42 protein-coding genes and 1 tRNA gene (1 of these 43 running past the window's edge) are annotated in these 57,671 nt (G+C 58.9%); 39 read left to right on the plus strand and 4 right to left on the minus strand.

The window, feature by feature from the left end; genetic code table 11:
- The 5 genes from ACEW8N_RS13090 to mazG all read left to right on the plus strand — a co-directional run.
- On the plus strand, positions 1–1,425 hold a 1,425-nt coding region (locus ACEW8N_RS13090; protein ID WP_373500277.1), incomplete at its 5' end, for a chemotaxis protein CheA.
- Between the two features lie 85 nt (positions 1,426–1,510).
- Positions 1,511–2,554 carry a chemotaxis protein CheB gene (locus ACEW8N_RS13095; RefSeq protein ID WP_373500278.1) on the plus strand — a complete coding sequence of 348 codons (1,044 nt, stop codon included), beginning with the start codon at positions 1,511–1,513 and terminating at the stop codon, positions 2,552–2,554.
- Between the two features lie 14 nt (positions 2,555–2,568).
- Complete coding sequence (locus ACEW8N_RS13100) at positions 2,569–3,573, plus strand: P-loop NTPase (RefSeq protein ID WP_373500279.1); 1,005 nt, start codon at positions 2,569–2,571, stop codon at positions 3,571–3,573.
- A complete protein-coding gene (locus ACEW8N_RS13105; RefSeq protein WP_373500280.1) occupies positions 3,570–4,685 on the plus strand; it encodes a chemotaxis protein CheB in 1,116 nt (371 codons plus the stop codon). The genes ACEW8N_RS13100 and ACEW8N_RS13105 overlap by 4 nt, the downstream gene beginning before the upstream one ends.
- A 144-nt stretch (positions 4,686–4,829) precedes the next feature.
- The gene (gene mazG, locus ACEW8N_RS13110; RefSeq protein ID WP_373500281.1) at positions 4,830–5,642 is read left to right on the plus strand and encodes a nucleoside triphosphate pyrophosphohydrolase; all 813 of its coding nucleotides are present in this window, start codon (positions 4,830–4,832) and stop codon (positions 5,640–5,642) included.
- A 35-nt stretch (positions 5,643–5,677) separates the two neighbouring features.
- Here the strand turns inward: mazG and ACEW8N_RS13115 are convergent, their stop codons facing one another.
- A complete protein-coding gene (locus ACEW8N_RS13115) occupies positions 5,678–6,598 on the minus strand; it encodes a peptidase MA family metallohydrolase (RefSeq protein ID WP_373500282.1) in 921 nt (306 codons plus the stop codon).
- Positions 6,599–6,660: 62 nt separating this feature from the next.
- Positions 6,661–7,272, minus strand: a complete 612-nt coding sequence (locus tag ACEW8N_RS13120; RefSeq protein WP_373500283.1) for a hypothetical protein — start codon at positions 7,270–7,272, stop codon at positions 6,661–6,663.
- Between the two features lie 673 nt (positions 7,273–7,945).
- Here ACEW8N_RS13120 and ACEW8N_RS13125 point away from each other — a divergent pair.
- Positions 7,946–10,282 (plus strand): acetate--CoA ligase family protein, encoded by a 2,337-nt coding sequence (locus ACEW8N_RS13125; RefSeq protein ID WP_373500284.1) that lies wholly within the window; start codon positions 7,946–7,948, stop codon positions 10,280–10,282.
- A 53-nt stretch (positions 10,283–10,335) separates the two neighbouring features.
- Here ACEW8N_RS13125 and ACEW8N_RS13130 read toward each other — a convergent pair whose 3' ends face one another.
- Positions 10,336–11,487, minus strand: coding sequence for a response regulator (locus ACEW8N_RS13130; protein WP_373500285.1), 1,152 nt, complete (start codon positions 11,485–11,487; stop codon positions 10,336–10,338).
- Between the two features lie 301 nt (positions 11,488–11,788).
- Between ACEW8N_RS13130 and hisS the strand changes: the two genes are divergently transcribed.
- The 20 genes from hisS to ACEW8N_RS13230 all read left to right on the plus strand — a co-directional run bounded on the left by hisS (position 11,789) and on the right by ACEW8N_RS13230 (position 35,111).
- Positions 11,789–13,045, plus strand: a complete 1,257-nt coding sequence (hisS, locus tag ACEW8N_RS13135; protein WP_373500286.1) for a histidine--tRNA ligase — start codon at positions 11,789–11,791, stop codon at positions 13,043–13,045.
- A 20-nt stretch (positions 13,046–13,065) separates the two neighbouring features.
- Positions 13,066–14,859 carry an aspartate--tRNA ligase gene (aspS, locus tag ACEW8N_RS13140; protein WP_373500287.1) on the plus strand — a complete coding sequence of 598 codons (1,794 nt, stop codon included), beginning with the start codon at positions 13,066–13,068 and terminating at the stop codon, positions 14,857–14,859.
- A gap of 84 nt (positions 14,860–14,943) precedes the next feature.
- Positions 14,944–15,019: transfer RNA gene (locus ACEW8N_RS13145), tRNA-Asn, on the plus strand.
- A gap of 381 nt (positions 15,020–15,400) precedes the next feature.
- On the plus strand, positions 15,401–15,616 hold the full coding sequence (locus ACEW8N_RS13150; RefSeq protein WP_373500288.1) for a multiprotein-bridging factor 1 family protein: 216 nt from the start codon (positions 15,401–15,403) through the stop codon (positions 15,614–15,616).
- A gap of 70 nt (positions 15,617–15,686) precedes the next feature.
- On the plus strand, positions 15,687–17,786 hold the full coding sequence (locus ACEW8N_RS13155) for an N-6 DNA methylase (protein ID WP_373500289.1): 2,100 nt from the start codon (positions 15,687–15,689) through the stop codon (positions 17,784–17,786).
- Complete coding sequence (locus ACEW8N_RS13160) at positions 17,783–19,126, plus strand: restriction endonuclease subunit S (RefSeq protein ID WP_373500290.1); 1,344 nt, start codon at positions 17,783–17,785, stop codon at positions 19,124–19,126. Before ACEW8N_RS13155 ends, ACEW8N_RS13160 begins: the two co-directional genes overlap by 4 nt.
- Positions 19,123–20,037, plus strand: coding sequence for an FRG domain-containing protein (locus ACEW8N_RS13165; protein WP_373500291.1), 915 nt, complete (start codon positions 19,123–19,125; stop codon positions 20,035–20,037). Before ACEW8N_RS13160 ends, ACEW8N_RS13165 begins: the two co-directional genes overlap by 4 nt.
- A 124-nt stretch (positions 20,038–20,161) precedes the next feature.
- Positions 20,162–21,628: an ATP-binding protein gene (locus ACEW8N_RS13170; RefSeq protein WP_373500292.1), complete on the plus strand. Its 1,467-nt coding sequence runs from the start codon at positions 20,162–20,164 to the stop codon at positions 21,626–21,628.
- Between the two features lie 162 nt (positions 21,629–21,790).
- The gene (locus ACEW8N_RS13175; RefSeq protein ID WP_373500293.1) at positions 21,791–24,892 is read left to right on the plus strand and encodes a type I restriction endonuclease subunit R; all 3,102 of its coding nucleotides are present in this window, start codon (positions 21,791–21,793) and stop codon (positions 24,890–24,892) included.
- A 172-nt stretch (positions 24,893–25,064) separates the two neighbouring features.
- Positions 25,065–26,255, plus strand: a complete 1,191-nt coding sequence (locus ACEW8N_RS13180) for an ATP-binding protein (protein ID WP_373500294.1) — start codon at positions 25,065–25,067, stop codon at positions 26,253–26,255.
- Positions 26,256–26,374: 119 nt separating this feature from the next.
- On the plus strand, positions 26,375–26,641 hold the full coding sequence (locus tag ACEW8N_RS13185) for a hypothetical protein (RefSeq protein WP_373500295.1): 267 nt from the start codon (positions 26,375–26,377) through the stop codon (positions 26,639–26,641).
- Positions 26,642–26,761: 120 nt separating this feature from the next.
- Positions 26,762–28,222 carry an SEC-C metal-binding domain-containing protein gene (locus ACEW8N_RS13190; protein ID WP_373500296.1) on the plus strand — a complete coding sequence of 487 codons (1,461 nt, stop codon included), beginning with the start codon at positions 26,762–26,764 and terminating at the stop codon, positions 28,220–28,222.
- An 11-nt stretch (positions 28,223–28,233) separates the two neighbouring features.
- The gene (locus ACEW8N_RS13195) at positions 28,234–28,437 is read left to right on the plus strand and encodes a hypothetical protein (RefSeq protein ID WP_373500297.1); all 204 of its coding nucleotides are present in this window, start codon (positions 28,234–28,236) and stop codon (positions 28,435–28,437) included.
- 326 nt (positions 28,438–28,763) lie between these two features.
- Positions 28,764–28,979, plus strand: coding sequence for a multiprotein-bridging factor 1 family protein (locus ACEW8N_RS13200; protein ID WP_373500298.1), 216 nt, complete (start codon positions 28,764–28,766; stop codon positions 28,977–28,979).
- Between the two features lie 227 nt (positions 28,980–29,206).
- Entirely contained in the window at positions 29,207–29,383 is a 177-nt protein-coding gene (locus tag ACEW8N_RS13205) for a hypothetical protein (protein ID WP_373500299.1), read from the plus strand.
- Positions 29,384–29,439: 56 nt separating this feature from the next.
- Positions 29,440–31,593: a cation:proton antiporter gene (locus tag ACEW8N_RS13210; protein WP_373500300.1), complete on the plus strand. Its 2,154-nt coding sequence runs from the start codon at positions 29,440–29,442 to the stop codon at positions 31,591–31,593.
- 170 nt (positions 31,594–31,763) lie between these two features.
- Positions 31,764–32,738: a universal stress protein gene (locus tag ACEW8N_RS13215; protein ID WP_373500301.1), complete on the plus strand. Its 975-nt coding sequence runs from the start codon at positions 31,764–31,766 to the stop codon at positions 32,736–32,738.
- 507 nt (positions 32,739–33,245) lie between these two features.
- Positions 33,246–33,848: an AI-2E family transporter gene (locus ACEW8N_RS13220; RefSeq protein WP_373500351.1), complete on the plus strand. Its 603-nt coding sequence runs from the start codon at positions 33,246–33,248 to the stop codon at positions 33,846–33,848.
- Between the two features lie 12 nt (positions 33,849–33,860).
- Positions 33,861–34,295, plus strand: a complete 435-nt coding sequence (locus ACEW8N_RS13225; RefSeq protein ID WP_373500302.1) for a phosphate-starvation-inducible PsiE family protein — start codon at positions 33,861–33,863, stop codon at positions 34,293–34,295.
- A gap of 489 nt (positions 34,296–34,784) precedes the next feature.
- On the plus strand, positions 34,785–35,111 hold the full coding sequence (locus ACEW8N_RS13230) for a type II toxin-antitoxin system RelE/ParE family toxin (protein WP_373500303.1): 327 nt from the start codon (positions 34,785–34,787) through the stop codon (positions 35,109–35,111).
- 88 nt (positions 35,112–35,199) lie between these two features.
- Here the strand turns inward: ACEW8N_RS13230 and ACEW8N_RS13235 are convergent, their stop codons facing one another.
- Positions 35,200–35,994 carry a M48 family metalloprotease gene (locus ACEW8N_RS13235; RefSeq protein WP_373500304.1) on the minus strand — a complete coding sequence of 265 codons (795 nt, stop codon included), beginning with the start codon at positions 35,992–35,994 and terminating at the stop codon, positions 35,200–35,202.
- A 799-nt stretch (positions 35,995–36,793) separates the two neighbouring features.
- Between ACEW8N_RS13235 and ACEW8N_RS13240 the strand changes: the two genes are divergently transcribed.
- From ACEW8N_RS13240 to ACEW8N_RS13300, 13 genes are all read left to right on the plus strand, one after another.
- Complete coding sequence (locus tag ACEW8N_RS13240; RefSeq protein WP_373500305.1) at positions 36,794–38,137, plus strand: alpha/beta fold hydrolase; 1,344 nt, start codon at positions 36,794–36,796, stop codon at positions 38,135–38,137.
- Between the two features lie 11 nt (positions 38,138–38,148).
- Positions 38,149–39,573, plus strand: a complete 1,425-nt coding sequence (locus tag ACEW8N_RS13245) for a hypothetical protein (RefSeq protein WP_373500306.1) — start codon at positions 38,149–38,151, stop codon at positions 39,571–39,573.
- Positions 39,570–40,943, plus strand: coding sequence for a CHAT domain-containing protein (locus tag ACEW8N_RS13250; protein WP_373500307.1), 1,374 nt, complete (start codon positions 39,570–39,572; stop codon positions 40,941–40,943). Before ACEW8N_RS13245 ends, ACEW8N_RS13250 begins: the two co-directional genes overlap by 4 nt.
- Positions 40,940–42,352, plus strand: a complete 1,413-nt coding sequence (locus ACEW8N_RS13255; protein ID WP_373500308.1) for a hypothetical protein — start codon at positions 40,940–40,942, stop codon at positions 42,350–42,352. The genes ACEW8N_RS13250 and ACEW8N_RS13255 overlap by 4 nt, the downstream gene beginning before the upstream one ends.
- Positions 42,353–42,602: 250 nt before the next feature.
- The gene (locus ACEW8N_RS13260) at positions 42,603–45,317 is read left to right on the plus strand and encodes a cation-translocating P-type ATPase (RefSeq protein ID WP_373500309.1); all 2,715 of its coding nucleotides are present in this window, start codon (positions 42,603–42,605) and stop codon (positions 45,315–45,317) included.
- Between the two features lie 141 nt (positions 45,318–45,458).
- Positions 45,459–48,566 carry a PEP/pyruvate-binding domain-containing protein gene (locus tag ACEW8N_RS13265; RefSeq protein ID WP_373500310.1) on the plus strand — a complete coding sequence of 1,036 codons (3,108 nt, stop codon included), beginning with the start codon at positions 45,459–45,461 and terminating at the stop codon, positions 48,564–48,566.
- Complete coding sequence (locus tag ACEW8N_RS13270; protein ID WP_373500311.1) at positions 48,563–50,353, plus strand: SLC13 family permease; 1,791 nt, start codon at positions 48,563–48,565, stop codon at positions 50,351–50,353. Before ACEW8N_RS13265 ends, ACEW8N_RS13270 begins: the two co-directional genes overlap by 4 nt.
- Positions 50,354–50,464: 111 nt before the next feature.
- Complete coding sequence (locus tag ACEW8N_RS13275; protein WP_373500312.1) at positions 50,465–51,031, plus strand: CBS domain-containing protein; 567 nt, start codon at positions 50,465–50,467, stop codon at positions 51,029–51,031.
- A 305-nt stretch (positions 51,032–51,336) separates the two neighbouring features.
- The gene (locus ACEW8N_RS13280) at positions 51,337–53,934 is read left to right on the plus strand and encodes an amino acid permease (protein ID WP_373500313.1); all 2,598 of its coding nucleotides are present in this window, start codon (positions 51,337–51,339) and stop codon (positions 53,932–53,934) included.
- Positions 53,931–54,161, plus strand: a complete 231-nt coding sequence (locus ACEW8N_RS13285) for a hypothetical protein (protein WP_373500314.1) — start codon at positions 53,931–53,933, stop codon at positions 54,159–54,161. Before ACEW8N_RS13280 ends, ACEW8N_RS13285 begins: the two co-directional genes overlap by 4 nt.
- A gap of 425 nt (positions 54,162–54,586) precedes the next feature.
- On the plus strand, positions 54,587–55,567 hold the full coding sequence (gene rhuM / locus ACEW8N_RS13290; protein ID WP_373500315.1) for a RhuM family protein: 981 nt from the start codon (positions 54,587–54,589) through the stop codon (positions 55,565–55,567).
- Positions 55,568–55,842: 275 nt separating this feature from the next.
- Entirely contained in the window at positions 55,843–57,396 is a 1,554-nt protein-coding gene (locus tag ACEW8N_RS13295; RefSeq protein ID WP_373500316.1) for an acyl-CoA carboxylase subunit beta, read from the plus strand.
- Between the two features lie 8 nt (positions 57,397–57,404).
- Positions 57,405–57,671, plus strand: partial view of an acetyl-CoA carboxylase biotin carboxylase subunit gene (locus ACEW8N_RS13300; protein WP_373500317.1) — the beginning only. Its footprint extends 1,743 nt past the window's final position; only the first 267 of its 2,010 coding nucleotides appear in the window; its start codon is at positions 57,405–57,407; its stop codon lies off the right edge, out of view.

Here is a 57,671-nt window from a genome sequence, read left to right on the forward strand (position 1 = left end):
CCGTCCCCATCGGCCATACCGGCCGCGTGCAAGAAGGACACGCAAAGCCTCTCGGCGACCACGCAGCCCGGGGCGGACGCACCGCCGGCCGAAACCCGGCGGCCCGATCCGCCGACCGAAAAGACCGTAAAGCAGAGCCTCCGGGTGGATGCCCGCAAGATCGACGCGCTCATGAACCAGGTCGGCGAACTGGTCGTCAGCCGCGCCTGGTTTTCTCAGCTCCACCAGGAGATGCGGCGGCTCCAGGACTACCTGAAGGAGAAGGTCGGCCTGGACCCGCGGGAGATGAAGCCGGTCAAGGCCCTGAGCTTCCGGATCAGCGAGGCCATCGTCGCCCTCGGGAGGGCGTCGAATGAACTCCAGGAGGGGGTGATGAAGGTCAGGATGCTGCCCATCGCCCAGCTCTTCAACCGCTACCCCCGGCTGGTCCGCGACCTCGTTCATGATGTGGACAAGAAGGTGCATCTCGAGATCATCGGCGAGGAGACCGAACTGGATAAAATGGTCATCGAAGAGATTTCCGACCCCCTCATCCACCTGATCCGCAACGCCGTGGACCACGGGTGCGAAACCGTTCCGGAGCGCCTTGCGGCCGGTAAGCCGGAGGAATGCCGCCTCTGTCTGCAGTCCTACCATGAGAGCAACCACGTGGTGATCGAAATCTCCGACGACGGCCGGGGAATGGACCCCGACGAGATCCGAAGGACTGCCGCCGCCCGGGGGATCGCCACCCCGGAGGAGCTCGATCCCATGAGCCGCCGGGAACTCTTGGAACTCGTCATGAGGCCGGGCTTTTCCACCGCAAGGGAGGTCACCCGGGTCTCGGGACGAGGCGTGGGCATGGATGTGGTGAGACAGAACGTGGAAAGGCTTGCCGGCACCATCGAAATCGATTCCCGGATCGGGGAAGGAACGCGCTTCCGGATCAAGATCCCGCTGACCCTGGCCATCATCCAGGCCCTGCTGGTCCGGGTGGGGCAAGACATCTTCACCATCCCGCTGACGGCGGTGGAGGAGACCCTCCGGATCTCCCGGGAGGACGTCACCACCATCGAGGGGGTCGAATGCATCTATCTGCGGAACAGCACCCTTTCCCTGCTCAGGCTTTCGGAATTGTTCGGCATCCAGACCGCATCCCGGGACGGCCGAAGGTCATTCGTGGTGGTGGTCAACACGGGCATGCGGCGGGTGGGGCTGGTGGTGGATGCCCTCATCGGCCAGGAGGAGACGGTGATCAAGCCGCTCGTCGACTATCTCCAGGAAAGCAGCGGCTTCTCCGGGGCGACCATCCTGGGCGACGGCAGGATTTCCCTGATCCTGGATGTCTATGAACTCATCAAGCTGTCCATCGGCACCCACGCGCGGGCGAAACACCAGGGTGGAATGTTGGATTACGGCGAAATCGGCGGCGGCCGGCCCCGCTGACCTTAGGCCGCGCCCCTGGATCCGGGGATCCCGCGCAGCGCCCGTTCCGATGGCGATATGCGCCTTTTCGAATTCTGGAGCAGATATGGAAAGAAAGATCAAGGTCCTTGTCGTGGACGACGCCGCCTTCATGAGGAAGGCGGTCACCCGCATCCTCGAGACGGACACCGGCATCGAGGTGGTCGGGGCCGCGCGCAACGGCCTGGAAGCCCTTGAAGAGATCCGGCGGATGGACCCTGACGTGGTGACCCTCGACATCGATATGCCGATCATGGACGGACTGACCGCCATGCGCCATATCATGGTTGAATCCCCCCGCCCCGTTGTCGCCCTGAGTTCCCTCTTCAGCGACGGTGCCGTTACCTTCGACGCCCTGAGGCTGGGCATCGTCGATTTCGTACCCAAACCCTCGGGGGCGGTCTCAACGGATATCGATACGTCCGGGCAGCAGTTAATCGACCGGATCAAGATCGCCTGTTCGATGAACCTGACCAACGTCAGAAGGGTCCGTCTCCGTAAAAACTGGGCACAGGCTCTCCGGGTGGACCGCCTCTATGCTTTCCAGCCCCTCGAATACATGATCGTCATCGGCACCACGCTGACCGGGCCCAACACCATCATTCGGCTCCTGTCCAAGCTTTCCCCCTTTCTTCCGGCGGCCATCATCGTTCACCAAGAGATTTCCCCCAAGATCATAGATGCCTTCGTAGCGGAATTCAACCGGCATGTCCCCTGGCGGGTGGAAGCCGCCCGCGACGGAATGATCATCCAACAGGGCGCCTGCTGCATCGGCTCCACCGAACATGCTTTGGGCCTGGAATTGAGCGAAACGGGAGAGGTCCGCCTGCATTCCGACATGAGCGTCGCAGCCCCGCTGGATGCCCTGTTTTCATCGGCGTCCGAAATTTTCGGGCGAAATACCATCGGCCTTCTTCTGACCGGCATCGGCAGCGACGGCGCCCGCGGGTTCGCCCGGATCAAGGCGCACAACGGCACCACCATCGTGCAGGACCGTCAGTGCTGTGTCTTCCCAAATTTGACCGACAATGCCATCCAAAAGGGCGTGGTGGATCTGATCATAGACGAGCGGCAGATGCCCCACACCCTTGAATCCCTGATGGCGACATGACGTGGAGGCGATCCATGACCCCCCCGACAACCATCATCCCCATCGCCAGCGGAAAAGGCGGTGTCGGAAAAAGCATTTTCTCGGCAAACCTGGCCATCGCCCTGGCAAGGCTGGGCCACCCGACCATCGCCGTCGACCTTGACCTCGGGGGATCCAACCTCCACACCTGCCTGGGCATGCCCAATACCCTTCCGGGCATCGGGGATTTTCTCAAATCTCGCCAGGCAAGATTCGAAGACCTTCCCGCAGAGACCCCCTTTACCAACCTCAAATTTCTGCCGGGCGACGGGAAAACGCCGTTCATGGCCAATCTTTCCCACCCGCAGCGGATCCGCCTGGCCCGGGCCATCCGGACCCTCCCCGCACGCTACGTCATCCTCGATCTGGGCGCCGGCTCGTCCTTCAACACCCTGAACCTTTTCGGACTGGCGGCGTCGGGGATCATGATCACGACCTTCGAGACCACGTCGATCATGAACTGCGTGATGTTTTTGAGAAACTTCATCTTCCGGATGCTCTCCGGGATCGCCTGCAAGGATGAGACGGCCTTCGGCCGGCTCATTCAGGCCTTTGAACAGCCCTCCCATGCCGGGGCACCGACCCTCGAATCCCTGCTCGACACCCTCCACGGCGCCAATCCCGGGATAGCCGAGAGGGCCGAAAGATTCTGCGGCCGGTTTCGGCCCAGAATCGTTTTCAACATGGGCGACCACCCGGATGAACTTGCCGTTCTGCCCCGGATTACAGCGACCCTGAGGAAGGGGCTTTCCATGGAGGCGGACTACCTGGGCTTTCTGTTTTACGACGACGCCGTCCGCCGTTCGGCCAAGAACCGGGAAACCCTCCTGATGCACCATCCGTTTTCCGCTGTCTCCCGGGGAATCGCGGGGATCGCCGAAACCGTTGCCCTCGGGTGGGACGCCCCGATGGCAGACAGCGCCGCCCGGCTGGCCGCGGAAACCCGGAAACTGCACACGCAGCGGGAAGGACGGGATCATCGGGAGAGGATCGCCGTATGACACTGAAGCAGATTTCTGAAACACACGGCTCGGCACCGGAACGGGTAAGGCTCCTCATCGTCGATGACTCCGTCCTGATGCGGCATATTCTCTGCAACATCTTCTCCGGCGCGCCGCACATCCGGATCGTGGGCCAGGCGGGCAACGGCCGGGAGGCCCTTTCGATGATTCCCGACCTCGATCCCCACGTGGTGACCCTGGACATCAACATGCCGGTCATGGACGGCGTGACGGCGCTCAAGCACATCATGATCCGTCATCCGCTCCCCACCGTGATGTGCAGCACACTTACCCGGGAAGGCCAGAAGGTGACCTTCGATACCCTCAAATTCGGGGCCGTCGATTTTATCCACAAGCCGTCCAACCGCCATGCGCAGGGCCTCGAAGCGCAACACCAGACCATCATCGACAAGATCACCCTGGCCGCCGCCGTCGATATCGGATCCGTCCGGTTTCTGAAAACGGGAAAAAACGTCCGGCCGGGTGCCGCCGCGGCGGCGCGCCCGGAAAACCTCACCCATATCTGCGCCGTCGGCGCATCCGAGGGCGGTTACGGCGCTCTGCTCAAAATCATTCCCTATCTGCCCGGAAACCTTTCCGCCGCAATCCTTCTCATCATCCACGACACCAGCCAGAGCGTCGGCGCCTTCATTCGGTATCTCCACGAGGAGAGCGCCGTCCGGGTGCAGCGGGCCATCGACGGTGCGCCCGTCAAGCCTGGCGTCTGCTACGTCGCCTCGGGCCGGGAGTATATCACCATCGAGGGCAGGGCGTCTGGATGCGACCTGCGGGTCAATACGTCCCCGTTTCCAAACCGCCGAAGCAGCATCAACATGCTGCTGATCTCCCTTGCCGAAACCATGAAGCAGCGCGCCATCGGCCTGATTCTTTCCGGCGGCGGCCACGACGGCGCGGAAGGCCTCCGTGAAATCGCCCGAAGGGGCGGGCTCGCGATGGTCCAGTCTCCGGCGGCAAGCCTCTACAAAGAGATGCCCGTCTCCGCCCTGCAAAAAACGCCGTCGGCCGAGGTCCTCCCGGACCGGCAGATCGCCGAGGCGATCCGCCGGCACTGCCATCCTGCCGATATTGCCCGGGGCGCCGAGGCCTGTTGACGTCACCCCGCCCTTCTGCTATCTATCCACACCGTCCGGGAGCGCCCACCCGACGATCCTCCCGGCGGACGCGCCTTCCCGATGCGGCCCTCCCGGCATGACCGCCCGCCGCATCCAACAGCCAACGCAACGCAAAGGACCACCGTGGACAGGAATCCCATCCAAGCGCTCGACAGGATTATTGCGTCCCTCAGGGGAGAGAACGGATGCCCCTGGGACAAAAAACAGACGCCCGGAAGCATCGGGCTGTACCTCATCGAGGAGGCCCATGAGCTTCTCGACGCCATTGAATCGGCAGACCCCGAAGACATCTGCGAGGAGTTGGGCGACGTCCTCTTTCAGGTCCTGTTCATCGCCAGGCTTTTTGAGGAAAAAGGGCTTTTCTCCATCGAAGCCGCGGCACGGAAAAGCGCGGAGAAAATGATCCGGCGCCACCCCCATGTCTTCGGGGAGGTCACCCTTACGGAGACCGAGGAAGTTCGGCAGCAATGGCATGAAATCAAGAAGCAGGAAAAAAACGGGCGGAAGGAGGGCGGCTCCGTCCTCGACTCGGTCCCCCGAACCATGCCGGCCCTCATGCGCGCCTACCGGATCTCGGAGCGGGCCGCGCGCACCGGCTTCGATTGGGACGACATCGCCGGCGTCATGGGGAAGGCGGAGGAGGAGTGGCGGGAGCTGAAGGGCGAGATCGGAAACACCGGCACCCGCGAAGCCCTGCCGGAAGCGGATCGGGATCAAGAGAAAACCGCCATGGAATTCGGGGACGTGCTCTTCACCCTGGTCAACGTCGCCCGCTTTGCCCGGATTCATCCCGAAACCGCCCTGGCCCGCGCCACCCGGAAGTTCGAGGAGCGCTTCCATCATCTGGAGCGGGCGGCGGCCGAGAGCGGCAGGGACATCGACGCCGTTCCCCGCGAAGAAAAGGAGCGGCTCTGGAACGAGGCCAAGGAGATGTAGGCCGGAACAGCCCGCCGGCTCTGCCGGGCGCCGCATCATCCCCCGCCGGGGTCTTCCTCCTCTCCGGCGGTTTCTTCGAGTTGGTCCGGGTCCTCGTCATCCGCGTACCGCTTCTTTTTGGCCATCAGCCGCAGAAAGGCGATACAGGTGATCACCGCCGCCGTAAAAAACAGAATTTCGTAGAAATGGATCGACCCGATCACCCACCAGGCGTCTGTCTTCGCCAGGGCCTTCCGCCACCCGGCCTCGAATTCACCCAAAGAGACGCCCGCGGCGGCATATAATGCCGCGTCGGGGGAAGCGCCGTCACCCAGGGCGCCCAGAAACGCGAGCAGCCCTTCCACCCCGTACTGCCTGACCATGTGATCGACGATGCTTCTGCTGGCCTCGTAGGCGAGGATCACGGACGGCCGATCCTGCGAAAAATACCCGTTAACATCCTCGAAAGAAGGGATGTTGTTCGAAAGGACCGCCCGCCTGAGCGCCTCTCCGCCGCCTGCGGCCAGCAACTCGGAAAAGCCGTCGCTGTACCACTGGGCAACGCCTTCGTCGAGCCATCTATGCAACTGGGATGCCGGTATCCACCGATGCAGCATGAGGTGGCACAATTCGTGTTTGAGAGTGGTTTCAAGGGTCAGGGGCGCATGATGCATCTTGGTGTTGTCGATGACCATGGCCCCCGCCTCGGGCCGAACAAAGGCCGAGAAATACGGCCGCCCGATCATCTGTGCAAACAACCTGGCATCATTCAGCAGCCAGATCGTCACATGCCCCGGAAACGGGCGGTTGAAGCGGTCGACGAGATCCTGTTTCAACCGGGGGACCATCCTCAGGATCTCGTCTGCCGAAACCGCCAGCGCCGGAGGGGAAAAGACCGTCACGTCCGGTCCGTCCGAACGTTGATATGCGTCTCCCCCCGCGGTGAACGGATACCCCCACACCGCCAGCAGGATCATGAAGGCGGCATGTTTTCCAAGGATGCGTCCCCACCCTGTCCGGGTCCATTTTTCGGCGGCGGCTATTTTTTCCAGGGTCCGTCGATTTTGAAGGTCACGTTGACGTTGATATTGAAGTCTTTCAGAAGAGCGATCTCCCGGATCTTCTCGACCAACTCTCCGACGGCGCGGACCTCTTCAGCCCCGAGGCCGCTCAGGAGCTCCGGAAGCTTCAGGGTCGCATCCGCCCCGGCGCCCCGGACGTCCGCCTCGACCCCCATCTCCCTGGGAGGCCTGACGCGCCGGGTCTTGGGGGAAACGCTCTTTTTCCCGGCCCGCTGAACCACATACTTTCCCAGCACGGGAAATTCCTTCAGGGCCTGGTCCAGGGTATACCGCTCCTTCCCGGTCTTAAGGGTCATCCCATAGGCCTGCTGGGATGAAAGCTTCAAAAACTCATCCACCACCCGGTAGGTGAACCGGTTTCCTTCACGCTTCTTGTGGATAAAATGCCCGAGTTCGCATTTATCCGCATCCGTTATCCTGGAGAGCATGCTCGCCACATCCTGGACCTTCACGGGCTTCCCGGACAGGTCCGAAATGATATCCGTGATCTCCTTGGATCGAAGCGGATCCCCGCTCATCAGGGTTTCAATAATTAGATGCACCGTGCTTTTCTTTTCCTTGGCTGTCATTGGCCTTTTCCTTTGCTATTCTTCTTCTTTTGGTTCTTGCCCTCTTGAATGCCTTTCTCAACCCTTTTTTCATCCCCTGGAACCCAACCGTTTTCCAAACGAATCCGCGATCGCGGCATGGTTGTCTAGAATTTTCTCGATTCCTTTGCAAATTTATGACGTGAAATTTATTTTGTCAAAAATTTTATGTGATTATAATAAGATTCCGAAAGATTAGAAACGGAGAACAGCTATCCTACTTATCTTTTTGAATAAAATTCATCGAAGGGCCGCAGATCGACCAAGACGGGAGGGGTGGCGCGCCGCAGGGCGGACCTGAGAGGGGACTGGTTTCGGGGTGCTTTTCGGGAAGTGCCGTCAGGAAGGGTGTAACCCGGCCTGGGTTTGCCATGGCACCCAGGACCGGGGCGGCCTGTTCATACTGACCGGATCCAAGGCCGCATGGAAGCCGGTCAGTGAAGAGGGCTTATACGCCTTTTCCGGAATGGGCGCCGCCTCTATCAATGCACTCTCCATACGCGATTCTTTCGAGAATTACAAGATTCTTGACGGAGCCGCCCCGTTTTCCACCCGACGCCTCGGTTGACAGATCCATGCGCCTCGGCTAACAATGCGCCACGGGCTTGCTTTCCGGGGAGCGTTCACCATGTCAGAGGGATACCGCAGAATGAAGATGCCGCGACAACAACAGGGAATCCATAGAGGGGCGCGGACCGAAAGACAGAACGATGCCCCGGAACTCCCAGGGGAGGTCATCCGCCGGATCGACGCCATCCTTCGAGGGGCCTGCGAAGACCTCCGGGAGACGCTTTACGAGCACGAAGTCTACGACATTCTGAATCATATCGGGCTCGCCACCCCGAGGTATGCCTTCATCGCCTCTCCGGAGCAGGTCGACGACGCCGTGCTGCATCCTTTCAACAACGATCTGATGCTCAAGGTCGTCTCCCCTTCCATCGCCCACAAACAGCAGTTGGGCGGCGTGAAGAAGGTCCGCCATCACGACCCCCTCTTCATCCGGTTCATCCTTGACCAGATGGAAAAGGAGGTCCTTTCCCATTTCAAAGCGCCGGACCTTCCTGAAATCCGGGGATTTCTTATCGTGGAATATATCCCGCATACCCAGGCTTTGGGCTATGAGGTGCTTTTCGGATTCAAGGAGGACCCGGCCTTTGGTCCGGTGCTGACACTGAGCAAAGGCGGGGACGACGCTGAATTTTTCGCCAGATATTATGATCCGGCCAACCTCTCCCTTGCGCCCCTTACCCTGGAGGAGGCGCTGGAGATGGTCCAAGCCCTCAACATCCGGCATAAATTCGAATCCATCGGGCGCCTTGAATATCTCACCTATTTCGCCGAAGCCGCTTCGAAGTTGAGCCGTCTGGCCTATCATTACTCCTTTGTGGCCGAAAACCGGCCCGAGTTCATCATCACGGCCCTGGACGTCAACCCCTTTGTCATCACCTCGGACCATCGCTTCGTGGCCGTGGACGGATTTGCCCGGTTCCACCCGGGCCGCCGGGAAACGAAAATCGTCCCGCCCGTCAACACCGACCGCCTGGAAGGGTTTTTCAATCCCCGCGGCATCGCCGTCATCGGCGTGTCATCCGATCCTGAAAAACACAGCCTCGGGCGGAACATCGCCCACCAGATCCATGACCTGGGCCGGAAGGACCTCTACCTCGTGAACCCGAAAGGCGGGAACCTCCGGATCGACGGCGTCGACTATCCCCTCTACCCGTCCCTCAGGGAGGTGCCGCACCCCGTAGACCTGGCGGTGTATGCGGCGCCGGCCCGGGCCGCCCCGGAATTTCTCCGCACCATCGAAAACAAGGTCGAAAAAGCCCTCATCCTGATCTCCGGCATCCCCTCCGAGGTCGATTATGCCGAATACGCCCGCCAGCTCGATGCGGCGACGCCCGAGGGGCTTCGCGTCATCGGCCCCAACTGCATGGGGGTGTTTTATGCCCCCGATGCGGAGAGCCAGGGGCTCAACACCCTGTTCATCGAGGAGAAGCGTCTGGATCTGGGGTATTCGAGCGCGGGCAACACGGTTCTGCTCACCCAGAGCGGCGCCTTCTCGGTGACGGCCATCGACAAATTCCAGCGGTCCCGGCTGTTCAAGGCCATCGTCAGCTTCGGCAACAAATATGACGTCAAGATCCCGGACCTCATCGCCTACTTCTCGAAAAAGCCCGGCATCGACCTTATTTCTCTCTACATCGAGGGCCTCGATCCCGGCGAAGGGCGCGGATTTTTTCAACTGGTCCGGAGGCTTTCCCTGCCCATCATCGTCTACAAATCGGGAAAGACCGATGCCGGCGCGCGGATCGCCGCATCCCACACCGCCTCCATGTCGGGGAGCTACGACGTGTTCCGGGCGGCCTGCCGGCAGGCGGGGGTCATCCTGGCCGAAAACATCGAGGACCACTACGACGCCGTCAAGGCATTCTCCCTGCTCTCCCGCAAACCGCCCTCGGGAAACCGCGTGGCCGGAGTGGTGAACGCCGGGTTCGAATCGGCCGTGGGCGCCGACGAGCTGGCCCATCTGACCCCGGCCCAACTCTCCCCCGAAACCATCACGGCGCTGCGGGGTCTCGACGCGGGCGGGCTGGTGGACACCCGGTCGTCTTTTCTGGACATCACCCCCATGGCCGACGACCGCATGTACGGGGATTTCGTCCGCAGGGTACTTTGGGACGAAAACGTGGACTGCCTCTTTGTTTCGGTCATTCCCCACACCGATGCACTCAAAACCCTGCCGGAGAACTGCCGCGATCCGGACAGCCTAGCCAACCGCCTGGTGGCGATTGCCGGGTCTTCCCCCAAGCCCATAGTGGTGTCGGTGAACGCGGGGAGATATTACCAGGATTTCGTCAATATTTTAGAGGAAAACGGCCTGCCGGTCTATGCGGACATCCGGTCGGCCATCCGGTCCCTGGACCGGTTCACGGCCTTCCACCTCTCCCGCCGGAAGCAGGGCCGGCCGAAGCGTTTCAAGAACCAGTGACGCCCGGGCGGGACCTCACCGAAAGGGGCCCGCACCCGAGGGGCTGCGGGAAATCAACGGCTGCGGGTCACGCCGGCAAGCTTCTTCAGTTTCAGGGCGATCTGGTTGATGACCGCAACCTGGTCGCTGATGTTCTTGGCATGGGCGTAGAGGGCGTTGTCTTTCCGGGAGTTCATCAGGACATCCCGCGAGGCATCCATGGCCATCAGGGGCTCCTGCAGTTCATTATAGAATGCCCGGGCCAGCTTGCCGATGCTCTCGTTCCGCTCCTGGCGGATGAGTGCCTCCTCCGAGGCGATTTCATCGGAAATGTCCTCGATCATCCCCAGGACGCCGATCACCGTTCCCTCTTCATCGTGAAAGGGGAATGAGCCGGCGTCCCATGAAATCGTCTTGCCCGCCTTCTCGTCGAACTCCTCGATCACCTCGAAGCCCGGCGAGTTGGTTTCCATGGCGAACTCCCCGTAGCGTTTGAGCAGCCCGGCGTAAGGCCACGGCAGTTCGTCGTCGGTTTTGCCGACAATGTTCTTGGGGTCTTCCACCCCCGCGAGCTTGGAGAAATTCCTGTTGCAGCCGAGATAAGCGGAATTGGCGTCCTTCCAGAAAATGCACTGGGGGATGTTGTCCATGGCAATCTGAAGGATCTCCCGGGAATCCCGGAGAGCCTTCTCGGCCCGGCGTTTTTCTTCGACCTCCTGCTGCAGCCGCTGATTGGACGCCATCAGCTCGCGGGTCCGCTCCTCGACGATCTCCTTGAGGCGGTCTTTTGCCTGCTGGAGGACGGACTGAATCCGCCGGCTCTCCGCCAGCTCCCGCTCCTTCTGGATGAGCTGGTATTGCCGGACGCCGGCCTCAAGGGCGCCATGGAGGTCATCCGGCTTGCAGGGCTTGGTCAGAAACCGGAAGATATACCCTTCGTTGACCGCCTCCATAACAATGTTCAGATCCGCATACCCGGTGAGCATCATCCGGACACTCTCGGCCGAGGCCTCCCTTACCCGGGACAGAAAATCGATTCCGTCCATTCCCGGCATGCGAAAATCGGAAATGATGACCGCATACGGCCCGTTCCGGCCGACCATGGTCATTGCAAGTTCACCGTCTTTTGCGATGTCCACATCGAATGACTTTTTGAGATGCCGCCGGTAGGCATCCAGCATCTTGGCGTCGTCATCGACGATTAATATTTTTTCCCGTCCCACCATCCAACCTCCTGTGTGCGAGATATCTTTCGCGCCATGGGCGGCAACCCCTTTCCGAGCCCGGGCCGGCCGGAGGCTTTGCCCGGAAGCCATCTCCCGAAAAGGCTTTTTGTTATAATTTTGTTTATACATTAAACGGATAAGGGGTTCAAGCATTTATATGCCATGGGTTTTTTTGCGGAACCGTCAAAATTATTCACGGAAATCCGCGCATCAGTATTGACTAAGGCGGCATCTCCCGCTAATATGCCACGCTTATGCAAAATCCTTGATATTGATATGATCTGAGGAAACCCAAGGCGTCATGATACAGCTCATCAGAGGATTCAAAGACATTTTGCCCGGGGAAGCGGAGCTCTGGCAGGAGATCGAACGGGTCTCCCGCGACCTTTTCGAGAGCTTCGGCTTCAAGGAAATCCGCATCCCCGTCATGGAGAAAACCGAGCTCTTCGCGAGGAGCATCGGGGAGCACACGGACATCGTGGAAAAGGAGATGTATACCTTTCCCGACCGGAAGGGAGACCTCATCACCCTTCGCCCAGAGGCCACCGCGTCCATCGTCCGGTCTTACGTGCAGCACAAGATGTATGCCGCCGATCCGGTCCGGAAATTCTATACCATCGGCCCCATGTTTCGACGCGAGCGGCCCCAGAAGGGACGCTACCGCCAATTTTACCAGATCAACGCGGAGGTCATCGGCGTCGACGCCCCGTATATCGACGCCCAGTTGATCTTCCTGCTGGCCACCCTGCTGGAGCGCCTGAAGGTCACGGATGTGGCGGCCCACATCAACTCCCTGGGATGCCCCGAATGCCGCCCGGCCTTCCGGGAAGCCCTGACCGCACTGCTGGACGGAAAAAAGGAGCGCCTCTGCGAGGACTGCGCGCGCCGGAGCGGCACGAACCCGCTCCGGGTGCTGGACTGCAAGGTCCCCGCATGCCGCGAAGCCATGGCCGACGCACCGTCCCTGCTTGAATATCTCTGCGAGGGCTGCAAGGCCCATTTTGACTCGGTCCAGCGGTCCCTGAACCGCCTGGGCGTGCCGTTCGTGATCGACAAGAAGCTGGTGCGGGGGCTCGACTACTACACGCGGACCACCTTCGAAATCCAGACCGGGGCCCTGGGCGCCCAGAGCGCCGTCGCCGGCGGAGGCCGGTACGACGGCCTCATCAAGATGCTCGACGGCCCCGACACGCCGGCCATCGGCTTCGCCATCGGCCTCGACCGGCTTGCCGAGATCGTGGGCCTCCGCCAGGCGGACCTGGAAAAAAAGCCCCGGCTGTTCATCGCGGCCCTGGGGGATGCCTGCGCCGAAAAGGCCTTTGACTGGATCTGCCGGCTGGGGCTTGCCGGCGTCCACGCGGAGATGGACATGGCGGACAGGAGCCTCAAGAGCCAGATGAAGCAGGCCGACCGCTGCGGGGCCGACCTGGTGCTGATCCTGGGGGAGAGCGAACTCGCCTCCGGAAGCGCCGTCCTGCGGAACATGCGGACGAAAGAGCAGGCCGCCGTCGTCATCGACGACCAGACCGCGGCGCGCCTTCTCGCCCACATTCAATGAACTAATAAGGAGACCATTCATTGTCGGATATTCTTGGTGATATGCGCCGGACCCATCGATGCGGTGAGCTGGGCGCGAAAGACACCGGTAAGGACGTCGTGCTGATGGGCTGGGTTCAGCGCCGAAGGGACCACGGCGGCGTCATCTTCATCGACCTCAGGGACCGCCAGGGCATCACCCAGGTGGTCTTCAACCCCGAGATCGACCTCGCTTTCCACGAGAAGGCCCACGACCTGAGAAACGAATACGTCATCGGCATCCGGGGAAGGGTCGAAGCGCGGCCGGAAGGCATGGTCAACCCCAACCTCGCCACGGGCGAGATCGAGGTGATGGCCCGCGAGCTCCGAATCTTCAACGCCGCCGAGACGCCGCCCTTCATGGTTGAAGACCGGATCGAGGTGTCGGAAAGCATCCGGCTCAAGAACCGGCACATCGACCTCCGGCGGCCCAGCCTCCAGCGGAACATCATCATCCGGCACCAGGCGTCGGTGGCGATCCGGAACTACCTCAACAGCCTGGGATTTCTCGACCTGGAAACCCCCATCCTCACCCGGAGCACCCCCGAGGGCGCGCGGGACTACCTGGTGCCCAGCCGGGTCAACCCCGGCCAGTTCTACGCCCTGCCCCAGTCGCCGCAGCTCTTCAAGCAGCTCTTCATGATCGCCGGATTCGACCGGTACTACCAGATCGTCCGCTGTTTCCGGGACGAAGACCTCCGGGCAGACCGCCAGCCCGAGTTCACCCAGATCGACATGGAGATGTCCTTCGTGGGCGAGGAAGACATCATGGCCGTCTCAGAGGGCATGATCCAGGTGCTCTTCAAGGAGATTCTGGGCCGGGACCTTGAACTCCCCTTCCCCCGCCTGACCTATCCGGAGGCCATCTCCCGCTACGGCCTCGACAAGCCGGACATCCGCTTCGGCCTCGAACTGACGGACCTCTCCGACATCGTCGGCGGCTCCGGATTCAAGGTCTTCTCCTCCGTCGTGAAAAGCGGCGGGGTCGTCAAGGCCATCATCGTCAAGGGCGGCGGCGATTTCACCCGGAAGGAGCTGGACGACCTGACCGAATTCGTCGCGGTCTACCGGGCCAAGGGCATGGCCTGGATCAAGGTCAGGGACGACGGCTGGCAGTCCCCCATCGCCAAATTCTTCACGGAGGAGGAAAAGCGGGCCATGACCGAACGGCTCGGCATGGCGCCCGGGGACCTGGTCCTCTTCGGCGCGGACGACGCCCGGATTGTCCACGACAGCCTGGGGAACCTGAGAAACCACCTGGGCCGGAAGCTGGGCCTCATCGACGACAACACCTACGCCTTCACCTGGGTCACCGACTTCCCCATGCTCGAGTACGACGAAACCGAAAAACGCTATCAGGCCCTCCACCACCCGTTCACCGCGCCCTTTGAGGCCGACTGCGACAAACTGGAGACCGATCCCCCGGCCGTCCGGTCCCGGGCCTACGACCTCGTGCTGAACGGCTTCGAGATCGGCGGCGGCAGCATCCGCGTCCACCAGGTCGACCTCCAGCGGCGGATCTTCCAGGCCCTGGGCATGGCGCCCGCGGAATATGAAGAGAAGTTCGGGTTTCTTCTCCAGGCCCTCGAATCGGGCGCCCCGCCCCACGGCGGCATCGCCTTCGGCTTCGACCGCCTGGTGATGCTCCTCTGCGGGGAATCCTCCATCCGGGACGTCATCGCCTTCCCCAAAACCCAGCGGGCCGCCTGCCTCTTGACCGGCGCCCCGGCGGATGTCGCCAAAGCCCAGTTGAACGAGCTGTCCCTCAAAGTGAGAAAGGTCCAGATGGAGAACTGACCGGGGCCGATTTTTTTCCGGGGAGCATTTTTCCCTTGACTTCATCCCCGATGTTCAATTATATAGGCTGTCGTTTTCAACCGATCCCCAGTAGCTCAGTCGGCAGAGCAGGTGGCTGTTAACCACCGTGTCCGTGGTTCGAGTCCGCGCTGGGGAGCCAAAAATCCATCCGCTGATTTCAGCGGTTCTTGTTTGCACGCAAAACCCCGGGGAACGAGTTCCTTGGGGTTTTGTCGTTTCCGCCCTGCCCGCGCCCTTTTCGCCACCTTTCATATCCTTTCCGATGCGCCGTCCCGAAGCCCGCCGTCCTAGTTCCGGGTGCACCCCTGGGGGTTGCGGGCGCTCACCGAAGATGTCCTTTTTGAATTCTCCCGTTCTCCGTTTTTTGGGGCCGCCTGGTTTAACAGCCTGGTTGCATTCGGGTGCCCATATTTTTAATTCGAAATGCAAAAAATTTAATTGCGATTAATTTTTCGGGTGTTATAGCATCTGTAATTAAGTCTATTATTATCGTTGGACATCTCTACTATAGGAAGATCCGATGAAACCTATCCATCCGGATTACGCGGCATTGGTTAAAGAAGTGCGGCGCCAGCTTGCCATCAGTCAAGAGGATCTGACCCGCGAGCTTGGGGTAAGCTATGCCACGGTCAATCGCTGGGAGAGCGGCCAAGCCAAGCCGTCCAAGCTGGCTCGGGCGCAGTTGGATGCCTTCTGCGATAGAATGACGGCACAGGGGATGCTCGAACTGCCGTAAAACACCAAATAAACTGCCCCATCAAGAACAGTTACTGAACCGGATGGGCGCTATCACAAAGGAACGGGGAATGAATCTGGAGACCCACTCTCAGCTCGCCAATTTCATCTGGAGCATCTGCAACCTGCTGCGCGGCCCATATAAACGCAACGAGTACCGCAAGGTGATACTGCCGCTGACGGTGTTGCGGCGCTTCGACTGTCTGCTGGCTCCCACCAAGGAACGGGTGCTCAAGGAGCATGCGCAGATCAAGGCCAAGCCGGAAAGCGTGGTGCGCAGCCTGCTGGAGAAAATCACCGGCCGGCAGTTTTATAATCTGTCCAAACTCGATCTGCCCAAGCTGCTCGACGACCCCAACCAGCTCGCCCCGAACCTGAACAGCTACATCAACGGATTCTCCAAGAACGTTCGGGAGATCATGGAGCGGTTTTCCTTTGACCAACAGATTGCCCGCATGGCGGAGAAAAACCTGCTCTATGAAGTGATCAAGGCCTTTGCGCGGATCGACCTCTCCCTGGAACGAGTGGACAGCATGCAGATGGGCTATGTGTTCGAGGAGCTGATCCGGATCGGGGCGGAACAATCCAACGAGGAGGCCGGGGAGCACTTCACGCCCCGGGAGGTCATCAAGCTGATGGTCAACCTGTTGCTGTCGCCGGAAAAGGATCTGGGCCGCAGCCACGTGGTCAAGACAATCTACGATCCGGCTTGCGGCACCGGCGGCATGCTCTCGGTGTCTGAAAACTATATCCTGGCATTAAACAAACAGGCCAAACCCCTGCTGTTCGGCCAGGACTGGAACGACGAGGCCTGGGCCGTGTGCAAGTCCGACATGCTTATCAAAGGCGAGGATGCGGACAACATCCGGCTCGGCGACACATTTACCAGCGACGGATTCGACCGGGACGCCCAGGGCCGGAAGATCACCTTCGACTACATGCTGGCCAATCCGCCCTTTGGCGTGGAGTGGAAACAGCAGGCCCGCTACCTCCAGCAGGAGCATGAAACCCTTGGCTATGAGGGCCGCTTCGGCGCCGGGCTGCCGCGCATCAACGACGGCTCCCTGCTTTTTCTCCAGCACATGCTCTCCAAGATGCGGGCACCGCATGATGGCGGCAGCCGCATCGCCATCGTGTTCAATGGTTCACCGCTTTTTACGGGCGATGCCGGCAGCGGAGAGAGCAACATCCGCCAGTGGATCATCGAAAACGACTGGCTGGAGGCCGTGGTGGCCCTGCCGGACCAGCTTTTTTACAACACCGGCATCTTCACCTACATCTGGGTGCTCACCAACCGCAAGGAGCCGGAGCGCAAGGGCAAGGTTCAGCTCATCGACGCCCGCCAGTTCTATGTAAAAATGCGCAAGAGCCTGGGCAACAAGCGCAACAAGATCGGCGACGCCGACGAAGGCGAGCCGGACCAGATCGGCGATGTCACCCACGTCTTCGGCAATTTTCAGGACGGCGAAACCCGCACCCTGGCGATCAACGGTGGAGAAAAGACTTTGGTGGTCGGCAAGATTTTCGACAACGCCGACTTCGGCTTTCACAAGATCACGGTGGAACGCCCCCTGCGGCTCAACTTTCAGGCCAGTGCCGAGCGCATCGCGCGGCTGGAAAATGAAACGGCCTTCCGGAATCTGGCCGACAGCAAGAAGAAAAACGAAGCCATGCGCCTGCGGGAAATCGAAGCCGGCCAACAACGGCAGGAAGAGATCCGCGCCATGCTGCGGGCCTTTGCCCAAGCCCACGGCGAAACAGTGTACAAGGACCGCAAGCAATTTCTCCTCGATCTCCGGGAGATCGACCGCAAGTGGGGCGTGCGCCTCTCCGCCGCCGAACTCAAGGCCGTGCTCAGCGCTCTGGGCGAGCGGGACGAAACCGCCGAAATCTGCCGGGACAAGCACGGCAATCCTGAACCCGACCCGGAACTGCGCGACACGGAAAACGTGCCCCTCAAGGAGAGCATCGAGGAATATTTCAAGCGCGAGGTCCTGCCCCATGTGCCCGATGCCTGGATCGATGAAGCCAAAACCAAGGTCGGCTACGAGATCCCCTTGAACCGTCACTTTTACCGCTACGAGCCGCCCCGGCCCCTGGAGGAGATCGAAGCGGATATCAAGACCCTGGAAGGCGAGATTTTAGCCCTGCTCAAAGAGGTGACGGCGTGAAGTACAAGGCGTATTCGAAATATAAGGACAGCGGGGTGGAATGGTTGGGAGAGGTTCCGGAGCATTGGGAAGAATCAAAATTGAAATATTTGTTTAAGTTTGTGAGCGGAGGAACACCACCAACAGAAGACGAACGATATTGGAATGGAGAACTCCCTTGGGTTTCTCCTAAGGACATGAAAAGTTTTCGGATTATTGACACAGAAGATCATGTTACTCGTGCGGCTGTTTCCCAAACATCAACAACCTTAGTCAACTCGAACACAGTTCTGATAGTTACCCGATCAGGCATCCTACGCCATTCTTTACCTGTGGCAATTGCCACCAAAGAAATGACAATTAATCAGGACATTAAAGGGTTAATTTCATTTAAACAAAATATCGATCCAGAATATATGGCGCGATTTATTGAAGGCCACCAAGCACAACTATTGTCAGTGTGGCGTAAAGAGGGAACTACTGTCGAAAGTTTGGAAACGGATATCATTAAAGATTTTACAATGGTTTTGCCTCCAGCAATTGAACAAACCACCATTACTGACTTTCTTGACCGAGAAATAAATAAGGTTGACACTCTTTTGGTGCAAAAGCGGGCGCTGATTGAAAAGCTGAAGGAAAAGCGCACGGCCCTCATCTCGCGCACCGTCACCCGCGGCCTGCCGCCCGAAGTGGCCCGGGCTGCCGGCCTTGACCCACATCCTGAACTCAAACCCTCGGGGGTTGAATGGCTTGGGGATGTACCGGAGCATTGGGAAATAAAAAAAGGCAGACATCTTGGGATATTGTTAGGAAGCGTTTCCCCGTCAGAGGGAAATTACACTGACAATGAGAAGGGTATACCGTTTGCTAAAGTTGACGATCTTAATCACATTGATTCGTCACTTTTATTGCTGAATACAAAGAATAGGGTAGAAGGGTTTCCGGTAACCAACAGGAAACTTATTTTGTTTCCTAAGCGAGGAGCAGCAATTTTTACAAATAAAGTAGCCACTGCAGAAGGTAAATTCTTATTCGACTCAAACATCATGGGATGGGAAATTTATCATTCGAACGAAACAAAGTACGTTGCTTATTGCTTGATAGCAAGACGATTGGATGACTTGGCTGATGTATCCACTGTGCCGCAAATCAATAACAAACATATTTATCCAGCATTATTTCCGAAGCCGCCTATAAATGAGCAATGCTTGATTGTTGATTACCTTGAAGACGTGAACAACAAAATTGACCAACTGATCACCAAGGTTGAGACCGCCATCAACCGCCTTCAAGAATATCGCACCGCCTTGATCACCGCAACGGTTACGGGTAAAATAGACGTAAGAGAGACTCAGGCATGACCACCCCTTTTGAAATTGAAAGCTTCGAGGAATACCTCAAAACAGTGCGGGATGAATTGCCCGAGGGTCGGAAATACTTCCGGGGGCAGAGCAAAACAGCAGCGACGGGCTACACCCTGAGGCCGTCCATTGGACGCTATGGACATCTGAGGGATCTTTCTTTTTATAAGCGCGACCAGCTTGAGCGGGAAGTGCTGGAGGTATTCAGCAACCATCTGGTCACCTATGTGCAGCACCTTCCCCGCACCGAATGGGAGGCATTGGCCATCGCCCAGCACCACGGCCTGCCCACGCGATTCATGGACTGGACCACCAACCCTCTGGTGGCGCTCTATTTTGCCGTGCGGGAAACGAAATTCGATGATAGCGGCAAACCCCTCAACAGCGCCGTTTACGTGCTGATCAGCGATCCCCCGCACTATGCGGACTTCAAGCGCAACCAGCAGCCGGCGATCAAGCCCGTGGGCGATACTCTGACGGAAGCACCCAAAGATGACGCGGGCTATGCGGACTTTGGCATTGATGGCAATGATGTCGAAGAATCCGGTGAACCCGGCGATGAGGAAGCTGGAACCAGCGGGACCGATGAAGGTCTTGACGAGAAGGAAACAGCTAAAACGCCACCTCCCATCCCTGCGCCTTTCGAGATCAAAGAGAATGTCATCTACGACCCGCCGCATGTTTCCCCGCGCATCCGGGCCCAGGACGGCGTGCTGCTTGCCTGCCATCAGCCATTGCAGGACCTGGAAGAGAAGGATTGTCTTGAAATCATCATCACGCATGAGGCCCATGACGATATCCGGCGGCGCCTGGATCAATACGGCGTCTTTGATCGGCAATTGTTCCCGGATCTTGACGGCATCGCCAAATGGCTGAAGTACCGGGTGTTCGAGATCAAGGGCACCATATAGGATAAGGAACGTTTTCCATGGCCGCACAGACATCCGAAAAAGCCTTTGAAACCCACGTGGAGGAAGGCCTGTTGCTGATCACCGCCGCGGTGACGGGTAAAATCGACGTGCGAGGTGCCGTCAAATGACTGCGGACCGGGACGAAAAATATCTGGCCGGATTGTTGCTGGAGTTGTGCAAGCTGCCCAACGAAACTGAATGGGTGGAATTCAAGGCTAACTATGCCGACCCCCAGGAAATAGGGGAATATATCTCGGCCCTGAGCAACGCGGCGGCCTTGTGCGGCAAGACCAATGGGTATCTGGTATGGGGGGTGGACGACGGCACCCACGAGGTCATTGGCACGGCCTTCAGGCCCGTATTGGCCAGGAAAGGTGGTGAGGAGCTGGAAAGCTGGCTGCTTCGGTTGACCAACCCCCGCATCCATTACCGGTTCCATAGTACCGAGTTTGAGGGAAAACCTGTGGTCATCCTGGAAATTCCCCGGGCGTCCAACAAGCCGGTTCGCTTCAGTGGCCAAGAATTCATCCGCGTCGGCTCCTACAAAAAGAAGCTGAAGGATTTCCCCGAAAAAGAACGGGCCTTGTGGCGCATCTTCGATGCCGTTCCTTTTGAGGAACTGCCGGCCGCCGAGTGCGTGCCCGACGAAGAGGTCTTGCGCCTGCTCGACTATCCGGCCTATTTCGATCTGACAAGCCAGAACCTGCCCGCGGACCGCACCGGCATCCTTGGCCGGCTGAGCGATGACGACATGATCCGCGCCTGCGAGGCCGGCGGCTGGAATATCTCCAATATGGGGGCGATCCTCCTGGCCAAGCGGTTGGATGATTTCAAGGCGCTCGGACGAAAGGCAGTGCGGGTCATTGTTTATAAGGATACCGGCAGACTGGAGACCCTTCGCGAGCAGGTCGGCGCCAAGGGCTACGCTTCTGGTTTTGAAGGGTTGATCGGATATATCAACAACCTGCTGCCCAGCAATGAGGTTATCGGTCAGGCCCTGAGAAAAGACGTGCCCGTCTATCCGGAACTGGCCGTGCGCGAGCTGGTGGCCAACGCCATTATCCACCAGGATTTTTTCATTCATGGTACCGGGCCGATGATTGAAATTTTTTCAGACCGCATGGAAATCACGAATCCGGGAATTCCCCTGGTCAAGACCGAGCGGTTCCTGGACAGCCCGCCCCGGTCGCGGAACGAGGCATTGGCTTCTTTTCTGCGACGGGCTGGAATTTGCGAGGAGCGGGGCAGCGGCGTCGACAAGGTGGTTTTTCAAACCGAACTGTACCAATTACCGGCGCCTTTGTTCGAAGTGACCGACGAACACACCCGGGCGGTTCTCTTTGCCCCGAAACCTTTCCGGGATATGGAAAAAGACGACCGCGTGAGGGCCTGCTACCTGCATGCCTGCCTGAAATATGTGAACCGGGCATTCATGACCAACGCCACGTTGAGGGAAAGATTCGGTATTGACCCTAAAAACAGTGCGGTAGCCTCGCGGATTATCAAGGATACGGCTGATCAGGGCTTGATTCGGCTCAGTGATCCAGACTCATCACGAAAGTACTCGAAATATATACCATTTTGGGCCTGATCCGTAGATTGCGGTTTATTTGACGGTTATTTGATCAAGCGGTGGGACTCCATTGAGATAAAGGGCGGCGGATAGTTATAAATATCTGAAAATACAATTTTTATTTATTTTATAAACCCGCCGGGCTTATTTGACGGTTATTTGATTGCATCGGGTGGACCCATGACAAAGACCTCTGAAAAAGCTTTTGAAACCCATGTCGAGGAGGTCCTGCTGCAACAAGGCGGCTGGCATCCCGGCACCAACTCCGAATGGGATGTGGAGCGGGCCCTTTTCCCGGCTCGGATTTTTGCCTTCCTGCAAGAGACGCAAGCCGCTCTTTGGGACCAGATGCGGGTACTGCACGGCAACGGACTGGAAGGCCTGCTGCTCAACACGCTGGTCAAGGAGCTGAACACCAAGGGCACGCTTCATGTGTTGCGCCACGGGTTCAAGTTCTACGGCAAGATGTTCCGCATGGCCTATTTCAAGCCGGCTCACGGTCTGAATGAAGAAGTGCTGGCCCTGTATGCCAAAAACCGGCTGTTTGTGAACCGGCAGGCCCTTTGCCATCCCGGCAGCCATGAGACCGTAGACATGCTGCTTTCCTTAAACGGCCTGCCCGTGGCCACCTGCGAGCTGAAGAACCCTGGTACCGGGCAAAGCTGGCAAAAGGCGGTCAAGCAATACAGGGAGGACCGGGACCCGCGCGCGCCGCTGTTCGGCTTCAAGATACGGGCCTTGGTGCATTTTGCCGTGGACCCGGATGAGGTCCACATGACCACGCGGCTGCAGAAAGAGGCCACGCACTTTTTACCGTTTAATCGCGGTAGCCATCCGGGCCAGGTGCAGTGCGGAGCGGGCAACCCCCAGCACCCATCCGGTTACCGCACGGGTTATTTCTGGGAAGAGGTGCTCCAGCGGGACAGCTTCCTGGATGTTCTCGGCCATTTCATGTTCATCGAAACCAGGGACGAAAAGATCGACGACGGCCGGGGCGGCATGCGGCGCATCACCCGGGAAAAGCTGGTTTTCCCCCGCTATCATCAGCTCGACGCCGTGCGCCGGATCGTGGCGGCCACCCGGCAGGAAGGACCGGGCAATAATTACCTGATCCAGCACTCGGCCGGCAGCGGCAAGACCAACAGCATTTCCTGGCTTTCCCACCGGCTGGCCAGCCTGCATGACACCAGCGACCGAAAGGTCTTTGACTGTGTGATCGTCATCACCGACCGGCGGGTCTTGGACCGGCAACTTCAGGATGCCATCTACCAGATCGAACATGCTCAGGGGGTGGTCAAGCCCATCGACCAGGATTCCAGGCAACTGGCCGATGCCCTGATCGACGGCACCCAGATCGTCATCACCACCTTGCAAAAATTCCCCTTTGTGCTGCGGGGGCTGATCACGGCGGCCGGAGCGGAAAGCGCGGAAAAAGCGACGGCAGAGGAAAAGGAGCAGGCCCGGCAGTGGGAAGCAGCCATTTCTGCCCGTAAATATGCCGTGATCGTGGACGAGGCCCACTCCAGCCAGACCGGCGAGACGGCCAGGGAACTCAAAGCCATTCTGGGAGCGGCCCCTGGCGAAACCGAGGAGGGCGAGGCGGACTGGGAAGACCGGCTGAATCAGGTGATGCTCTCCCGGGGAAGACAACCCAACCTGAGTTTTTTCGCCTTCACGGCCACGCCCAAGGGGAAAACCATCGAGCTGTTTGGGCGGACCGGGCCGGAGGGAAAACCGGAACCCTTTCACATTTACAGCATGCGCCAGGCCATCGAGGAGCGGTTTGTCCTCGATGTGTTGACCCACTACACCACCTACGGCGTTTATTATCGGCTGCTCAAGGCGGCCGAGGATGATCCGGCGCTGCCGAAGAAAAAGACCTCCCGGGCCCTGGCCAAGTTTATGAGCCTGCATCCCCACAATATCGAGCAGAAAACCGAGGTGATGGTGGAGCATTTCCGCCGCAGCGTCAAACAGCGCATCGGCGGCAGAGCCAAGGCTATGGTGGTGACGTCCTCGCGCCTGCATTCGGTGCGCTATATGAAAGCATTCGAGCGCTATATCGCCGATAACGGGTATCAGGATGTCCGCCCCCTGGTGGCCTTCAGCGGGACGGTCAGAGATCCGGAAAACGGCGGCGAGTACACCGAGCCGGGGATGAACGTCGACGTGGTCAGCGGAAAGCCAATCAGCGAGGCCCAGTTGCCCGAGCGCTTCAACTCTCCCGACTACCAGATCCTGCTGGTGGCCAACAAATACCAGACCGGTTTCGACCAGCCCCTGCTGCACACGATGTATGTGGACAAGCGCCTGGACGGGGTGCAGGCCGTCCAGACGCTTTCACGGCTCAACCGCATGATTCCGGGAAAAGACGCCCCTTTTGTGCTGGATTTCGTCAACAATGCCGAAGACATCTTCCGGGCCTTCAAACCCTATTACGATAAAACCGGGCTGGCCGAGGTGTCCGACCCGTCCAAGCTCGAAACGCTCAAGCATGAGCTGAATCAGATGCAAATCTACTATTGGAGCGAGGTCGAGGCCTTCTCTCAGGTGTTCTACAAGCCGATGGAGCGTCAAAACGCCGCGGATCACGCGCATATGCAACGGCATCTTCAACCGGCCGTGGACCGCTTCAAGGCCATCAAGGAAGATGAAAAGCGGCAGGAGTTTCGCGAAAAACTAAGCGGGTATATTCGGCTGTATGCCTTTTTATCCCAGATCATCCCCTATGCCGATCCGGAACTGGAAATGATGTACAGTTATGGAAGGTTTCTCCTGCCGCATCTACCCGTCGACCGCGATCCGCTTCCCATCAAGCTGACCGACAATGTGGCGATGCAGTACTACCGCATGGAACGTATTTATTCAGGGGCTATCGAAGTCAAGGAAGGAGAAGCCCAGTATGTGAAAAGCCCCACGGATGTCGGCTCAGGCAAGGCCAAGGATGATAAGGCGCCTTTTTCGGAGATTATTCAGGTTCTCAATGAGCGCTTCGGAACCAGCTTTAGTGAGGAAGACCGCTTGTTTTTCCAACAAATCAAGGAAAAGGCCTGCAAAAACGACCAGGTCATCCAGACGGCCATGGCCAACCCGCTGGACAAGTTTGTGCTGGGAATCCGCAAGTTGATCGAGGATCTGATGATAGATCGCATGGCCGAAAATGACAAGATCGTCACGCGTTACATGGCGGATCAGGAGTTTCAGGGGGCAGCCTTTCCCATTTTAGCCAGGGAGATTTTCGAGGCCATCCGATCTAAGGATGAGCGAGATTTGCGTGGTTAACCATTTGAATTAAGATTAAAATGTTATCTTGGGTTGTTTATATCGAAGCGCAAAACTTTTCATTTGGCCGATATAAAACCTTTCATTTGGCCGGACGCTTGGTTTTCAAACAGACGCCATGACTGAATCGACCCTATACGCACGATTTCTACGCAAGTCTTTAGAGGAGGCGTTGGAAGATACCCCGGTGGTGTTGATCCATGGGCCGCGCCAGTGCGGCAAAACCACCTTGGCCAGGATGGTCGGCGATGCGGCAGGGTATGAATACATTACCTTTGATGACAATGTTCAACTGGCCGCTGCCACTGCCGATCCGGTTCGGTTCGCGGCCGACCTGCCGCATAAAACGATTCTGGACGAGGTGCAGCGGGTTCCGGGCCTGTTTCTCGCGTTAAAATCGGCCGTGGATTCCGACCGGCGGCCCGGAGGACTTATTTTGACCGGTTCGGCGAATGTGTTGTTGGTTCCCAAATTGGCCGATTCACTGGCAGGTCGGATGGAGATCATACGGCTGCACCCCCTGTCGCAAGATGAAATCGCCGGGAAAGCATCCCGGTTCCTCGATGTTCTGTTTGCCGCCCGGTTTCAAAACCGAAGCTTCGAGCGCCTCGGCCTTGCGCTGGCCGAACGGATTGCCGCAGGCGGTTATCCGGCGGCGCTCTTGCGTACCAGGGTTAAACGGCGTGCATCCTGGTATCGTGACTATATCGAAACGCTGGTGCAGCGGGATGTGCGAGACCTTGCCCGTATCAGCGCTCTGGATGCGATACCGCGGCTTCTCCAGCTTGCCGCGGGCCAAACCGCGCGGTTGGTCAATGTGGCCGAAATGGCATCGGCGTTTCAATTGAGTCGGCCGACAATTCGTGACTATGTGGTGTTGCTGGAGAAAATCTTTCTCCTGGAACACCTGCTGCCATGGCACACCAACCGGCTGAGCCGGCTGATCAAAACGCCCAAGTTGCATCTTGCCGACACCGGTCTTGCCGCATCATTACTCGGTGTGGATGCCGAACTTCTCTATAAGGATCGTACAATGCTGGGACAGATTCTGGAGACCTTTGTTTTTCAGGAACTCAAACGTCAAGCCGGTTGGAACGACAGGCCTGTTCAATTTTATCATTTCCGGGACAAGGACGGTTTGGAGGTGGATATTGTGTTGGAACAGGCCGGTAAAGTGGCTGGAATCGAAATCAAAGCCGCTTCGACAGTTACAAAAAAAGATTTTCGTGGATTAGCAAAGCTCAAGGAAACGATGGGGGATCGGTTTGTCGCCGGTATTGTGATGTATGACGGCGAGAGTGCGGTTGGTTTTGGTGACGGACTCTACGCCGTCCCCATCCCGGCGCTCTGGGAGACGTACTGAATAATTGAAGCGATTTCGCAGCTGTTGAATCTTTTGCAGCAGCTGCCGCGGAGAATATCCTGTGTGAAGCCGGATAGCAGGTTTTCCTGCTATCAGAACAGCCTGGGAGGATCGTGAGAATGAATAAACATGAAAAGAGTAACGTGAGATCCAAAAAGCGAAAACAGATCGATCCCCTCGAGCAGGCCATCGAAACGGCGCTCTCGCCCGGAGACTTTATCTCCTACGATGACGCCTGGTCGTTCGTGGACGATGTTCAGAATGTTGCCAATGATATTGGAAAGATCATCAAAAAAGAGCCGGAACGCGCAGCACATCTGTACGAGACCTTCATCGCAGCCTGCCCGGATTCGAAGACATCGTTTCCGGCGCACCCAAGCATGTAGCGCGGCCCTTTCTGAACCGGGCAAAGGCACGGTGGCCCAAAAAATCGGAGGGGAGGATAAGGAGGTAATTACTTTGGATGCATTGGCCGCAAGGTTTGGGATATCAATTGGAGATACAAGATGATGAAAATCGGTCGCAACGCACCCTGCCCCTGCGGCAGCGGGAAAAAATACAAAAAGTGCTGCATGCACAAAGTGGCGCCGCCGTCCCTGACGCTTTACTATCAGCGGCTCTCGGAGGCCCATGATCGACTGGTGAACCGACTGCTCGCCCATGCCACCCGGATATTCGGAAAGGAGAGCTTTGCCGTGGCCATGGACGAGTTCCTGCTGTGGCCCGGCCCCGAAGACGAGATCCCTGAAGAAATGCTCGATCGGATCGGCGCAATTTTCTGGCTCTGGTTTCTGTTCAACTGGGAATACGATGCGAAGGACGCCGGGGTCGACCTGCCGGGGCCGGAAGGGCGGACCGTAGCCGAACTCTATGCCGAAGCAAGGGCCGGCAGGCTCACCCCCCTGGAGCAGCGCCTGATCGAAAGCGTCAACCGCACGCCATACAGCTTCTGGGAAGCGCTGAGCGTCGACAGGGGAGAAGGGATGACGCTCCGGGATGTTTTGACGGGCTCCCGCATTGACGTCCTGGAGCGCTCGGCATCGGAACATGTTGAGTCCGGCGACATCCTCTTTGGCCGGGCCGTCTCCGTGGACGGGGTGGGGATGCTGATGGGGCTCGGCGTTACCCTCATTCCCCCGGCCTTCAAGCCGCGGGTCATTGAATTGAGAAAACGAATGCGCCATGGCGGGTCCGCCGTCACCGGGGAGACCCTGTACGATTGGGATACGGAAATCCGGGAACTCTATTTCCACTTCGACCGTTCACTGCACACCGCGCCGGAACTCCACAATACCGACGGCCATCGCCTCGAATTTCACCGTCTGGTCTACGATGTGGCGTCCGCCGAGGAGGCCTTTGGGAAACTCTCCGATCTCTGCGTCACCATGACGCCCGAGGAACTCGGCGCCGATGCCGCGCGAGACGAGAACGGCCGGATCGTTCGGGTTGAAATTCCCTGGGAGCGCAAGGGCGGCGGGATCAGCCTCGGTATGGCCGTTACGCTGCTGGGCAGGATCGTGATCGACGGCCGCCGGCTGACGGCGGAGGTCAACTCCGCCGAACGGGCGGAAACCCTGCGCCGCGAGATCGATGCGCGGCTCCGCAGCAGCGGCCGCTTCAGGGTGGACGAAATTCAGGACCTGGATGGGATGCTGAGCAGGCACCCGGCCACAGAAGGCGAAAGCGGAACGCCGAAAGACCATGAAGCGCTGATGCAGCAACCGGAGATTCGGGAACATCTGGTGGAAATGATCTCCAGGCATTGGGAAAGCTGGGTGAATGAGAGCATTCCGGCCCTGGGCGGCAGGACGCCGAGGGATGCCGTCAAGACCGCCGACGGGCGCGAGGCCGTGGAAGCCCTGCTGCAGGATGCCGAGAGGTCCCGAGGGCAGAATCCGTTCATGCTGGAGGCGAACCGAAAAGGTGCAGCGCGGGTAAGGGAGCTTCTCGGCTTGCCCAGCCGGTAAGGAAGGGCGGCGTGGATATCCCCATGGATGCTTCGCCGCTGCTGAAATGTCTGAATCTTTACAAAACGCTCCACCGTAACGCAAGAAATCCATCATTTCTTTCGACGGCCCGGAAAATTGGTGGCGCAGTTCGTCCACCAAGAGGAGTTAAATTTAATCCGCTGAACTTCAGCGGTTCTTATTTAACGCAAGACCCCGTGGGCCCATTTAAATGATCGATCCCTCGGGGTTTTGTCGTTTCCGCCCTGCCCGCGCCCGGTTACGCCACCCTTCACATCCTTCCAGATGCTCCGTCTCGAAGCCCGCCGTCCGGGGTCCGGGTACATCCCCAAGGGTTGCGGGCGCTCGCCGAAGATGTCCTTTCCGAATTCTCCCGTTCTCCGTTTTTCGAGTCGCCTGGTTTAACAGCCTGGTTGCGTTCGAGTGCCCAGATTTTTAATTCGAAATGCAAAAAATTTAGTTGCGATTAATTTTTCAGGTGTTAAGGCATCTGTAATTAAGTCTATTATTATCGTTGAACATCACTTTATAGGAAGACCCGATGAAACCTATCCATCCGGATTACGCGGCATTGGCCAAGGAGGTTCGGCGCCAGCTTGCCATCAGTCAGGAGGATCTTGCTCGGGAGTTGGGGGTAAGCTATGCCACTGTCAATCGCTGGGAAAATGCCCAGGCCAAGCCGTCCAAGCTGGCCCGGGCGCAGTTGGATGCCTTCTGTGATAGAATGACGGCACAGGGGATGCTCGAACTGCCGTAAGATATCAAAACAAATCGCCCCATCAAGAACAGGTTTTATACCGGATGAGCAGTACTCACAAAGGAACGGGGAATCTGGAGACCCACTCACAACTCGCCAATTTCACTTGGAACATCTGCAACCTGCTGCACGGGCCGCTGCTATGATCGGAGGTGACAACTACCCTGACACAGGGGGAGACCGTCAGCTTTATCGTCGAACTCCCCATCCACCTGGACGAAAGGCATTTGGAAGTCTGGGCGCCGGGCATAAAGCTGCCTTCGCGGGTCGTGCATGTCCTTTCCGAATTTCAGATTGTTGACCAGGCTTCAAACATCGGGAATAAAAATGGTGATGCAGGCCATGACAGATACAAGGCCCGCAGGATGGCCAAGGTAAAGGAACGCCTGCTACAGGAAAAATGACTTGGGGTGGGAAGGACATCATGTGACGCCGCAAAGCACTAAAGGAAATGCAGAGAATGGTAAACGGAAATGCTTTTGTGGAAATCGCCGCTATTTTAGGGCTCGCAACCCTGACTGGAATTGTCGGGCAAAAATTGCGACAGCCCTTGATCATCATGTTTCTGGCAACAGGCATTTTGGCCGGACCCTCGTTTCTTGGCATCATACACAGCTATGAGCAAATTGAGCTTCTGGCCCATATCGGCATAGCCCTGCTGCTGTTTATCGTTGGGCTTAAACTCGATCTGAATCTGATTCGGACCACCGGTCCCGTCGCCCTGGCGACCGGCCTCGGACAGATCGTGTTTACGTCGATTATCGGATTTGTCATCGCCATCGTCATGGGCATGTCATATCTCAGTGCCGGCTATGTCTCGGTCGCGCTTACATTTTCAAGTACGATCATCATCGTAAAGCTACTGTCGGACAAAAAAGAAATCGACTCTCTTCATGGGCAGATTGCTCTTGGATTTCTGATTGTTCAGGATATCGCCGCCATTCTGGCACTGGTCGGCCTGACGACATGGGGATCATCTGTTACCGGGGATGATTCGGGGTATCTCTCGTACATGATGATCGGCGCAAAGGGGTTGGGACTGTTGGGCGCGGTTGCCCTGCTGATGAAATATGTCATTCCTTATCTGACCCAGCGCCTCGCGCATTCGCTGGAACTGTTGACGCTATTCGCAATCGCATGGGCGGTCCTTCTCGGAGCGGGCAGTGAGCTGTTGGGATTCAGTAAGGAGGTCGGCGCATTTCTGGCCGGTGTCTCGCTGGCGTCCACCACCTTCAGGGATTCGATTGGCGCGCGCCTCACAGGCCTACGGGATTTTCTCCTTCTGTTTTTTTTCATCGATCTTGGCGCACGATTGGATTGGTCCATGGTGGGCTCGCAATTGGGCGCAGCGCTTGTTTTTTCCATCTTTGTGCTCGTCGGCAACCCGCTCATTGTTCTGATCATCATGGGCGTCATGGGATATCGTCGTCGCACTGGTTTTCTCGCCGGTCTCACGGTGGCCCAAATCAGTGAATTTTCGCTTATCGTAGCGGCGTTGGGGCTGAGTATCGGCCACATTACCGAAGAAACGATGGGGCTGATCACCCTCGTGGGGGTGGTGACCATATTCCTGTCCACCTACATGATCCTCTATTCCTACCCGCTTTATCGTGTTCTATCCTCCCCATTGAAGATTTTCGAAAGGCGCAATCCTTACCGGGAGGCGGCCATAGACACCCTCGCGGAAACGGAAGCGGTCGATGTTATTTTGGTGGGATTGGGCAACTATGGCAGCGGGCTGATGGAACACCTTCTACGGCGGAAAAATGCCATCGTAGGGTTCGACTTCGACCCCGGCACTTTGGATAAGTGGCGCAAGAGAGGGGTGCCTGTTTTTTACGGCGACATGGCGGACCCGGAGATGCATGAGCAATTGCCGCTGAAAAAGGCGCGATGGGTTATCAGCGCCGTTCGTTCCAAAGAGATGAGCCTGGCGCTTATCCATAATCTCAAGAAGGACGGATATACCGGAAAGGTGGCCTTGACGGCGACAAACAGCCAAGAAGCCGCTGAGTTCGAAAAAGCTGGCGTCAATTTGGTATTTCGGCCTTTTAAGGATGCAACGGAGCAAGCGGCCGACGCCTTGACTTACGCGATGGACTTTCTGCCGGAAAATGTAGATTGGCCTGTCTCATTTCTCGAGTTGCGTATTCGTTCGGATGCTTCGGCCGCCGGGCAGATAATGAGAGAAATCCCGTTATCGGCTTCGGGTATATCTGTTCTGGCGGTCAGTCGGGGGGGGCGCATCTTTCACGAGCCGAAGCCGGACTTTAGAATTTTCCCGGCCGACCGTCTGCTCCTCATGGGACATCCGGATGGCTTGAAGGAGGCTGAAACCATACTGAATCACCTTGAGCCGCAAAGAGACGCAGAAGACACAGACCGCTTTGAAATCGCCGAAATCAAGGTGTCGGAAAATTCGGATCTTTCAGACAAGTCTTTGGCGGAGCTTCATTTTCGGCAAAAGTTCGGGGCGACCCTGGTCGGCATTCGCAGGGGGCAGGATCAGATCACGACGATCAACCCTGCGGAGCGCTTGCTTGGCGGGGATTGTCTGATCGTTATCGGAAAGTCGAGCAGTATCAAAGAGCTGAAGAACCTGGCCCCTGTCTGACGGCTCAACTCTTTCTCAACAGATATCGCTTTCCAGATAAAGATTTTGGGTGCGTTATCGGTCGGGGATGGCCGACAGTTTTTCAAGGCGTCAGCCGCAACAGGCCTGTCCCCTCCCTGCTGCCTTCCCAAAGTCATTAACTGAAAAGCTATCGACGCACGAGGTGATCCATGAAACGTTTCAAAAACATACTCTACGTGAACGAACCAACCGCAGAACAGGAATCGACGATTGCCCGTGCTGTCTTGCTGGCGGTAAACAATCAGGCCGATCTGACAATTGTTGATGTAATCCCGACTCATGCCCTCACGGAAGGTATCGATTTGCCGCCGGGAGGCCTGACATCCAGCGATCTGCGAGCCGCCGTAGAATCCGATCATCGCAAGGCGATGGAATCCATGGTTCAACCCTACAGTGAACACCTGGAAATCCGGCTGGAGGTATTGGTTGGAAAGACGTACCTTGAGGCAATTCGGGCCGTATTGAAAAATGGGCATGATCTGCTCATCAAGCCAGCGGAAAATCCGACTTGGACAAATCGGCTGTTCGGCAGTGACGATCTGCATCTTCTCCGGAAATGTCCCTGCCCGGTCTGGCTCATGAAGCCACCTGAGAAATCGAAATACAGCATCATCCTGGCGGCTGTCGATTTCGATCTTTTTGTTTCCCTCCCTTCAGAGCAAGCGCTTAATCGCGAAATTTTGGAACTGGCCGCCTCACTGACGCTTTCCGACTTTGCGTCCCTGCACATTGTTCACGCCTGGGAAGCCCTTGCTGAAAAAACAATGTTGTCCCGAGGCGGCATATCGCCGGAAGGCTTGACCAATTACGGTGAAAGAGAGCATGAGCGCCACAAGAATGAATTTTACAGGCTGGCCGAGGAACTGCGCGGATGGATCGGCAAAGACGCCTATGGTTACCTTTCGCCTGGCTTTCACCTGCTTAAAGGACCGGCAAAAAAAGAGATCGCGCCATTGGCGGCGGAGTTGCGAGCGGACCTTGTCGTCATGGGGACGGTCGCCCGAACCGGCATATCAGGACTGATCATCGGCAATACCGCCGAAGCCATTCTCGACCAGCTTACGTGTTCGGTGCTTGCCATAAAGCCTCCTGGGTTCAAGACCCCGGTGAATTTTGATGAGTGACGCTTTTTAAGCCTGTTAAAATCCTTTAAACTATATCCGTATCGAAAGGGTTCACTGGCCGAAATTGACCCAAAATTCCTGATTATAATTGATTTTGGGGAGGCCGATTTTCATGGGGCACAATATGTTGATTCGGCTGCAAACTCAAGCTCAACATATTGATATTAAACAAAATATTTTTTACCTAGATTTTTTATCAATAATTTAATATAGTTAGAGACTAATCCCTGGCAAGGAGGTCTCTAACTATATGGGCAATGCAGATACAGGATCCGCCACCCGAAACAATAGAAGCATATGCGTGCCGATTTCTCAAGAAATTTATAGCGCCAATATCGCTGATGCCGGAAACTTTGCTCCGTGGTGTCCGGAAACCGTGAAGCACCATGGTCATAAAAGTCCAGCCGAGAGGTTGAACCGATTTTGCTACAGCGAGAGCTGGATTGAAAACCTTTTGATATCGGGTTCGCTGGGAGGTTATCGTACCCCTCCCCAAAATCCATTATAATCAGCATTTTCATGGTACCCGTCCTGGTTTTTTTCATCATGAAGGACAAGGACCGGCTGGCCCGGTGGCTGCTTCGGTTTTTACCGGCCGATCGGACCCTGGTCAATCGGATCGGCCGGGACATCAATGTCCAGATGTCCAATTACATCCGGGGCAAAACCATCGAAATGCTGATCGTGGGGGTGGCCGCCTACATCCTGTTTCACCTGTTCGGGCTCAATTACTCTATCCTGCTATCCACCTTGGTCGGCCTGTCGGTTTTCGTTCCCGTGGTGGGGGCCATCGTCATGACTGTTCCGGTGGTGCTGGTGGCTTTTTTGAAGTTCGGCTTTTCCCAGCAATTGATCTGGCTCACCTTGGCCTACATCGTCTTGCAGCAACTGGACGGCAATGTGCTGGTGCCCATCTTGTTTGCCGAGGTCAACAAACTGCATCCCGTGGCCATCATCAGCGCCGTGCTGATATTTGGCGGCACCTGGGGCATTTGGGGTGTTGTGTTCGCCATTCCTCTGGCCACCCTGGTACAGGCGATCATCCAGGCCTGGCCGGAGGAGATAGCGCAGCCGGAGGCCCAAACCCGTTTGTCTACAGACATTTCTTAAGGAGAAAGCACCATGAATACGGACACAGAATACGAAGGCTTGTCCATCAAGCCGGGTGAAGACCGCCTGATCAGCGCATTGAACGCCACCATTCGCCTGGGCATCCGCGCCCTGGCGATCCTGATGACTCTGGTGATCTTCTGGGGAATCGCGGATGTTGTGTGGGTCATCTACCAGCATATGGTTGAACCGCCGTTTTTGATCCTGAGAATAGAAGACATCCTGGACACCTTCGGCGCATTTCTGGCCGTACTCATTGCTGTTGAAATCTTTCTTAATATTGTTCTTTATTTAAAAGACAACGTCATCCACGTGAAGCTGGTGGTCGCCACGGCCCTGATGGCCATCGCCCGAAAGGTGATCGTCTTCGATTTCAACAAGATCAGTTCCGAACACGTGATGGGCGTCGGTGCGGTGATTTTGCCCTGGGCATCACCTACTGGCTGATCGCAGGACAGCGCAAATAACAGCCTGCATGGCGGGTGGCTTGAAAAAACAACCAGGTCAACGCGGCGTCGGGTTCAAGGTGATTGGCAATGCTGGAAAATGTTTGACGGGTGGAAATTTTTGGCCGGGTTGGGCATTTTTTTATTCAGCATGTTCATGGCGGAAGACTCCATCAAACTGCTGACCTGCCTTAGGCCAGGCTTCGACACTTTTGCGAACCGAAAGAACCGAACATGAAAGAATTTGACAAACAGAGAGATGCCTCACTCGTCCAAGAGGGTTCAATCCGAAGGGAAAATCGTGTCCACCGCATCCTCGTTCGGGTACTGCTTTTGTTGAAGTGCAGGATATCGAAAGTTACGAACAAACGCAGGAGACGATGGCGCTCTTGAAAATCCTGGCGCTCGGCACCCGCCAGATCGAAGAGGGAAAGGTTCAACCCCCTGCCGATGTCATCAAGCACCTTCGAAACAGGCCGGAGTCCCGCTGATGGTCTTCTCGATGCTGTTGACCGATGATGCGTCGCGTGACCTGGAGGATATTTATGATTCCATCGATCGGTGCGATGGACGGGGCAATGCGGATTACGTTCTCGATCGAATCGAAAAAGCGTTCAACAGCCTGTCTGAAAATCCTGAGCGCGGCGCCTTCCCGAAGGAATTGCTTGCCGTTGGAATGCGCGAGTTTCGCGAAATCTTCTTCAAGCCCTACCGAATGATTTACCGCATCATGGAAAATCATGTGTATGCACTCCTGATTGCCGATGGGCGTCGTGACATGCAGAAACTCCTGCAGCGGCGCCTGCTGCAGGCGTGACCGATCCCATTGTCTATTCCGGGACACGGATCTTTCGTGATGCCTGCCTGCATGTTTCCAGGGCTCATTAAAAATTGCCGGCTAACAATCAAATGATCCCCGAAAAATATAAACGAGCAGAAGACCAAACCCCCTTGAGCCTTCGCCAGAGCCGCTCCAGCACTGACGACTCCGTCGTTTCCCGGGGATCGTACCCGTTTTCGAGGATCCGTTTCGCCCTTGCCTCCGGTGCCGGATGGCTTGACAGGAAAGAGTGGTCGTTGCCTGCGGCGGCCAGTTTGATCAGGGCGGAAACGGCGGGCTGCCGGTCGTGCCCTCTGTTCTCCAGGTACAGAACGCCGTAATCGTCCGCCTCCCGCTCCTCCTGCTGGGAGAACCGGGCGTTGAGCAGGGTCTCTGAAAAGGCGCCGACAGCGGATCTGGCGATGGCGCCGACTTCGTTTTGCTGCGAGGCGACCGCCTTCCGGACGGCGCTGCCGGCGTAGGCCAGCATGATCTTTTTCTTGATGTGCTTCGCCGTCACATGGCCCATTTCATGGCCGACGACAAAGAGCAGCTCGCGGTCGTCCAGCATATCCATCAACCCGCTGTAGATCCGGATGGTCCCGTCGGCCATGGCAAATGCGTTGACCTCGGGCGACAGATACACCTTGCAGTTGAACCCGTGACCCCCGTATTCCTCACCCCCGCCGATCAGCCGATGAAGCCGCCGCGCATGGGGATGGTCGGGAGGTGCCACGGAATGTTTCAGGTCCGATTGCCTCGCGACCTCCACGGCCAGGCGCTTGACATCCTCATCCTTCAGGGTGGCGGCCCGGAGGGCATCCGCCCCGGCCTGGATCGCCATGCCGACATCCGTCTCCTCGCACCCGGTGATTAGCATGCAAAGGATTGCAAAAATTGATAACACCCTTTTGTTCATATCCTTCTCTCCATAGCAGCAGACAACTCAGGACTTTCGCATTAAAGAAAAGACAATGTCAACACTGCCATGGAGGCCCCGCATGAAAACAGCGAAACTTGCCCTGAAACATGGGGAACGGCGCAAAAACGCCATGAGCACCTTTCGTTCAGTCTGGTTATTTCATCGGGGGCGGGTCGGCTCGTAGATCGGGACCTTGCATTTCCGGGCGGCCTTCAAAAGGGAGGCGTTCTGTGTGGAGAGGGGCAGAACATGACGACCGAATTTTCGACGACGAACCGGGCAGGGATCAACGCCGTCCCTCCTCGATCATATCCGGTATCGAGAGGCCATTGAGGCGGTTGGTCTTTCGAAACCGCTTCAATGGGTCGATGATGTCGGATACGGGCGTCTTTTGTCGGACAGATGGACCAAAGCTTCGCAACATGAGGGTGTCGGCGCCTATCATCAACGGAGACGCCAAAAATAATGGTATTGACATTTCGCCCGAAATAATTAGCTATTTATCCTACAAGCATCTTGATCCTACAACCACATTAAATCAACCAAGTTCACCGATGCGGCAGCGGGTTCATGCCTGTTGGCTCAATACAATTGGTCCCCGTCCTTCTGGAAATGACTGATTCGGCATCACCCTAGATCCAGACGCTGCCCTCGGACGCACCGCCTTGCTCGGCAACGCATTGAACGGCCGTATTTTAAACTGGAAATATTGCCGGATCAATGGAAACCGAACCCCACGCACATAAGGAGACCCGCCATGACCGATCGACTCAAACCCGGTCCATACCGGTTTATCCGCATGGATGACGGCATCGAGGTACCCTTTTATATCATCCCTTTCGACAAGCGGGGCATTTGCGACGGCCCGGAAACCCGCCGCCATCTGATCAACAGTGTGAAGGAAGGCGCCTACTCAGACATCTTCCTCTTCTCCCACGGCTGGAACAACGACTGGAGCGTGGCCACCAAACGCTACGAAGACTTTCTCAAGGGCTACATGACCATGCGCCGCGCCCGCAACCTGCCCATGCCCTCCGGCTACCGCCCGCTGCTGGTGGGGATCTTCTGGCCGAGCACCGCCCTGGTTTTCGGCGAAAGCGAAACAGGACCGAAAATCGCCGCGGCCGACCCCGAGGCAATGGATGCAAGGGTCGCCGAGGAGCGCCGGGAAATCCGCGAACTGGCTGACGAACTGCCCGCCGACCAGGCCGGGCGCTTCTATGAACTGGTCCAGAAACCCGGCCTGTCCGAGCCCGAGGCCCTGGAACTGGCAAAAATCGCCAGGAGCTTCTATCACGAAACGGACGATGAGCTTCAGACAGGATCTCCCTTATCCGAAAAGGAGATCGTCTCCCTGTGGGCAGCCGCTTCTCCTGAGGCCGAAGCGGATCTGGAGGATTTTGGCACCACCGGCGGTGCTGCTTCTGAAGGCCCCCAGGCCGCGGGATTGGGCGACCTGTTTAAAAAACTCGATCCGCGCAACATCGTGCGGACCCTGACCGTCTACCAGATGAAAGACCGGGCCGGCACGGTGGGCGCCCGCGGGGTCGGGCCGCTGCTGCGGGAGCTGCTCGCCGCAGGCAGTTCGCGGCTGCACCTCATCGGACATTCCTACGGCGGCAAGGTGGTCCTCTCGGCCGCCGGCTTCGGCGACGACCTGCCCCGCAAGGTCGAATCGATGCTCCTGCTCCAGCCGGCGGTTTCCCACCTCTGCTTTGCCCAAAAAGTTCCCGGCACCGACCACCCCGGCGGCTACCGGGAAGCCCTCGCCCGGGTGAACAAACCGATCCTGACCACCTTCAGCGCCCATGACTTTCCCCTCACGAAAACCTTCCACCTCGCGCTGCGGCGAAAGGATGACCTGGGCGAGGCGAAAATCGCGGGAGTCGGAGATCCGCCCAGCAAATACGCCGCATTAGGCGGGTTCGGCCCGCGCGGTGCCGGAGAGGCGCTGATCGATATCCGGGACGCAGGGCAGCCGTATCAATGGCCGGCGGGCACGGAGATCATCGGCCTGCGCGGCACCCGGACCATCAAGGGACACGGCGACATCAGCAACGAATCGACCTGGTGGGCGCTCTATTCCCTGGCATCCCAATAAGGAACCGGATCATGGCGGAGATACTGAAACGGGAATATCATCTGCTGACGCTCAAGGTGAGTCTCAATACCGCGGAACGTCCAACCCGCGTGACCTTTGAACTCGAGGGCCGAATTGAGGGCGAATTTGACCGCATCGACGGATGGGAATTTTTCGCCGACGAGATGGGACTGCCGGAGCGCCTGGAGTTTCGCAAGACCCTCTACGGGGGATACGAATTCAGCCTTCCCGACGGCCTGCTGGACGCCCTGCGGTTGGCCGTCGCGGGCACGGCTCCCGAGGGGCGGCCCCTGTGGCTGCACCTGGTGAAGCCTTACGGCTATCTCGGCATGGTCCCCTGGGAGCGGCTGATGCAGCCGGCCCTCAAGGTTCCCATCCTCCGGCTTCCGGATTTTCTGGCCGATCCGCCCCGGGAAACGCCGTCAGTGCTGGATGCGGTCCTGTGCAGCAGTCTCCCTGCGGCAAAGGAATCGTTCATGGTCATGGACCACCTGACACAGATGGTTGAAAAGATCCTTTCCGCGGTGCCTCGCCGGACCACCATCCATATCTTCACCGATCGGGAGTGGTATCCTGCTCTTGAACATCGCATGCAGGAGATGGGCCTTCTCGGAGGGCCGGTAAAGCTCCATAACCCCGAAAACGCCGGGGCATACGCCGCTCCTGAAGCCACCTTGAAGGTCAACGACCGCCCGGGCAGGATCGAAAACCCCTGGCTGCTGTGGATTCGCGACGCCCTTGAAGGGCACAGCATCGATATTGCTCATTTTGTCTGTCACGGCTTCCTCTCGCGGGACCGGGGGGCCCTCGCCCTCTCGGAAACCCCGTTACGGAACGAGGACCGGAACACGGCAAGATTTGTGGGCGCCGCCGAACTGACCACCTTTCTGACCCAGACCGGCGCCTGGTCTGCGGCATTCAGCTCTCCCGAACAGAACTACTGCCAGATGGGCCTGCGGCAGATCGCCGATGCCATTGCCCAGTTGCGGCCCGGCCCGGTCATCCACCACGAGATCCCCCTAGATTTCGACGGCGAGGCCCTGGCCGGGATTTACCGCTTTCTGTTCGGGCCGGCCCCTCAGCCCCCTCCGGCCAGCCCGGCGCTGTTCACCTACTGTCATCCGTCCCGGGTGACCGGAAAACCGAAGGCCCGCACCCTGGCCCGCGTTGCATTTCAACGGATCGTGGATGCCGCAAATGACGTGCCGTCTCACCCCCTCTTGAAAAAAATCTTTAAAGCAGATGAAAACGTGCCCTCCTGGATCGCCGCCTCCCAGCGCTTCATCGAACAACAGAACCTGAATCTCCTCAAACTGACGCACGAAGCGGGGTCGGAAACGGGAAAGACCACCGAAGGGCTTCGGGAAACTTTGAAGCAGATTCAGGATGTTATTGCCAAGGTGGCCGACACCACCCGACGGGGAGACAAGCCATGAGCAACCGAACCATCGTGGCCATTGAACCGAGTTTCGACGCGGCGGCTAGCATCCGACTGATCAAGGCCCCGGCCAACTTCATCGGGGCCCTTATCCCCCAGCGTTTTGACTGCGATACGGCACAGATGCCGGCATGGTCCCAGCCCAACGCCGTCACGGCTTACGGCCAAGAAATCTTCACCCGGCTCAAAACCCATCCGGCGATCCGTTCCGCGCTGGACACGGCGCTGCTTGCGCCCACCGGCCAGGTGCGTCCCCTGTATTTCAAGGTCGATGTCAACGATGCGGAAAGAATATGCTGGGAGACCCTGTGCGACGACCACGGGCAGTTTCTCGCCCTGGACCGTCGCTGGCCCATCGCCCGAATGGCCGATTCGGTAGCCGACCGGCAGTGGATCGAACCTGAGTTCAGCCCGCCGCTGAGGATCCTGGCGTTCATTGCCGCCCTGGGAATCGACGGCCTGCCCGAGTGGGAATCGCTGCGAAAGGCCGTCGACAAGGGGCGGAAAGACGGCCTGCCGATCGAAGCAAAGATTTTCGTGGGCGAGAAGTTGCTGCTCGATGCCATTCGGAATGAAATCATGAACCAGGGATTAACCGGAGTGCAGGTCGACCCCTTGCCGGATCGAACCATGGAGATCGAGGAGGCACTGGAGGCGTTCGCCCCCCACATCGTCCACTTTTTCTGCCACGGTTCCACCGCCCATGGCGTTTCGGAGCTTGAGCTGGCCACCCTCCTCGACAATCTGCAGCAGAATGCGGCGGGGTCCATCCGCCTGGAGGTCGATCAGCTGGCCGGCATGCCCGGAATGGGGCGGGTCTGGATGGTGACCCTCAACTGCTGCGAGGGGGGCCGGCCCACCAGCGACCTTCATTCCATGGCCCACAGCCTGGTCGCCTCGGGCATTCCCGCGGCCGTGGGATCACTGGAGCCGATCGACGCGGGGGATGCCCATGAATTCTGCGTCAGCTTCTATCCTGCGGTTTTTGACCGGTTGCAGAAGCAGCTCAAAACGATCCAATCCGGTCAGACAGTGGAGGTGGAGTGGGCGGAAACCCTGCGCCCCCCACGCACCGGCCTGTGTCAAAAACACCGGAACGACCCCGGCAATTTCCGCCAGTGGGCCCTGCCGGTACTCTACCTGCGCCCGGAACTCTTCCGGGTGAAGAAGGCAGACGGGGGGATCGATCCAAGAATCCTCGAACAGATGAAGGCCCGCGCCGAAATGGTCGCCAAGGCCCTGCAATCGCTGCCCCCGGAAACACCCAAGGCGGCCCGCGATCAATTGCTGGCCATCCTGGCGGATCTTCCCGAAGCGCTGCGCCCGGACCGCAACGGCAATTTTTCCACCACCGGAGGATCCACATGAGGAACAAGATGAACTGGCCGACGACCCTGACCATCAACGCCTGGACCGGCCCCCAAGGGCAGCCCAGCGCACCGCTCGATCCCCATCAGGCCGCTTCCTGGGCGGTCAAGGGAAAGCTGCAGGAGATTCCGCGGCTGCTCGCGGCCCCTGAACCCGCGGACCTCCGCGACTGGTTCGACGCGGCGGTCGGCTGGGGCCTCGTGCTCCCGGAGAACGAGGGGGTTTCCGAAAAAGACCGGGCCCTGGCCCTCGACGCCCCGGAGCCGATCCGGGAGTTGGTCGCGGCCCGCAACCAGGCGCCCGTGTTCCGGTACCGGAAAGATCTGAACAACCGGTTTCTGCGCCGCTATTATGTCGACCATTCCCCCCGCGACATTGCCGTCAGCGGCTCACCGCGCGGCACGGGCGACCAGTGCCTCCCTCGTTACCTGCTCATCTACGGAACACCCGGGGAGGTTTCCTGGAGCCTGCAGTACGTCCTCAACAACGCCGCCTTTGTCGGCCGCATAGACCTCACGGGCGACGGACTCAAACGCTATATCGACGCGCTGCTGAACAACTGGGCGGAGGCTGCATGCCGCCCCGAGCAGCCGGTCGTCTGGGCGGTGGACCACGGGCATCCCGACATCACCTGGCTGATGCGCGGGGCAATCGCAACCCCGATTGCGAAAAAACTGGCCGAAGACAACCAGATCGGCGACAACCTGCGCTCCCTGGCCGGTGCCGACGCCACCTCCCAGTCCCTGTCCCGGACCCTCAAAGACCGCCGGCCGGCCCTGATCGTCACCACCAGCCACGGCATGACCGGCCCGCTCAACAACCCAACCCTCATGGCCCAACAGCTCGGCTGGCTGGTGGATCATGATTACGCCCTGTTAGACCCTGCTGCGCTGCTCAGCGAGTGGCAGCCCGACGGCGCCGTCTGGTATGCCCACGCCTGCTGCTCCGCCGGGAGCGACGACCAGTCCGGTTACCTGGGGCTTGTCGCCGAAGGCTCCACGGTAGCGGAGACGCTCGCCGCCGTCGCCGGCCTCGGCGCCCGGGTCGCCCCCCTGCCCAGACTGCTGCTCGGTGCGGAAAAACCCCTTCGGGCCTTCATCGGCCAGGTCGAACCCACCTTCGACTGGACCCTGCGCCAGCCCGAAACCGGCCAGGTGCTGACCGCCTCCCTGCAAAACGCCGTGTATAACCGGATGCACCGAAAGCGCCCGGAACCGGTCGGACTGGCATTTGAGGAATGCTACCGACACGTGGGGGAGCTTCTGTCTCAATGGAATCAGGCCCTGCGCCAGGTCGCCCGGGGCATCGAAGGCGCCGAACTCGCCGCCCTTCGCACCCAGCTCACCGCCCTCGACCGTCAGAGCATGGTCATCCTGGGCGATCCCACCGCATGCCTGCCGCCGTTGTAGTTTTCCCATCATCATCATCATCATCATCATCATCATCATCATCATCATCATGGAGCAGTGGACGCGGGGTCCAAACCCATACAAGCGACCAAAAGCCCTTGAGCCGTCGCCAGAGCCGCTCCAGCGTTGACGATGTCGTCGTTTCCCGGGTTTTACTGGAAGGAGTGACCGCTGCCTGGGGCGGCCAGTTTGGACAGGACGGAAACGGCAGGCTGCAGGTCCAACGCCATGAAACAGAGAAGAGGTTCGCGTGAAAACAACGGAACATGGGTGCCGGCTGTGCGAAGAGCATTGGCATGCCTTGGAAGTTCAGGCGGTTTATGATGAGCTTCAATCCGGGCCGGACGGCCTGGAAACGGAGGAGGCGCTGCACCGCCTTTCGTTCTACGGACCCAACACCCTGCCCACCCGGGAGCCTCCGACGATCTGGGCCATCCTTCTCCATCAGGTGCTCAACCCTCTGATCTTCATCCTGCTGGCGGCCGCTGTCGCCTCCGTTGCCATCGGAGAAGCCGCCGACGCGATCTTCATCCTGATCGTCATCGCCCTGAACAGCGGACTGGGGACCTACCAGGAATATCAGGCCGAAAAAAGCGCCGCCGGCCTGCAGCGACTGCTCAAGATCACGGCACGGGTCCGCCGCGCCGGCAGGGAGATGGACATCCCGGCGGAAAAGGTGGTGCCCGGCGACATCGTGCTGCTGGAATCGGGCAACAAGGTGCCGGCCGACCTTCGCCTGATTAAGACCAACAGCCTCGCGGCCGATGAGAGTTTCCTGACCGGCGAATCCCTGGCCTCTGAAAAAGCCGCGGCGACCCTGCCAAAGGACACCGGGGTGACTGACCGCAGCAACATGGCCTTTGCCGGATCGACCGTCACCTCCGGCAGAGGAACCGGGATCGTTGTCGGCACCGGCACCGAAACACAGGTCGGCATCATCGCCCGGACCGTAACCGAATCGGAAAGCGGCAAGCCCCCGCTGGTTCTCCGGATGGAACGGTTCGTCAAGCACATCAGCATCCTGGTACTGGGGATCAGCGCGGGTCTCGCGCTTCTCCTGTGGACCCACGGCCAGGATCTCGCGGCGATCTTCTTTTTCGTGGTGGCCTTAGCGGTTTCGGCCATCCCCGAGGGGCTTCCCGTGGCGTTGACCGTGACCCTTTCCATCGCCACCAAGCGTATGTCCGGCCGCAGCGTCATCGTGCGCAAACTCACCGCCGTGGAAAGCCTGGGAAGCTGCACGGTGATCGCCAGCGACAAGACCGGGACCCTGACGGTCAACCAGCAGACGGCCCGCATCATCGCTTTTGCGGACTTGCAAGCCTTCGATCTTTCCGGAGAGGGCTATAACGGAGAGGGAAGCGTCTCGGCGGCCGACGAAGATGGAAAGGTTTCCGAAGCCGCTCAGGATCGTCTGAAGCAACTGGCAGAATTGGCGATTCTGACCAACGAAGGGTCACTCGCCAAGGAAAATGGAGACTGGAAACACCAAGGGGACGCAATGGACGTGGCGTTTCTTGCCATAGGATACAAGCTGGGCCTGAATCCGGCAAAGATCAGAGACCAGCTCAGCGTGACGGGCCAAATCCCTTATGAATCCGAGCGCAAGTTTTCGGCGGCCTTCTATGACAAGGATGGCTCCGGACGCTTGGCTGCCAAGGGGGCCGTGGAGACGATCCTCGATTTTTGCGGGAAGATGCTGCAGGATGGGACGCCGGCAGACCTCGACCGAGAGCGCATCGAGCGGCAGGCACAAACCCTCGCGGAAAATGGACTGCGTGTCCTGGCCGTGGCCGACGGTGAAACCCGGTCGACCGGAGACGGCACACCCCCGGAGGAAGCGCTGCTTTCCGGGCTGATCTTTCACGGATTGGTGGGATTCATCGATCCCCTGAGACCGGAGGCCGCAGCGGCTGTAAAGACCTGCAAGACAGCCGGCATCCAGGTCATGATGATCACCGGGGATCATCCCGCCACGGCCGGGGCCATCGCCGGGGAACTGGGCCTGTCCGATCACGATGAGCCGGTGGTGACCGGGATGCAGTTGAGCGAGGCCGGAACCCCGGACAGCCCGGCTTTCGAAAAAATGGTTTCATCCACCCATGTATTCGCCCGGGTGTCTCCCACCCAGAAGCTGGAAATCGTCGATGTGCTGATCCGGCGGGGGGAATTTGTGGCGGTTACCGGGGACGGGGTCAACGACGCCCCGGCCCTGCGGCGCGCCAACATCGGCGTGGCCATGGGCTCGGGAACGGACGTGGCCAAGGAGGTGGGGTCCATGATCGTCGCCGACGACAACTTCGCCTCCATCGTGGCCGGTGTGGAGGAGGGACGGTTTGCCTACGACAACGTGCGCAAGGTGATTTACCTGCTCATCTCCACCGGCGCGGCCGAAGTCCTGATGTTCGTCACGGCGATCCTGGCGGGACTGCCCATCCCGCTGCTGGCGGTGCAGATCTTGTGGCTCAACCTCGTCACCAACGGCATTCAGGATGTGGCCCTGGCCTTTGAAGGCGGGGAGCCGGGCGCCATGAAACGCCCGCCCCGAAAACCGGAGGAAACCATCTTCGATCCGCAAATGGTCTGGCAGACCCTCGTTTCGGGGATTACCATCGGCACCCTCGCACTTGGATACTGGTTTTGGATGGTGCGTGTGGAAATGATGGACGAGACCGTCGCCCGCAATCTCGTCCTGCTCTTTATGGTCCTGCTCCAGAACGTGCATGTGTTCAATTGTCGTTCGGAGTCGATATCCGCCTTCAAGGTTCCCCTCCGGCGGAATATCTTCCTGGTCCTGGGGGTGATCGCCGCTCAGGGCATCCATCTTCTCAGCATGCATCTGCCCTTCATGCAGAATATCCTGGGGACCCGGCCGGCGAGGTTCACGCATTGGCTCCTGTTGCTGGCGATGGCTTCATCGGTGTTGCTGGTGATGGAGGTCTTCAAGTGGACCAGAAGCCGGTGAGGCAGGTTTTGGAAACCTTATGGAACCAGGCGATTGTGAAGAGAGAAACGTCAGATTGGTAGACAATAATTAATAACGATCGATCCGCCGGACTGCAATGGGGGCAATTCCTGAAGCAGCGAAGGCAGTTGGAGGATTGCCATGTTTTTTAAAGCCGATTCATGCCGCCTGCTGGACAACCCGGCAGGCCCCGCCGCCCAAAGGTTTGCCCACTACGACGATTTTTTGAATCACAACCACCAGGCGCTGCGCCACCTCGCCGAACTGGAGATGCTGGATCGGGGAGACGGTCTGGCAACCCTGGCATCCATTCAGCGCCGGGCCGCCGATCTCCTGGAGGAGGTTTCCGGGCTCGTCGAGGCGATCCGCGGGCTGGCCGGGGATCGCTATCCGGAGCTGCCGGAGGTCTTCAAGAGGGTCGCGGGGGATCTGGCCCCCCTGATGAAACGAGAGCGCAATCCCATCCAGGGCCCGCTGGTACTCCCCTTCCCGATGCTGGAAAGCGGGCATCTTCCCCTGGCCGGCGCCAAGGCGGTCAACCTGGCGCTGATCCGGAACCGGTTGGGCTTCCCCGCGCCCGACGGCTTCGTCGTCACCACGGCGGCCTTCGATCTGTTCCTTCGGGAAAACCGGCTGCTGGAGGCCATAGATGACATGCTGGCGGTCTTCGACCCGGACGCAGACGACATCGAGGAGGAATGCCGCCGCATCCGGGAAAGGATCCTCGAGGCCCCCCTGCCGGAGGTTTTAACGGAAGCGCTCCACGGAGCCTACCGGGAACTTGCCGACCGCCATGGCGGCTTGCCGGAACTGGCCATGCGCAGCAGCGCCGTGGGGGAGGATACCGAGGCGTCTTTTGCCGGCCAGTATACCAGCGTCCTTCCGGTCAACCGGGAAGAGATCGATTCGGCCTACAAAACCGTCCTGGCCGGCAAGTACACCCCGCGCGCCATCGTCTATCGGCTGCGCTACGGTCTCACCGACGCGGCCACCCCCATGGCGGTGGCCGCCGTGATCATGATCCGGCCCAGGGCCAGCGGCGTACTCTATACGCTGGACCCGGCCCGTCCGATCGCCGGCCAGGCCCGCATCGACGCGGCATCCGGTCTGGGAGAGCAGGTGGTGGGGGGGACCGTTTCGCCGGACGTCTTTCTGGTGGATCGAAATCCGCCGGCTATCCGCCGGCGCAGCATCCCCCCCGGGGGACAGGCCCCCGAGGCCGAGGAGTCGACCCCCGCCATCTCCGATTCAACCGCTCTGGCGCTGACTGCGGCGGGGCTGAAGATGGAAGACCATTTCGGGTCTCCTCAAGATATCGAATGGGCCGAGGACATGCAGGGGGAACTGGTTTTTCTGCAGGCCCGGCCCCTCGGGATTACCGCAGCGGCCGGCAAGGCCGGCGCACCGGATACTTCCGGATTGACGCTGCTGCTGTCGACCGGCCAGACGGCTTCCCCCGGAGGGGTCTCGGGAGTCGCGGTTCATGCCCGGGCCGGGTTGAAGGCGGAAGCCCTCGAAAAAGCCATTCTGGTGTCCCGAACGGCGTCGCCCGACCTTGCGCCCCTCATGGGGCGGGTGCGCGGGCTGATCACGGACCTGGGCGGGGTGGCCAGCCACCTGGCATCGGTGGCCCGCGAACACCATGTCCCGGCCCTCATGGACACCCGCACGGCCACAATGGAGATCCCCGACGGCCGGGAAATCACCCTGCTCGCGGATGAGGGAAAGGTTTACGCCGGCCTGGTGCCGGACCTGGAACGGAAGCTCCCGGACCGGGACACGGATGAGAATCCGGGCACCATCGGCCGCCATCTCCGGGACATCCTGGACCGGATCTCCCCGCTCAACCTGACCGACCCCGATGCGCCGGAGTTCACCCCGAAGGGGTGCCGAACCCTTCACGATCTGATCCGCTTCGCCCATGAAATGGTCATGGTGGAAATGTTCAACCTTTCCAGGCTTGCCGACAAATCCGTGGTCTCCCAAAAAATGAACGCCAACATCCCCCTGTCCCTCTATTTCATCGATCTGGGCGGGGGACTGGCTCCCGGCCTGACCACCTGTGATGAAATTCTCCCCGAACACATCCGATCGGGACCGATGACGGCCCTGTGGCGCGGATTCACCCATCCTGGAGTCACCTGGTCCGGAGACGTGGGCATCAGTGCGGGCAATTTCATGGCCCTCATGGCCGGGAGCATCGGCCCCGGAGGCATGGCTCCCCGCAGCGTGGATTCCTACGCCCTGGTATCCCGCGACTATCTCAACCTCAGCGTCAAATTCGGGTATCACTATGCCAACCTCGAAGCGCTCTGCTCGGACGACCTCAACGCCAACACCCTGACGCTTCAGTTTTCCGGCGGAGCCGGCACCGGGACGGGCAAGGCCCTGCGCATCGAGTTTCTGTCCGAGGTCCTGACCCGTCTGGGATACACGGTGGAGATCCATGGCGATATGCTCCAGGCGGGGCTCAAGGGGCTGGATTGCCCCGCCATGGAAGACGTGCTCGACCAGACGGGCCGGCTGCTCGGCTGCAGCCGCCTGCTCGATCTGGCCATTCCGAACCAGGCCGAAGTACAAACCCTGACCGAACTCTTCTTCCAGGGGGACTATGATTTTCTCGGCCGTTCTGAAGCGCGGCTTCCCGGCTTTTATGCATCGGTGGGAGAATGGTCGATAACGGAACTCGACGGGGAGGAGGTCATCTTCCAGGACGGATCGAGCATGGGCGGAACGGTCTCCTGCGCGCTCCACAACACCCTGGAAACGGTCCTGGGTGGGCGGTATCGAAAATTCCTGGAAAACCGGCACGCTCTGCATTATTATCCCGTGTCGGTGAAACGGGGAGGCCGCCATGGGGACGGCCGCATCCTTGCCGATGCGCGAATCACGGCCGGTTGCGTCGACCTTGCCGCCGGACTGGCCTTCGGCATCTGGAATGTCGGCAACTGTCTGGTCCTGGCGGCCGATGCCGCCGCCGGGGAACTTCAGCTTCTGGAGTTTATCAACAACGTCCGCCATTTTCGGGAACGCATCCCCACCGACATTCCACTGGATCAGTGGCTGCAGCTCGAAGTGTCGGTGAAGGCAAATGAGATCACCGGCCGTCTGGGAGGCCGGGCTCTGTTGCGATTCACCGCCCCAAAAGCCGTTTCAGGCTATATGGGATTGTGGAGCAAGGGGGACACCACGGCCTGTTTTCGGAATCTGAATTCAATCGACGCCCAAGATGAGGAGCAGGAAAGATGACCGGGGATCAACTGGCGGTTTTTGGGATTCTTTCAGTGACGCTTACGCTGTTTGTATGGGGCCGGTGGCGCTACGACCTGGTGGCCCTGGCGGCCCTGCTGCTGGTCTTTATCGCCGGCCTGGTGCGGGCGGATCAACTGTTCCTGGGCTTCGGCCATCCGGCGGTCGTGACCGTGGCCGCCGTGCTGGTCATCAGCCGGGGACTTCTCAATGCCGGCGTCATCGACGCCCTGTCCCGCCAACTGGCCAAGGTGGGCACCCGGCCCATGGCACAGGTGGCGGCCCTCACGGCCCTTGTCATTGTGAGCTCCGGATTCATGAACAACGTCGGGGCGCTTGCGCTCTTGATGCCCGTGGCCATCTGGATGTCGCGCCGAAGCGGGCGCTCGCCGTCCCTTCTCCTCATGCCCCTGGCGTTCGGCTCCCTGGTCGGGGGCCTGATCACCCTCATCGGGACCCCGCCCAATATCATCATCGCCCTCTTCCGGGAGGAGACGGGAAAGCCCGCCTTCGGCATGTTTGACTTCACCCCCGTGGGCGCGGGCGTGGCCCTGGCCGGACTCCTGTTCATTTCCCTGGTCGGCTGGCGGCTCACCCCCCGGCGGGAAGGCCAGAACGCGCCGGAGGAGCTGTTTGCGATCGACAGCTACATCAGTGAGATCCTGATTCCCGAGGATTCCAGATTCGTCGGTCAAACCGTCTTCCACCTGACCTCCGCCATGGCGGAGGAGACGGAAGCCACGGTGGTGGATCTCGTCCGCGACGGCCGCCACCGTCCGGCGCCGTCCTGGTACGAGATCATCCAGGCCGGGGATATTCTCATGGTCGAGGCCGCACCCGAGGACCTGAAGACGCTCATCGACGGACTGGGAGTGAAGCTGGCCGAAAGTAAAAGTCATCCGATGGCGACCCTGGGATCGGAGGATGTCCGGCTTCTTGAAGCCGTCGTCCCCATGGATTCATCTCTTGTGGGCAAGACCGCGGCCAGCCTGCATCTTCGCAACAATTACGGGGTCAATCTTCTGGCCATTGCCCGCCGTGGGCGGCGGCTGGAGCGGCAGTTGGGTCAGACGCCCCTGGTCATCGGCGATATCCTTCTGCTCCAGGGAACCGACACATCCCTCCAGTCAATGCTCAAGCACTTCACCTGCCTGCCGCTGGCAGAGCGGGGCCTTCGCATGGGGGAACCCTCCAGACTCTTGACGGCCGTCGGGATTTTCGCCCTGGCCATGCTCCTTTCCACCTTCAACGTGCTGCCGGTCCAGGTCGCCTTTGTCTCCGCCTCGGTCGTCATGATCCTTGTGGGCCTGGTGCCCCTGAAGGAGATCTATGAAAGCATCGACTGGCCCATCATCGTGCTGCTGGGCGCCCTGTTCCCCCTGGGCCACGCCCTGGAAAGCACCGGCGGGGCCAGACTGATCGCTGAAAAACTGCTGATCCTGTCCGGATATCTTCCACCTATGGGAACCCTGGCGGTGCTTCTCACGGGGACCATGCTGCTCTCCAACGTGGTCAACAATGCCGCCGCCGCCGTCCTCATGGCGCCCATCGCCCTCACCCTCGCGGAGGGAATGGCGGTTTCGGCGGACCCCCTGCTGATGGCGGTGGCCGTCGGCTCGTCCTGCGCGTTTCTCACCCCCGTCGGCCATCAGTCCAATGCCCTGGTCATGGCCCCCGGGGGATATCAGTTCGGGGATTACTGGCGCCTGGGACTTCCGCTTTCCCTGGTGGTCGTTGTGGTCGCCGTGCCGCTCATCCTGTTTTTCTGGCCCATGGCACCGATATGACCCCGTTCATAAAACCGATCCGGGGGATGTTTTTCCAGGGGGCTGTTTCACGGCTCACTAAGACGGCAACCCCCGGGTTGTCATATGATTTTCAATGAGGAGGAAAACAAAATGGAAAAATTGCACGTACGTGATCTCATGGTTCCCGCAGACAAGTTTCCGAGGATTTCCAGCCACGCGAGTTTTTACGAGGCGCTTGCGGCTTTGGAGACCGCTCAGGAAAAATATCTGTCCGGAGAATCGGAGCAACGAATCCTTCTGGTTGAGGATGAGAAGAAAAAGATCGTGGGAAAACTCAGCCCCATGGATCTGCTGCGCGGACTGGAAACAAACTATTCCAGGGTGGATACCGAAAAGACGCTCTCTCGCTTTGGGTTTACCGGTATCTTGGAGTCCATCCGGAAGGACTACCATCTCTGGGAAAATCCATTCAAGGATCTCTGCCGGAAAGCCGAAGCCGTCCAGATAAAAGACTTCATCAAGGGCATCTCCGAGGGACAATCTGTTGGCGTGGAGGATCCCATGGCCAAGTGCTTCCATCTGTTTGTCATGAATCGGCATGACGCGCTTTTCGTTTTTGAGGCCGATCGGATTGTCGGGCTGCTGAGGTTTTCAGATGTCTATCGGGAGGTTTCCAGCACCATGAAAGAATGCCATATGGAAGCGATTCAGAAATAGGGAATTGTCCAGCAGGGAGGCACCATGACCTATGTGCCCTTGATTTTAGGTGCTGCATTCATTCTCGGCGCCGGTGCACATGCTCGTGACGGTCATCGTTTTCGGTGCGGCTATCGATAGGATGGGCAAGAACGGGATAGGGGATATGGCCCAGACGGGATGGGCATCGGCGCTGCTGGTTGCCTTTGCCCTAGATTTTTCCAGATCACGAAATCAAACCTTCGGATGGTGGTTGGTCATGACCCGGGGGGTACGAAATGTTCACACCCCTTTTTGCGAGAATATCAATTGAATTTGGTGAGGTGATGTCAGAAAAACACACGAACGACAACAAAAGCTCCGGCACGCTTGGCACTTTTGCAGGCGTGTTTACGCCGAGCATCTTGACCATCCTGGGCATCATCCTTTTCTTGCGCACAGGCTACGTGGTGGGCAGCGCCGGCCTCGCCCGTTCGCTGATCCTCATCGGCGTCGCCAACCTCATCTCCATTCTGACCAGCGTGTCGCTGTCGGCGGTGGCCACCAACCTCAAGGTCAAGGGAGGCGGCGACTATTACCTGATTTCACGCACCCTCGGCCTGGAATTCGGCGGCGCCATCGGCATCGTCCTTTTCCTGGCCCAGGCCGTGTCCATCGCTTTTTACTGCATCGGATTTGGTGAGGCCCTCGCCGCGGCGCCCGCTTTATCCGCCCAGGAAATTTCCCCGCGGATCATTGCCGCGGCAGCCGTTCTTTTTCTTTTCGTTTTTGCATGGATGGGGGCGGACTGGGCGACCCGGTTTCAATACGTGGTCATGGCCCTGCTTGCCGCCGCCCTGGTATCCTTCTTTGTCGGGGGGATTTCCCGATGGAATGCGGCGATTTTCAGCGCGAACTGGGCCGCCCCCCCGGATGCCCCGCCGTTCTGGGTCCTGTTCGCCCTTTTTTTCCCGGCCGTAACGGGGTTCACCCAGGGGGTGAGCATGTCCGGAGATCTGAAAGATCCCTCCAAAAGCCTTCCCCTGGGCACCTTTTTGGCGGTCGGCACCTCCATTCTGGTCTATTTCGGTGCCGCGGTGGTGTTTTCCGGAGCGCTTCCCCATCCGGACCTGACCGCCGATTACACCGCCATGAACCGCGTCTCCCGCTTCCCCGGACTCATCGATGCCGGGGTCATCGCCGCGACACTCTCCTCGGCCATGGCATCCTTTCTGGGGGCGCCCCGAATACTGCAATCCCTGGCTTCGGACCGAATCTTCCCCTTTCTCTCGCCCTTCGCCAAGGGCGCCGGTCCGACGGACAACCCCCGCCGCGCAGTGCTCCTGGCGGCAGCAATCGGCTGCCTGACCATCGCGATCGGAAACCTGAATTTGATCGCCCCGGTGGTTTCCATGTTTTTTCTGATTTCCTACGGCCTGCTCAACTATGCCACCTACTACGAAGCCCGAACCTCCAGCCCTTCTTTCCGTCCGAGCTTCAAGTGGTTCGATCAACGTCTCAGCCTGCTCGGCTTCCTGGCCTGTCTCGGCGCAATGCTGGCCATAGATCCTTCCATGGGCGTGATCGCCATATCGATTTTGTTTGCCATTTTTCAATACCTCAAACGCACGGCGGGGCCGGCCCGCTGGGCCGACAGTCGACGCGCCCATCATCTCCAACAGATCCGAGAAAACCTTCTGGCCGCCACTGTTTCCCCCGAACACCCCAGGGATTGGCGACCTCAAATTCTGGCCTTCTCAGACGATCCCCAGAGACGGCCGCGCCTCTTGCGACTGGCAGGTTGGCTTGAGGGCGGCAGCGGGCTGACAAGGGTCGTTACGCTATTGGAAGGCAAGGACCTGCTGCTCGCCAAAATCAAGGAAGATGTGGAAAAACGGATGCAGCTTGACATCCGTGAGCACAACCCGGCTGCGTTTTCGCTCGTTCTCACAAGCAGGGATGCAGAGATCGCCGTTCACGCCCTGCTCCAAGCTCACGGAATCGGCCCCTTGCGCGCCAACATGATTCTGCTGAACTGGCTCGATCCGCAGAATAAGTCCGGAACCGGGTTTCGGGAGTACCTGTTTGGACGCCAGCTCAGGACTCTCCACCGATTGGGCTGCAATATCGGCGTGCTCCATGCCCGGCCCGATGCATGGGATCGACTGATGGAGACCGAGTCCGGTCAATCCCGTATCGATGTGTGGTGGTCCGGTGATGCCACGGGAAACCTCATGCTCCTTTTCGCTTACCTGATGACCCGGTCGGAGGCCTGGGAAGATGCTGCCTTGCGCGTACTGGCGTTTCATGACGACACACCGGAGGAAGATCAGAGAAAAAACATCCAATCAGTCCTGAGCGATGCCAGAATTGACGCCGAAATCGAGCTGGCAGCGTCCAGGGATGCTTCGGCCGTCATCGAATTATCGGCCCCATCGACGATCGTTTTTCTCCCGTTTCGTTTTCGCGGCAACCTGATCCAACTCCCGGTTGACGGTGCTGCCGAAGACCTGTTGCAGAAACTGCCGCCGGCGGTAATGATTTCAGCAGCCGAGGATATCGATTTGGGGGCTGAGCCGGAAGAGGGCGCCGCCGCCGAGTTGGCCGAGGCAAGGGACTTGCTGGACAAGAGGGACCAACTGGCCAAGGCGGCTGAAGATGAGGCGGCGGCATCCGGCAAATCCGCCGCAGTCGCCGAAGAAGAACTCCGAAAGGCCATGGCCTTGCCGGAAGCCGATCGAGATGAAGGCCAAATCAAAGCACTGATGGAGGAGCGGGATAACGCAGCTGCGGAAGCGGAAAAAGCCCGCCGGAGAGCGGCAAAGGCAAGAGCCAAGGCGGATCTGGCCCGCGAAACCGTCGAATCGGAAGCGGTCGAATTCAAAACGGAAACAGACGACGACGAAACTACCGACACCGCCCAAGGCGAGAAGAAAAAGAGATGACCGGAGATCAACTTGCGGTTTTTGCCATTCTTTCGGCAACGCTGGTGCTGTTTGTCTGGGGCCGGTGGCGCTACAATCTGGTGGCCCTGGCGGCCCTGCTGCTGGTCTTTATCGCCGGTCTGGTGCGGGCGGATCAACTATACCTGGGCTTCGGCCATCCGGCGGTCGTCACCGTGGCCGCCGTGCTGGTCATCAGCCTGGACTTCTCAATGAGCACCCGGCCCTAAGGGATTGGAAAGGGGAAGCGAACTTAGGTGTGTTGTTTGCAGGCGGGGCGCTGGGATGAATGAATGTGCGGAAGAATCGGATTTGGTTGTTCTCACGGCAGATAAAAATATGAAATTTGCAATAGAGGGACTGTTGAACCGAGCCCAATCCTTGGCCGTCCGTCCTATTTCCGCGGTTTACTAAATCCATCCGGAGAGCGATCCGGGTTGCCTGCTGCATGCCGATGCTTTCCTTCGCCCCTTTGTCAGACGATTTGCCCACGCCATTGTCATGTTTGATCGCGGGGGCTTTGGAAAAAAATCCCCAGGGCGGTTCTGGCCCGTTGCGAGTGGGGGCATGACGACTACAGCCTGCGGGTGGAGAATCTGCCCCAGGCGCCGCCGCCCAAGGGGCGGATGGGGTTGTTCGAAGAGGAGCCGGATTGATGGATGTGATTCTTTACCTCTCTGATGACGGTGCAGTGCAATTGGATGTTCAGTTGGAACGGGAAACCGTCTGGCTAAATCAGCGTCAAATGGCAGAACTTTTTGATAAAGACACAGACACCATCGGGCTGCACGTTCGCAACATCTACAACGAGGGTGAGTTGCCCCGCAAAGGAACTACCGAGGAATCCTCGGTAGTTCAAAATGAGGGGGGACGAAAGGTTCGCCGCCAGGTATCTTTTTACAACCTGGATGTTATTATTTCAGTAGGTTACCGGGTAAAATCCAAACGAGGCACCCAGTTTCGCCAGTGGGCCACGTGCGTGTTGCGCGAGCATCTGGTGCGCGGCTTCACCCTGAACGAAAAACGGCTCCAAGAACAGGCACAAAAACTCGAAAATCTGCGGCGCACCGTCGGCCTGTTGGAACAGACCTTGGTCCATCAGGCTATCGGCCTGGACGAGGCCAAGGGGCTTTTGCAGGTCATCACCGATTATGCTTATGCATTGACCACCCTGGATCGCTTCGATCATGGGACCCTGGCCATCGAGCAGACCACGCGTCCGGCGGCATACTTGATGACGTATGAGGCGGCCACAGAGATCGTCACGGCCATGAAAACCGGGTTTGGAGGACTCTTCGGACGGGAAAAGGACCAGGGGTTTAAAAGCGCCCTTGGGGCCATTTACCAGACCTTCGGCGGCGAAGAACTCTATCCCAGCATCGAGGAAAAGGCCGCCAATCTGCTTTACTTCGTGGTCAAGAACCACGCCTTCAGCGATGGCAACAAACGCATCGGCGCGGCCCTGTTCATTGCTTTTCTGGCCGGAAACAACGCGCTTTACCGAGGCGACGGCTCCAAGCGCATTGCCGACAACGCCCTGGTGGCCTTGACGCTGCTGATTGCCGAGAGCCGGCCCCGGGATAAAGAAACCATTGTCAAAGTGATCGTAAGCCTGATCAACCGCGCCAACGTGTAATGGGGGATACTGGAATGAATCGACATGTGAATGCCATCTCCGGGCGATTGAGCCAGCGGCTGTGCCGGGATAGGCGAATTTCAATTTACTTTTCATCCTAAGTTCTGGTACCCTTCCCGCCCAAGTCCTCCACCCGTCGGCTATGGCCTGCTTCACGGCTGTTTTTAGGCGATTGACGGCATTTTCAGCAAGTCCGCCCGGCATGGAGGGCATTTTTTATGAACCGGTCAATTTATGGGCAAAAAAAGCCCCTATTTTTTAAAAAGGTAACGAATATGGATGCCCAATACAGTGCCACCCTTGAAACCCTTGAAAAACTGCGCGCCGAATCCATGGCCGCAGGCGGTACCAAAAAAATGGATGCCCAGCACGACAGGGGCAAACTCAGCGCCCGGGAGCGGATCGACCTGCTGTTGGACGAGGGCAGCTTCGAGGAGTTCGACGTGCTCAAGACCGGCCGCGGCGGGGCATTGGGCGATGCCCAGACCTACGCCGGCGACGGGGTGATCACCGGCCACGGATCCATCGACGGACGCGAGGTGTTCGTATTCAGCCAGGATTTCACCGTCATCGGCGGCTCCCTGGGTGAGGCCCACGCCCAGAAGATCTGCAAGGTGATGGACCTGGCCGTCAAGGTCGGTGCGCCCATCATCGGCCTCAACGACTCGGGCGGGGCCCGCATCCAGGAGGGCGTGGACGCCCTGGCCGCCTACGGCGAGATCTTCCACCGCAACGTCGAGGCCAGCGGCGTCGTCCCCCAGATCTCCTGCATCATGGGGCCCTGCGCCGGCGGCGCGGTCTACAGCCCGGCCATCACCGATTTTGTCTTCATGGTGCAGGAATCCTCGTACATGTTCGTCACCGGGCCGACCGTGGTCAAGACCGTGACCCACCAGGAGATCACCTCGGAGGATCTGGGCGGTGCCGGGGTCCATTCCAAAAAGAGCGGCGTCTCCCACTTCATGGTCCCCAATGACGTGCTCTGCCTGCGGGAGGTCCGCCGCCTGATCAGCTACCTGCCCTCGAACAACCGGCAGCGCGGGCCCCTTCTGGATCTGCGGGATCCGTCGGACCGAATTGACCCGGCCCTCGACTACCTCATTCCCGAAAACCCCAACCAGACGTACGACATGAACGTGCTGATTTTCAGCATCCTCGACGGGGCCGAGTTCATGGAGGTCCAGTCGAGCTTCGCGCGCAACATCATCTGCGGATTCGGCCGCCTGGGGGGTCAGACCGTGGGGCTCGTAGCCAACCAGCCTGCGGTGCTGGCGGGGGTTCTGGACACCGACGCCTCGTTCAAGGCCGGCCGCTTTGTCCGGTTCTGCGACGCCTTCAACATTCCCCTCATCGCCCTGGTGGACGTTCCGGGCTTCATGCCCGGCCCCGACCAGGAGCACGGCGGGATCATCCGCCACGGCGCCAAGCTGCTCTATGCATTCACCGAGGCCACCGTGCCCCGCATCACCGTCATCGTCCGCAAAGCCTACGGCGGGGCCTATCTCGTCATGAACTCCAAGCACATCCACTGCGACGTCAACTACGCCTGGCCCTCGGCGGAGATCGCGGTCATGGGGCCCAAGGGCGCCGCCGAGGTGATCTACCGCAGGGAGATCCAGTCGGCCGAAAACCCCGAGGCTGTGCTGAATGAAAAGATGACCCACTACCGCCGCACCTTCGCCAACCCGTTTCTGGCGGCCCAGCGGGGCTATATCGACGACGTGATCTTCCCCCGCGACACCCGCCACCGGCTCATCCGAACCCTGCAGGTGCTGGAAGGCAAGGAAGCCAGAGGCCCCAAACGCAAACACGGAAACATTCCCCTGTGAGGCATCCCATGTTCGATAAAATTCTGATCGCCAACCGAGGCGAAATCACCGTCCGCATCATCCACACCTGCCGGCGGCTGGGCATCCGGTCCGTGGCCGTCTATTCCGACGCGGACAGCCGCAGCCTGCACGTGCAGATGGCCGATGAATCCGTGCGCATCGGCACCCCCCCCGCCCAGATGTCGTACCTCGACGCGGACAAGATCCTCTCCGCGGCCCTTGCAACCGGCTGCCGGGCCGTCCACCCCGGGTACGGCTTTCTGTCGGAGAACTCC

This window comes from Desulfococcus sp. (assembly GCF_041737845.1).
GTDB lineage: Bacteria > Desulfobacterota > Desulfobacteria > Desulfobacterales > Desulfococcaceae > Desulfococcus.

What these genes read in the sequence shown, in the direction of transcription:
- ACEW8N_RS13265 (WP_373500310.1), top strand. Translation starts at nt 45,459, where the DNA reads ATGTTTTTTAAAGCCGATTCATGCCGCCTGCTGGACAACCCGGCAGGC.
- ACEW8N_RS13240 (WP_373500305.1), top strand. Translation starts at nt 36,794, where the DNA reads ATGACCGATCGACTCAAACCCGGTCCATACCGGTTTATCCGCATGGAT.
- ACEW8N_RS13270 (WP_373500311.1), top strand. Translation starts at nt 48,563, where the DNA reads ATGACCGGGGATCAACTGGCGGTTTTTGGGATTCTTTCAGTGACGCTT.
- hisS (WP_373500286.1), top strand. Translation starts at nt 11,789, where the DNA reads ATGATACAGCTCATCAGAGGATTCAAAGACATTTTGCCCGGGGAAGCG.
- ACEW8N_RS13185 (WP_373500295.1), top strand. Translation starts at nt 26,375, where the DNA reads ATGAATAAACATGAAAAGAGTAACGTGAGATCCAAAAAGCGAAAACAG.
- ACEW8N_RS13175 (WP_373500293.1), top strand. Translation starts at nt 21,791, where the DNA reads ATGACAAAGACCTCTGAAAAAGCTTTTGAAACCCATGTCGAGGAGGTC.
- ACEW8N_RS13095 (WP_373500278.1), top strand. Translation starts at nt 1,511, where the DNA reads ATGGAAAGAAAGATCAAGGTCCTTGTCGTGGACGACGCCGCCTTCATG.
- ACEW8N_RS13235 (WP_373500304.1), bottom strand. Translation starts at nt 35,994, where the DNA reads ATGCTAATCACCGGGTGCGAGGAGACGGATGTCGGCATGGCGATCCAG.
- ACEW8N_RS13250 (WP_373500307.1), top strand. Translation starts at nt 39,570, where the DNA reads ATGAGCAACCGAACCATCGTGGCCATTGAACCGAGTTTCGACGCGGCG.
- ACEW8N_RS13155 (WP_373500289.1), top strand. Translation starts at nt 15,687, where the DNA reads ATGAATCTGGAGACCCACTCTCAGCTCGCCAATTTCATCTGGAGCATC.
- ACEW8N_RS13150 (WP_373500288.1), top strand. Translation starts at nt 15,401, where the DNA reads ATGAAACCTATCCATCCGGATTACGCGGCATTGGTTAAAGAAGTGCGG.
- ACEW8N_RS13275 (WP_373500312.1), top strand. Translation starts at nt 50,465, where the DNA reads ATGGAAAAATTGCACGTACGTGATCTCATGGTTCCCGCAGACAAGTTT.
- ACEW8N_RS13245 (WP_373500306.1), top strand. Translation starts at nt 38,149, where the DNA reads ATGGCGGAGATACTGAAACGGGAATATCATCTGCTGACGCTCAAGGTG.
- ACEW8N_RS13130 (WP_373500285.1), bottom strand. Translation starts at nt 11,487, where the DNA reads ATGGTGGGACGGGAAAAAATATTAATCGTCGATGACGACGCCAAGATG.
- ACEW8N_RS13255 (WP_373500308.1), top strand. Translation starts at nt 40,940, where the DNA reads ATGAGGAACAAGATGAACTGGCCGACGACCCTGACCATCAACGCCTGG.
- ACEW8N_RS13215 (WP_373500301.1), top strand. Translation starts at nt 31,764, where the DNA reads ATGAAACGTTTCAAAAACATACTCTACGTGAACGAACCAACCGCAGAA.
- ACEW8N_RS13170 (WP_373500292.1), top strand. Translation starts at nt 20,162, where the DNA reads ATGACTGCGGACCGGGACGAAAAATATCTGGCCGGATTGTTGCTGGAG.
- ACEW8N_RS13190 (WP_373500296.1), top strand. Translation starts at nt 26,762, where the DNA reads ATGATGAAAATCGGTCGCAACGCACCCTGCCCCTGCGGCAGCGGGAAA.
- ACEW8N_RS13100 (WP_373500279.1), top strand. Translation starts at nt 2,569, where the DNA reads ATGACCCCCCCGACAACCATCATCCCCATCGCCAGCGGAAAAGGCGGT.
- rhuM (WP_373500315.1), top strand. Translation starts at nt 54,587, where the DNA reads ATGGATGTGATTCTTTACCTCTCTGATGACGGTGCAGTGCAATTGGAT.
- ACEW8N_RS13225 (WP_373500302.1), top strand. Translation starts at nt 33,861, where the DNA reads ATGAATACGGACACAGAATACGAAGGCTTGTCCATCAAGCCGGGTGAA.
- ACEW8N_RS13120 (WP_373500283.1), bottom strand. Translation starts at nt 7,272, where the DNA reads ATGACAGCCAAGGAAAAGAAAAGCACGGTGCATCTAATTATTGAAACC.
- ACEW8N_RS13125 (WP_373500284.1), top strand. Translation starts at nt 7,946, where the DNA reads ATGCCGCGACAACAACAGGGAATCCATAGAGGGGCGCGGACCGAAAGA.
- ACEW8N_RS13105 (WP_373500280.1), top strand. Translation starts at nt 3,570, where the DNA reads ATGACACTGAAGCAGATTTCTGAAACACACGGCTCGGCACCGGAACGG.
- ACEW8N_RS13285 (WP_373500314.1), top strand. Translation starts at nt 53,931, where the DNA reads ATGACCGGAGATCAACTTGCGGTTTTTGCCATTCTTTCGGCAACGCTG.
- ACEW8N_RS13280 (WP_373500313.1), top strand. Translation starts at nt 51,337, where the DNA reads ATGTCAGAAAAACACACGAACGACAACAAAAGCTCCGGCACGCTTGGC.
- ACEW8N_RS13165 (WP_373500291.1), top strand. Translation starts at nt 19,123, where the DNA reads ATGACCACCCCTTTTGAAATTGAAAGCTTCGAGGAATACCTCAAAACA.
- ACEW8N_RS13230 (WP_373500303.1), top strand. Translation starts at nt 34,785, where the DNA reads ATGGTCTTCTCGATGCTGTTGACCGATGATGCGTCGCGTGACCTGGAG.
- ACEW8N_RS13295 (WP_373500316.1), top strand. Translation starts at nt 55,843, where the DNA reads ATGGATGCCCAATACAGTGCCACCCTTGAAACCCTTGAAAAACTGCGC.
- ACEW8N_RS13115 (WP_373500282.1), bottom strand. Translation starts at nt 6,598, where the DNA reads ATGATCCTGCTGGCGGTGTGGGGGTATCCGTTCACCGCGGGGGGAGAC.
- ACEW8N_RS13200 (WP_373500298.1), top strand. Translation starts at nt 28,764, where the DNA reads ATGAAACCTATCCATCCGGATTACGCGGCATTGGCCAAGGAGGTTCGG.
- ACEW8N_RS13210 (WP_373500300.1), top strand. Translation starts at nt 29,440, where the DNA reads ATGGTAAACGGAAATGCTTTTGTGGAAATCGCCGCTATTTTAGGGCTC.